We start from the raw sequence: 57671 nt of genomic DNA, 5'->3' as shown, positions 1-57671 counted from the left end.
GCCCCGGTCAGATCGCATCCGACCCGGCGCCCGGAGCCCCCGATCCGCCGCCGCGGCGCCCCCGGTTCGCCGCGTCGCACAAGATGACACCACGGGCTACCTGCGGCCGCGCGGTTTGTGGCCGACATGCCACCCTCCGCAGTGGACGCACTTGTACACATGCAGGCGGATGCCTCCGAAGCGTCTGAGCGCCCATAAGTGGTCCTCCGCCGCGGCGCGGGTGGCGTGCCGCCTCTTGCCCGTGCACCCCCGGTTCTTGCCGACGGCCCACCTCCCCAGCACCGGTTGCCCTGCGAACACGTTTCGTCCTGCTCGTCACGGTAAGGGTCGCCACAACGCGGGGTCAGGCGGATCGACGGTGAAATCAACGGTGGCATCAACGACGGAACCGACAGTGCGGGAGGAGGCCCGATATGCGCCAGGCGACCCGGCGGCGGCTGCGGCTGTCCGGAGGCACCGAGTTGTCGTACATCACCGCCGGTGAACCGTCGGATCCGGCGCTGCTCTTGCTGCACGGATTCCCGACCTCCGCACGCACGTTCCGCGACGTCGTGCCCGAACTGGCCGAGGCCTCCTACGTCATCGCGCCCGACCTGCCCGGCTTCGGGGAGTCCGACGTCCTGCCGGCCCCGTCGTTCACCGCCTTCGGCCACGCCGTTGCCGAGTTGCTGGACCGCCTCAAGGTCGGCCCCCGCCACATCTACCTCCACGACTTCGGCGCGCCGGTGGGATTCCACCTCGCAATGCGGGAACCGGACCAGGTCCTCGGCCTCGTCGTCCAGAACGCCAACGCCCACCGAAGCGGCCTCGGTCCGGAATGGCTCGAGACGCAGGCCTTCTGGTCGCACCCCACCCCCGACAACGAGGCGGCGGCCACCGCGCATCTGACGTTGGAGGGCACGCGGGCTCAGTACGTCGCGAACGTGCCCCCGGACGTGGCCGCGCGCATCAAGGGCCGGGAGTGGGAGGAGGATTGGCGGGTGATGTGCCTGCCGGGACGGCTGGCGACCCAGCGGGCGCTCATCGCGGACTACGCCCACCACGTCGAGCGCTTCGACGCCATCGGCGAGTACCTCGCCGCCCGGCAGCCCCCGGCCCTGATGGTCTGGGGAAGGCACGACGCGTTCTTCGACATCGCCGAGACCCTGTCGTGGATGCGGGACCTGCCGCGTATGGAGTCCCACGTCTTCGACGGCGGCCACTTGCTGCTGGAGACACACGCCCCCGAAGTCGCGTCCCTCGTGCTCGACTTCATCCGGCGGACCGGGCACGCGGAGCCGTGAGTGTCCGCACGGGTGGAGTCGGCGGCCGCGGCGCGTTCCTGCCCGGAGACGGCGAGGTGCGCACCCTAATGTCGTACCCGACGGTTCGGTTCGACGACGGGAGCGCGGCATGCAGCACAGGACACTCGGCGCCCAGGGCCTGGAGGTCTCGGCGATCGGCTACGGGGCGATGGGCCTGACGATGGCGTACGGCCCCTCCGACGAGCAGGCGGGCCTGGCCGCCATCCGGCGCGCGTACGACCTGGGCGTCGACTTCTTCGACACCGCCGAGTTGTACGGCCTCGGCACCGGCTCCAACGAGATCCTGGTCGGGCGGGCCGTCAAGGACTTCCGCGACGACGTGGTCCTGGCGACCAAGTTCGGCTTCGACCTGTCGACCGGGCAGCTCGGTGCCTTCGACAGCCGCCCGGAGAACATCCGCAGGGTCGCCGAGAACAGCCTGCGCCACCTCGGTACCGACCACATCGACGTCCTCTACCAGCACCGCGTCGACCCCGACGTGCCGATCGAGGACGTCGCCGGGGCCGTCAAGGAGCTGATCGACGCGGGCAAGGTCAGGTACTTCGGCCTCAGCGAGGCCGGGCCGCAGACGATCCGGCGCGCCCACGCCGTCCAGCCGGTGTCCGTCCTGCAGACCGAGTACTCGCTGTTCGAGCGGGACGCCGAGCAGCTGTTCGCGACCCTGGACGAGCTGGGCGTCGGTTTCGTCGCGTACTCCCCTCTCGGGCGCGGCTTCATCACCGGCACCGCGAAGCCTGCCGGCGAGTACGACGCCACCGACATGCGCAACACCGACCCGCGCTGGCAGCCCGGCAACTTCGAGAGGAATGTCAAGGCCGTCGAGCGGCTGGGCGAGTTCGCCGCGGCCAAGGGCATCACCGTCCCCCAACTGGCCCTGTCCTGGCTGCTCGCGCAGAGCGAGCACATCGTCCCCATCCCCGGCACCCGCTCGGCGGCACGGATCGAGGAGAACGTAGCGGCGGCCGATGTCACGCTGACCGAGGCCGACCTCGCCGCGGTCCACGACATCCTCCCGGACGGCGGCTTCGGCGCGCGGTACGCCGGCGGGCACACGCCCACCTGGGTCTGACCCCCGTCACCCGCACCCCGCCCGGCGAGCACCCCGCCGGAGCCGGTTTGGGCGCGGGGGCTCGGACCTTACTTCGCGATGCCGAAGCGCTCCAGGCCGAAGGCCTTGATCGCGTTCCCGCGCAGGAACCGGTAGGTGTCGTCGGCGTCCATCCCCGCGTTCGCGCACAGTCGGTGCGCGACCTCGCGGGAGTGCGGCCATGTGCCGTCCGAGTGGGGGTAGTCCGTCTCGAAGACGATGTTGCCCATGCCGACGGCCTCGCGCGAGATCAGGCCGTGCTGGTCGTCGAACACGCATCCGTAGACGCGGCCGGGCACGTAGGTGCTCGGCGGCTGGGGCAGGTCGACGCCGCCGACACCGTCGCGCCATACGAGGTCGGCACGTTCGAGCAGGTAGGGCATCCAGCCGACCTGGCTCTCCGCGTAGGCGACGGTCAGCGCCGGGAAGCGCGCGAGCGTGCCGGAGAAGATCCAGTCCATCAGCGAGCCCTGCGCGTTCTGCGAGCTGAGCGCCATGCTGACCGCGAGGGGCGCGTCCGGGGACGTGCTCGGCATGTGCGACGACGAGCCGATGTGCATCGTGACGACGGTGCCGGTCTCCTGGCACGCCTCCCACAGCGGGTCCCACGCGCCCGAGTGCATGGACGCGAAGCCGAGGCGGCTGGGGTTCTCGGAGAACGCGATGGCGTACGAGCCCTTCGCCGCGCACCGCCGCACCTCGGCGGCGGCCAGCTCCGGGTCCCACAGCGGTACCAGCGTCAGCGGGAGCAGGCGGCCGCGGCCTGCGCCACCGGACCAGTCGTCGATCATCCAGTCGTTGTAGATGCGTATGCAGCGGTACGCGAGTTCCTTGTCGCCGCGCTCGGCGAAGCCCTGGCCGCAGAACCGCGGGAAGGTGTTGGGGAAGTTGACGGCGGCCTCGACGTGGTTGACGTCCATGTCGGCGAGGCGTGCGGCCTGGTCGTACACGCCGGGGCGGAAGTCCTCGTAGATGGCCGGGACGTTGGAGACCTCGTCCTCGGGGAAGCCGGCCGGGGCGTGCAGCAGTCCGGTGGGGAAGACGAGGTCGTCGTAGACCCACACGTCGCACCACAGGCCGTCGGGCACGTCGCGCTGGAACCCGTAGTTGCCGCCGGAAAACTCCAGCTTCACCTTTTCCCGCACCACGCGCGGGCCGCGCTCGCGCACTCCGGCGGGCAGTTGGTCCCACCACAGGGTCCGGGGTTCGAGCACGTGGTCGTCGACGGAGATGATCAGCGGCATCTCCTCGACCGCCGGGGTGGGACCGGCGGGGTTCGCCTGGGTCACGGTGCTGCCTCCTGTGCTCGGTGCCGGAGCCGGGCCTGTCCGGTCGCTCCGGCGCCACTCCGGCGTCGGTCCGCATTCCTCGCGCGCAAGTTACTTCGCACGAAGATGCCTTACAAGGGGCATGGCCGGGTAGCGCTTGCCGCAGCATCGGTCAGGCGCGCGGCCGTGAGCGGACCGCGCGGACGCGAGGGAGGGGCTGTGTCCGACCCAGCGAACCCGGCATCGACGCGGATGCCGCCGGCACCACGGACGCCACCGGAACCCCCGGCGAGTGCGGTGCCCGCGCCGATCGTCCCCGATGCGGTGGCCGACGGCGGCATCGGAGCCGCCGTGGTGGCCGATCCGCGCGGGACGGTGGACGTCCTGGTGCCGTACGTGACGGAACGTCAGCCCGGGGACTTCGTCCGGCTGTTCTGGGGCGCTTCGGCCCGGCCGGTCGCGGAGGCGCTCGTCGAGGACGACGGCGACCTGCTCGTTCCGGTGCCGTGCAAGGCGGTCGTGGAGGCCGGCGAGGGCGAATTGACCGTCTTCTACGACCTGCGCGCGGCGAGCACCCAGGAATGGGTGAGGTCCGCGGAGACGTACGTGCGCGTCAAGTTCTCGGTGCCCGGCGAACCGCCGCCCGTGTCCGACGAACCGGAACTGAACTCCGAGCTGCCCGGCCCGCACGTGTCCTCGGGCATCGGCGGAGGGTGGCGCGCGGTGGGCGAGGGCGTCGAGGTGCGGATCGAGCCGTACGTCAACATGGCCGGCGGCGACACCATCACCCTCGCGTGGGGCTCCCGCGAACTCACCGGCACTCTCGGCCCCGACGAGGTCGGCCGCACGATGGTCTTCCGCGTCGACGACGAGACCATCGCCGAAGCGGGCTACGGCGGCATTCCGGTCCGCTACAGCATCCGCGACCTCGCGGGCAACTGGTCGCTGTGGTCCACGCCCACAGTTGTCGCCGTCGACGCGCCGTGAGCCGACGACGGACGAGACCGAGACCAGAACGCAGACGACGACGGGGACGACAGCAGAACCGTGCCGCATGACGGCATCCTTGTTTCCCGCGGCACCGACGGCAAGGTGGCGCAGGACGGCAAACTCATGTCTCGCTACGGTATGTCGTACGTCTTGCCGGCGCTGTTGCGGATTCGCGGAAGCGGAGTTTTCCGGAGTCTGCCTTTGTGCGACCGCACGGCCGTACCCCGTCTGTTTTTGCCGACGTCGGACCGGGTTTGTTTGAAACGGCGTGGTGGGACGGCAGACTTGGTCGCCTTGCCCGACTGATGAAGGCGTGTCGTCCGAGGGTGCGTCCCTGACCCCGCCGTAAGGAGCCGATCCGTGGTGCTGAAGGTCGCGCATCGGGGTGATCCGCTGCGACTGCGGGAGAACACCCTTCCGTCCCTCGAATCGGCGATCGAAGGCGGCGCGGACTGCGTCGAGGTGGACATCAGGCTCACCCGGGACGGTGTCGCGGTGCTTCTGCACGACGACACGCTGCGCCGGCTCTGGGGCGTGCGGCGGCCGCTTTCCTCGGTACGCGAGGACGAGTTGGAGCAGCTGGTCGGCCGCGGCGAGTGGCGTATCCCGACCCTCGGCGACGCCCTCGGTCTCGTCGTCGGACGCGGTGTCTCGCTCATGGTCGACGTGCGGGGCCGTCCGGAGGGCCGCGCGGCCGTCGAGGCGGTGCGGGCGCACGGGCACATCGGCAAGGTGCTGTTCACCGGCGATCCGATGGCCCTCGGCGAGATCCGGGCCGCCCTGCCCGACGCCCTCATTGCGATGACGTGGAAGAAGCCGTGGCCGCCCGGCTCCGACCTGGTCGACCACGTGCGCCCGCAGTATCTGAACCAGCGTCACGTCTGGGTGACCGCGCGCGGCGTACGCGCCGCGCACGCCCTGGGCCTCAAGGTGTGCGCCTGGACGGTCGACCGCCCCCGCAGGATGGCCGCATTGGCGTCGTACGGCGTCGACGCGATCATCAGCAACGACATCCGCGCTCTCACCGCGACGCTGGCGAGTCGGGCCCCGGCGCCGTGAGCAGGAGCCCGGCCACCAGGGCGAGCGGCGGCCAGTCGCGGCGGCCGTGCCGGGCGACCGCGTACGCCCGCAGTTCGACCGGCGGCGAGTCCAGCGGGAGCAGCCGGACGCCCGGCCGGGTCGGCTGCGAGACCGGCAGCAGCCCGACACCGAGGCCCGCCGCGATGAGGTCCTGGACCAGGTCGAGGCTGTCGGCCTGGTGGGTGATCCGCGCCCGGAACCCGGCGATGGAGGCGAGCACGGCGATCACCCGCTCGTCGGCGGTGTTGCGGGAGTTGCCGATCCACGCGTGGGTGCGGTGGCGCGCGAAGACATCGGCGCTCGAACCGGTCGCCGCCGCGGGCGGCCCGTCGTCGGCCGGCACGCCGAGGCCCCAGCGCGAGGACCACAGCGGCGTCGACCACAGGACGGGGTCGTCCTCTGCCGGGGCCAGGTTGTAGTCGTAGACCAGGCCGAGGTCCGCCTCGTCCGCGTTCAGCAGGGCGCGTACCTCGGCGGGCTCGTGCTCGCGGACCAGGACCCGTACGCGCGGATGGCTCACCGCGAGGGACGCGACCACCGGCAGCAGCGAGGTGCGGACGGCCGTCGCGAACCCGGCCACCCGCACCGAGCCGTTCGGCTCCGCATCCGGCCCCACGTCGAGCCGGGCCGCCTCGACGGCCGCGACGATCGCCGTCGCGTGCCCGGCCAGCCGCCGCCCTGCCGGAGTCAGGCGTACGCGGCGCCCGTCCGGCTCGATCAGCGGCGTGCCGGTCTCCTGGGCCAGCGCCGCGATCTGCTGCGACACCGTGGACGTGGTCGTGCCGAGGGTCTCCGCGACCGCCCGCATGGATCCGAGCCGCGACAACTCCGCGAGCATCTCCAGACGCCGTGTCTCCATGAAGGCCATTGTTCAGGATTCCTGAACGGAACATCCAGAATTGGCACGTGGACGCCAACGGTTGTCCGGGCGTCTACTGGGTCGCATGACCTTGGACGCCCCGTCGACGCAGCCGGCCCGGCACGCGCGCAGCACCGCCGAGACCGGTGCCGCGATGGCCCTCGCGGCGATGTTCTGCGTGCAGCTCGGCCTCGCCGTCTCCGTGCACATGTTCGACCGCCTCGGCCCGCTGGGTGCCGCCTGGATGCGGCTGTTCTGGGCCGCCGCGATCCTGCTCGTGCTGGTCCGCCCGCGCCGCTCCGACTTCACGCGCCGCGATCTCGTGGCGTGCGGGCTCCTGGGCGTCGCGACCGCCGGCATGATGCTGCTGTTCATGAGCGCGGCCGCGCGCATCCCCCTCGGCACGGCCAGCGCGCTGGAGTTCCTGGGCCCGCTGGGCGTCGCGATGTACGCCGCCAGGGGCCGGCACCGGCTCTGGGCGCTGCCCGCCGCGCTCGGCGTGCTGCTGCTGACCGAGCCGTGGCACGGCGGCGTGGACCTCCTCGGGGTGGCGTTCGCACTCGCCGCGGCGGCGGGGTGGGCGGCGTACATCGTCCTGACCCAGCGGGTCGGCGACCAGGTCACCGGTCTGAAGGGGCTCGCGGTGTCGATGCCGGTCGCGGCCCTGGTCGCGACGGCCGTCGCGGCGCCCACCGAGGCCGGGAGCCTGTCGTGGCCGCTGCTGCTGGTCGGGCTCGGGCTCGCCGTGCTGCACCCGGTGCTGCCGTTCAGCCTGGAGTTCCTGGCCCTGCGCAGGCTCACCACAACGGCCTTCGGGGTTTTGATGAGCCTGGAGCCGGCCGTCGCCCTGCTGATCGGGCTCGTCGTGCTCGGCCAGGTGCCGGGCCCGGCGTCGGCGATCGGCGTGGTGTGCGTCGTCGTCGCGGGTGTCGGAGCGACGCGGACCGGGGCGCGGCTCCCGGAAGCGGAAGCCGAAGCAGAAGCCCCGCGGGACGAACGCGGGCTCCCGGACGATCGGCCGCTCCCGCAGGCAGCCGGACTCCCCGCGCGGCGTACCGGGAACGACGAGCCGGACCCGTCCGCGGAAAAGCGCGTCGGCACACCGTGCGCGACGGCGAATTCCCCGCGCTGAGTTGTGCGGACATCCCGCCGGGAACAGCGGATCGGGGAAAGGGCACCGACACGCCCCCGCCCGGAGTAATTGGGTCGGCGGGAACTCCCGTCGGGATATTTCTTGGTGCAGGTAATGTCCCCGCGCCAAAAGGAGCCCTTATGAACATCCGCCGTATTTGCGCCGCCGCCGTGATTGCCTTCGCCGGCCTCGCCATCGCCGCGCCGGTCGCTTCGGCCGATGTGGTCGTCTACCACCACACGTCCGACCACGTGAGCGTGTGGCCGATCGAGGTCGACCACGAGACCCACTCCATCGTCCACGTCGACTGACCCACGGCGGCATTCCCGGGTGCGGTCACGGCCTTCGGGCCGTGGCCGCACCCTTTTGTCTCCGTCGGAGTGCCGCCGTCGAGTGTCTCCTTTGCGGCGCCTCCGTCGACGTGCTTCCGTCCACGTGTCCCGTCCGCGGGCCGTCAGCGTGTGCGCAGGTTGCGCGCCGATCCCCTCTCGAAGCGCGACGCCACGGGGAAGTACTCGGCGAGGAAGGCACGGCGTATGCGGGCCTGCTCCGCGTACGGCACATCGCCGACGGCCGAGGCCGCGTCGGCCAGGCAGAAGGCGTCGTACGCGCGCGAGGCCAGAAGCCGTGTCAGCAAACGGTGTTGCGCACGATCGCCCAGGTCGACGTGCTCGTGCGCGATCTCCCCCGGCACCCCCTGCCCGGTGACGTAGGCATACGCGGGGTGCAGCCACGTCGCGGCCGCCACGTCCGTGTGCGAACGCTCCGCGGCGCGTCCGGTCCCCGACACCTCCGCGGCGAACGCACGCTCGATCTCCCGGAGCACGCCGCGCCGCAGCGCGTGCGGGGCCCGGCGGTAGAGCTGAGTCGCGGTGCGCCCGAAGCGCGCTTCCAGCAGCGCGCGCCCGTTCTTCGCCGCACGCACCTCGAACGGGTCGTCGGCGGACACCGGGGTCGGCGGCAACGCGTCCCGTGCCGCGAAGTGCCGGGTGATGCCGTTGGCGTGGAAGAACCGTCCGGGCCGGGTCTCGCGGCCCAGGAACATGTCGTCCGTGAGATGCAGGAAGTGCTCGGCGAGGCCCGGCACTTGGTGCAGCCTTGTCTCGACCGCGAGCGGATTGCCGCGCGGCGGCGACGACCACTCCGGCGCGGGGAACAGGTCGCCGTGCCGGACCACCGCGACGCGGCCGGTGTCGAGCCACGCCGGGGCCGGGCGGTCGGTGACGAGGTGGATCGTGCGCACCCAGGGGGCGTACATGTCGAGCGACCGCAGCGAGTACCGCAGCGTCTCGGAGTCGAGCGACTTGGATGAGCTCGGCAAGCCCGGTGCGTCGGTCGCCTCGGTCTCGGCCGCCGCCCCCGGCCACGTGTAGACCACGTCCACCGGGAAGTCGAAACCGCCCACCCGGGCCCGCTCGAACGGCGCCAGGGTGGTGACCTCTCGCCCGGCCACCCGCCTACGGACCGGTGTCATGGCACCGGCGGGCAACACCTGGCCGATCGTCGTACGCACCGGCAGTTCCAGGTCGCGGCCGTGTTCCGACTCGCGCCAGAACGAGACGTTCGCGCCGTGCGCACCGGCGAGCCGCGGCAGTCCGCCCGAGGTCAGCACGGGCTGGAACACCCGGACCGTGTCCGGCGCGGCCACCAGCCCCCACGCCCCCAGGACCCCCGCGACGGCGGTCCTGGTCAGGATGCCCTCGGGTGAGACCACCGCGACGTAGACGGCGTCGTCGGCGTAGGCGTCGGCGAGCGCGTCGAGGAAGTCGGCGCGCCGGTCCGCCGCGACCACGACGGTGTGCCGGTGGACCGCGTCGTCGGCGGCGGTGTCGTCCGGTGTGTCCACGTAGACGTACGGAATCCCGGCGCCTTCCAGCACGTCCACGACCAGGCCCAGGTTGCGGTCCGCGACGTCGGCCGGCGTCAGGTCGTCCGCGACCAGGCAGACCTGCCCGCCGCCGCGCCGCAGGCCGGGATGCAGGGCCTCGATGCGGACCTCGTGGGCCTTGTGCGCGAGATCGGCGGCGACGCGCCGGCCAGGCGCTGCGGGCACTGTCAGGACCGCGTCGCCGCCCTGGGTGCGCGCCTCGTACTCGGCCACCCGGTCCGCCTTCGCGTCCGCCGCGCCCGGCCGCGCGGCGCCGGACCGCAGTCGCCCGAGCAGTTCCTCCCACATCGCGCCTGCCGGGTCCGCGACGGGCGAGCCGGCCGCGTCCAGGGCGGCGTCCCCGAGACGGTTCCGCAGCGCCTCGTCGGCGAGCAGTTTGCCGAGCGCGGCGGTCAGCCCGTCGAGGTCGCCGGGGGTCACGAGGAAGCCGTCCACGCCGTCGCGGATCAGCGCGGCGGGGCCGTCGGGGCAGTCGTACGCCACACACGGCAGCGCGGCCGCCCGCGCCTCGGCCAGCACCAGCGGGTACGCCTCCGCGCGTGAGGTCAGCAGGCACACCGACGCGCGCGCCCACTCCTCGTCCATGCGCGGGGCCGCGCCCAGCAGGTGCACGTTGTCGTTGAGCTCCAACTCGTCGACCAGGGTGCGCAGTCGGGGCAGCTCGGGGCCTTCGCCGTAGATCCGCAAGGTCCACTCCGGGTGCTCGTCGACCAGCCGGCCGAAGGCCCGGATCGCGTGGTCGACCTGCTTGTCCGGGACCAGCCGCGCGGCGACCGCGACGACCGGGTTGAGGCGTGCCGAGCGCGGCCGGAAACCGGTGGGGAGTGAGCGCGGGACGACGGCCAGGTGCGGCCCCGAGGCGCCGAACGCGTCCGCGTACCAGGCGCGGGCGGCGTCGGTGCCGACCACCAGGGCGTCCAGGGCGGGGCCGTGGCGCAGCAGTGGTTCGGCGCCCAGGCCGCGCCGTTCGTCCGCGGCGTGCTCCTGATGCACCGTCACCACGCCGGCCGGCACGAACTGTACGGCGAGCGCCGCGAGCACCGGGGACGACGTGACCACCACGTCCGCGTCCGTCCCGCGCAGGGCCCGGGCAAGTTCGAGGTCGGAGAGACGGTGGAACGCGTCGTCGCAGGGGGGTTCGACGTACCGGCTCGGCTGCGCGGCCAGGACCCGGCAGACCTCGGCGGCCTGCGGGCGCCGGGCCGGGCGGGGCGAGGCCGGGTCGGTGGCATCGACAAGGTAGCGCGTCGAGACCCCCTCGGGCACCGCGAAGAACGGTTCGGCGCGGGTGCGGAAGACGCTCACCACCTCGACCTCGTGGCGGTGCGCCGCCGAGGCCGCCGAGGCCAGTACGGCTCGCTGCGTACCGCCCATTTCGTCGGCATGGGTGAGCAGGTACTTGATCTTCACGCGGTGACTCCGGGGCGGGCGTGGTGGACGGCGGTGCAGCCGAGACGGAATTGGCGGCGGGCGTTGTAGTGCGGTCGGACGCGGACCAGCGCACCCCCTTCGGTGGCCACCAGGCGCGTGCGCATCCGGAAGACACGGCGCGGCATGCGCGGGACGTCCAGTTCACGGCCCAGCGGGTGGCGGCGCCCGTCGCGCATGCGCACGACCATCTGCCAGTCCTGCTCGGGCCCTTCGGCCGGCCGGGCAGCCGTGCCGAGCACATGCCGCTCGGCCTGCTCGTCGCCCTCGGCCCGTACGAGCCCCTCCCCCGTCGCGGGCCGTTCCGCACCGGCGGCACCGGCGTGCGGGGCCTCCGCGCTGCCGACCGCGGACCCGACCGGGGACCCGACGTCGGACCCGACCGCGGACCGGAGCATTGCGTCGAACGGCACGGCGAACGCCAAGATGTCGCCGTCTCCCGCGGTCGGCACGACCTCCACCAGCCCGGAGCCGCAGGCGATTTCGACCGCCACCGGCCGCGCGCGCGTCACACCGACCATGCGGAACGCCACCACCGCACCCTCGGGGCGGAGTTCGAACCGCACCATCTCGGCGTGCGGCTGAGGCCGCCGGACGGTGATGCGGCACAGTCCCAGCGGCGTGACGCGTATCTGGTAGCGGAAGCCGGTGAGCGGGCTCGCGGGCGGGGTCTGGGTCGGCCCGCCCGCCGCGCTCGGGCCGAGCGGGCCCTCCAGGTCGAACACCCGCGCCGGGCGCCCGGCGGAGCCCAGCACGATGCGCAGCCCCCAGCGGCCGGGCTCCAGGTCGAGGCCACCGGGCAGCGGGCCGAGCGGCACGGTCGCGTCGGCGTGGAGTTCGGCCCGGCTGACGCGATTCAGTCGCACCGGTACGCGCTGCTGACGGCGGCCGCGCACAAAGCTCAGGAAGCCCTCGTCCCCGCCCGCGGCCTCGTCCGACGGGAGCACCGCGTGCAGGTTCAGCGTGTGGCCGTCGAGCAGCGAGGCGTGCAGGACGCGGGCGCGCCCACCGACCGCGACCGGGCGCACGACACTGTCCACGACGGTGGTGCGCATCTGGGCGACGTGCGGGCGTACCCGACGGTCCAGGAACTGCTGGGACCTGACCGGAAGTACGTCCATGGCGATCCGGGCGGAGTCTCGTGTCACACGCAGCGCGTGCCGGGGTCTCACCTGGTCGTCCTCGCCGTTCTCGGGCCGGGTCGGGTCCGCGTCGGATTCCGGCCAAACCGTGGGTTTGCGCGTGTGCCGTGCGCCACGCGCGTAGGGGAATATCCGGCCCGGGACGCGCAACGGGCATGCGTGATTTCGGTCGCCTATAGGGGGTTTCCGCAGGTTTGCGAGGGCCGTGGAAGGCCGTCAACTAGTCCTTCGGTTGCGAGAGATGGTAAACAACGGATGGCTAATTGCGGAAGCCGGGCGACATGCGACGCAGCCGCCAGGGAAAGAGCCCGATTTGTCTTCGGCGCCACGTAGTTGAGGCGCCACGCTAGGTGAGCCCGTTCGCGTTTAGGGAGTGGTGTCCTCTGTCCGGAGGATCAGCGGCGTCCGGAGGATCGGCGGTATTCGTCACCACACCGACTCCGGCGGAAGCCGGGGAGCGTGTCCTCGCCGATCTCACCGCGCTCGGCCTCACGATATCCGGCGGCGTCGCCGACGTGTCCCGGGCCGCCTCCGGTGGCGACAACACACGGGTTGCCCTCGTCGACGCACGCGTGGTGGCCCACCGCCACGCGCTCCGGCGCATCCTCGCGGACGACCGCTACGAGGCCTCGCACATACCCGGCGTGCTGAGCGTCCGCGGCGACGCCGCCCGGGCCCTGCACGACCTGCTCGCCGCCCGCCTCGCCGCGACCACGCCCGGCGCACCGGCCCCGACGCCCGACGAACTCGCGGGCGATCTGGCCGCCGCCGGCGTCCAGGTCCACCGCATCCCCCTCGGCGACCTGGTGGCCGTCGTCCCCGCCACCGCCGCCGAGCGCGCCGAGGCGGAGGCGGCGCTGCACACCGTCGACGAGGAGGGCATCCGCCTCAACTCGGCGGTGAAGGCGCGCGACGGCTTCTTCACGACCTTCTTCGTCAGCTCGTGGTCGCGGTACGTGGCCCGCTGGTGCGCCCGGCGTGGCCTGACGCCCAATCAGGTCACCGTCGTCTCCCTTTGTGTCGCACTCGCCGGCGCCGCGGCCGCGGCATCGGGCACCCGCGCCGGATACGTCGGCGCCGCCGTGGCGCTCTACCTGTCGTTCGTCCTCGACTGCGTCGACGGCCAGGTGGCCCGCTACACCGTCAACTACTCGCAGATCGGCGCGTGGCTCGACGCGACCTTCGACCGGGTCAAGGAGTACGCGGTCTACGCGGGCCTCGCACTCGGCGCGGCACGCTCGGGCGACGACGTGTGGCTGCTCGCCTCGATCGCGATGGCGGTCCAGATCGTGCGGCACCAGCTCGACTTCGCGTTCCACGAGTGCCACGAGGAGCAGGGCGGCGGCGGGTCGGGCAGCGCCCGCCTGTCGAACCGCCTCGACTCGGTGGGCTGGACCGTGTGGGCCCGCCGCATGATCATCCTGCCGATCGGCGAGCGCTGGGCGCTCATCGCCGTGCTGGCCGCGACCACCTCGCCCCGCACGACCTTTGTCGTGCTGCTCGCGGCCGGCGGCTTCGCGGGGTGCTACTCGCTCGCCGGACGCGTGCTGCGCTCGCTGCCGCACCGCGGCCGCGCCCGCGCGGGTGCCGCCGTACGGCTGCGCTCGCTGTGCGACGGCGGCGTGCTCGCGGACCTGATCGGCCGGCACTATCCGCGCGGCGCGGTCTGGGTCCTGGCCGTGCTCGCGCTGCCGATCGCGGCGGCCGTCGACGCGGCGCCGGGCGTGCTGGTCGGCTGCGCCGTCGCGTACGTCGCGGCGGCCGGGGCCGCGGCCCGGCTCACCGACGCCGGTCCGCTGATGTGGCTGGTGCCGCCGCTGTTCCGCGCGGCCGAGTACGCCACCGTGATCGCAGTGGTCGCACGGCACGGGGCGGACGCGCTCCCGGCGGCGTTCGGGCTGGTCGCGGCCGCCGCGTACCATCACTACGACATCGTGTACCGGCTACGCGGCGGGCATGCCGCGCCGCCGCGGTGGCTCACCTGGTCGCTCGGCGGTCACGAGGGGCGCGTGCTGGTCCTGGCGGTCCTCGCGGCCGCGGGCTCGGACGTGCTCTCCGCCGGCACCGCCGCCCTCGCCGTCGCGGTGGCCCTCGTCGCGCTCGCCGAAAGCATCGGCTTCTGGGCGCGCGGGGCCCGCGTGGGCGACGACCTCGAGTCGGACACGGTGATCCACCCCCCTGCGGCTCCGCCCGTCGGTGCCGGCAACCCAGCGCGGATGCCCGTGGCGTCCGTCACCACGCACGTCGGGCCCGCGCCCGTCGGCGCGCCGTCGAACGGAGAACAGCAATGATCGGGCTCGTGTTGGCCGCCGGAGCCGGACGCAGACTTCGGCCTTGGACCGACACCCTGCCCAAGGCCCTCGTGCCGGTCCGGGACGAGCGGTCGGTGCTGGACTTCACCCTCGAGAACTTCGCGAAGGCCGGCCTGACCGACGCGGCCGTGGTGATCGGGTACGCCGCCGAGGCCGTGCGCGAGCGGCGTGCCGACCTGGAGCGGGCGTACGGCGTCAAGCTCCACCTCGTCGACAACGACAAGGCCGAGGAGTGGAACAACGCGTACTCGCTCTGGTGCGCCCGCGACTTCCTCGACGAGGGCGTGCTGCTGGCGAACGGCGACACGCTGCACCCGCTGTCCGTGCAGGAGGCCATGCTCGACGGCGGCACCGGCGACCTCGACGTGGTGCTGGCGTTGGACGACGTGAAGCCGCTGGCCGAGGAGGAGATGAAGGTCCGCCTGGGTGCGGACGGCCTCCTCGCGCGCATCACCAAACTCATGGAGCCGGCCGAGGCCGTCGGCGAGTACATCGGTGTGACGCTCGTCGCCCCGGGCGCCGGAGCGGGCCTGGTCGCGGCCCTCGCCGCGACGTGGGAGGCCGACCCGCAGCAGTACTACGAGGACGCCTTCCAGCTCTACGCCGAGCGCGGCGGCCGGGTCGGCGTGCGGTCGATCGGCGGCGCCGAATGGACCGAGATCGACACGACCGAGGACCTGCTCAAGGCGAGGGACATAGCGTGCCGGTACTGACGCGCCTGGTCCCCGCGCCGCTCAGCGTGGAGGTCCGCGCCGGGGCCCTCGACCGACTCACCGACATCCTCGCCGAAGGCCGCATCTCCGCGAGCGGCAGCCTCGCCCTGGTGGTGAGCACCGGGACCGACGAGCGCCTGCGTGCCCGGGTGGCCCCGCAACTGCCCGGCGCCGACTGGTTCCCGGTCGAGGGCGGCACGCTCAACGCAGCGGTGGACCTCGCCGACCGGCTGCGTGCGGGGACGTACGACGCCGTGGTGGGGATCGGCGGCGGACGTACGCTCGACTCCACCAAGTACGCCGCGGCGCGCGTGGGCCTGCCGATGGTGGCGGTCGCGACCAATCTGGCGCACGACGGCATCGCGTCGCCGGTCAGCATCCTCGACAACGACGCGGGGCGCGGTTCGTACGGCGTGCCCGCCCCGATCGCCCTCGTGGTCGACCTCGACGTGATCCGGGGCGCCCCGGCCCGCTATGTGCGGGCCGGCATCGGCGAGGTCCTGTCGAACCTGTCCGCCCTCGCCGACTGGGAGTTGGCCGAGGCGGTCGCGGGTCAGCCGGTCGACGGTCTGTCCGCGGCGTTCGCCCGGACCGCCGCGGAATCACTCCTGCACCGGCCCGGCGGCATCGCCGACGACGCGTTCCTGGTGGCGCTCGTCGACAGCCTCGTGATGTCCGGCCTCGCCATGACGGTGGCCGGCACGTCGCATCCGTGCAGCGGGGCGTGCCACGAGATCTCGCACGCCCTGGACCTGCTGTACCCGAAGCTGCGCGGCCTGCACGGCGAACAGGTGGGCGTCGGCGCGGTCTTCGCGTCGTTCCTGCGCGACGACCTGGTCACGGCCGAAACCCTGGCGACCAGCCTGCGCCGGCACGGGCTGCCCGTGGTACCCGCCGAACTCGGCATCAGCACGGCGCAGTTCAGGGCGGCCGTGGAGTACGCGCCGAGCACCCGGCCCGGCCGCTACACGATTCTCGAGCACCTCGCGTTCCCCCCGGCCCGACTCACAGACGCGGTGGAGAAATATGTCCATGCCTTCGGTGGCTGAGCTCCGGACGGTCGTCCATCCGGCCGGACTGCTTGACCGTCGCAGTGGGGAGCACTGGGCGGGCCGCCTGTACATGCGGCGCATATCCGTACGGATCACGCGCGTGCTGGTGGGCACCCGCATCAGCCCCAACCAACTCACGTACCTGATGATCCTCGCGGGGATCGCGGCCGGCGCGTCGCTGATGCTGCCCGGTCTGGCCGGCCCGGTCGTGGCGGTCGTCCTCGTGCAGGTGTACCTCCTGCTGGACTGCGTCGACGGCGAGGTGGCCCGCTGGCGGCGGCAGACCTCGGTGACCGGCGTCTACCTCGACCGGGTCGGGCACTACCTCAGCGAGGCGGCGCTGCTGACCGGGGCCGGCCTGCACGCCGCGGGCATCCTGGACGGTGGGCGCCTCGACGGCTGGGCGTACCTCGGCGTCGTGGCGGCGCTGGGCGCAATTCTGATCAAGTCCGAGACCGACCTCGTGGACGGTGCCCGGGCCCGCGCGGGGCTGCCGATCGTCAACGACGGCGCCGCGGTGCCACGGTCCTCGGGCGCGGCGTCGCTGCGCAAAGTCGCCGCGTCGCTCAAGTTCCACCGTCTGGTCGGCGCGGTCGAGGCGTCCTTGTTCCTGCTGGTCGCGGGTGTCGCCGACGCGGTGCGCGGCGAAGGTCTCGCGTTCAGCCGCGCGGCGGTGGCCGTCCTGGCCGCGATCGCGCTGCTGCAGACCGTTCTCCACCTGGTGAGCGTCCTGCTGTCGAGTCGACTGCGATGAGCATGATCCCCCGGCCTGTGCCCCCGCCTCGGACGACCACCGAGGGCCCCGTCCCCGCCGACGTGCGCATCGGCGCGGTCGTGCTCACCATGGGCGACCGCCCGATGGAGCTGACCGCGCTGCTCGACTCGGTGGCCGCCCAGTACGGCCCGCCGATCGAGGTCGTGCTCGTGGTGAACGGCGGCAAGTCCCCCACCGACCTGCCCGATTTCGTGCGGATCATCGAACTCGACGACAACATCGGCATCCCCGCGGGCCGCAACGTGGGCGCGGCGGCGCTGGACTGCGACGTCGTGATGTTCCTCGACGACGACGGCCTGATCCGCGACCCGGGCATCGCCAACCGGCTGCGCTCGGCCTTCGCGCACAACCCCGACCTCGGGATCGTGACGTTCCGGATCGTCGACCCGGTGACCAAGACCACGCAGCGGCGCCACGTGCCGCGGCTGGGCAGCGGCGCGCCGCTGCGGTCCGGTGCGGTGACCACCTTCCTGGGCGGCGCGTGCGCGATACGCGCCGAGGTCCTGCGCGAGGTCGGCGGCCTGCCGGACCAGTTCTTCTACGCCCATGAGGAGACCGACCTCGCCTGGCGCGCGCTCGACGCCGGCTGGACCGTCGACTACCGGGCGGACGTCGTCCTGGAGCACCCGGCCACCAGCCCGGCCCGGCACGCGCACTACCACCGCATGAACGCACGGAACCGCGTCTGGCTGGCGCGGCGCAACCTGCCCTGGCCGATCGTCCCGGCGTATCTGGCCTCGTGGGTGGTGATCACCGCGGCGCGGCGTCCGAACCGGGAGGGCTTCCAGGCGTGGACGCTAGGCTTCCGCGAAGGCTGGCACGAATCCTGCGGACCGCGGAACCCGATCTCGTGGCGCACCGTCTGGCATATGACAAGGCTCAGACGGCCCCCGCTGATCTGACGCCTCTCGACCTGTCCCTGCGTCCGGCTCCGTTTGTCGGACGCCGCTGTCCGGACGGCGTCCGTGCGACGCCGCCCGGACCGCCGTTTCCCGCACGTCCGCCCCTTTGTCAACCTCGACGGAAAGTCTCCCCGTGGTTCACAGCGCAACCGCCGGAACGGGCTCGCCCGCAGCCGCTCCGGCACCCCCCGGCAAGAGCGAGACGCTCGCCGAATACGCCGCCAGGCACCAGCTGAGCGTCAGCGGTGCCCGGCCCGGCTTGCGCGACTACCTGCGCCAGCTCTGGGGCCGCCGCCACTTCATCGTGGCGTTCGCCAACGCCAAGACCCGTGCCTCGTACAGCACGGCACGGCTCGGCCAGGTGTGGCAGGTCCTCACCCCGCTGCTCAACGCCGCGATCTACTATCTGATTTTCGGCATGATGCTGAAGACCGACCGGGGCATCGACAACTACGTCGCGTTCCTGGTCACCGGCATCTTCGTCTTCAGCTTCACGCAGACCGCCGTTCTGGCGGGCGCGCGCTCGATCAGCAGTCAGCTCAACCTCATCCGCGCGCTGCACTTCCCGCGCGCGAGCCTGCCCATCTCGTTCACCATCGTGCAGTTGCAGCAGCTGCTGATCTCGATGGTGGTGCTGTTCGCGATCGTGCTGGCGAAGGGCGAGCCGCTGACCCTGAAGTGGCTGCTGGTGGTCCCCGCACTCCTGTGCCAGTTCGTGTTCAACGTGGGCCTGAGCATGATCGTCGCGCGCTTCGGCGCCACGGTCACCGACATCAACCAGCTGATCCCGTTCCTGATGCGGACCTGGCTGTACGTCTCCGGCGTGTTCTACAGCATCGCGACCTTCACCGAGGACGCCCCGGCCTGGGTGCGGCACGCCCTGGAGTCGAATCCCGCGGCGGTCTACATCGAATTGATCCGCGACTCGCTGATCGAGAGCCATGTGACGATCCCCGCGCACACGTGGCTGCTCGGCGTGGGCTGGGCGCTCCTCGTCGGCATCGGCGGCTTCATCTACTTCTGGCGCGCGGAAGAGAGGTACGGCCGTGGCTGAGACCATCCCGGCGCAGGGCAACGCCGCACAGACCGGAACCGCGACGGACACGGCCGCGGCCGGCGCCGCGCCGACCGAACAGGCGGCAGTCGGCACGGCGACGGACGGTGCGGCCGACGTGGCCGCGGAAGCCGCCCGGGTGCCGACGGTCGTCGTCGACAACGTCAAGCTCACCTACCGCGTGCACGGCGCGGGCGCGGGCAAGGGCAACGCCACCTCGGCGCTGTCGCGCATCATCGCCCGCAAGGGCGCCGCGGGCGTCACCGAGGTGCATGCCGTCAAGGGCGTCAGCTTTGTGGCGTACAAGGGCGAGGCCATCGGGCTGATCGGACGCAACGGCTCCGGCAAGAGCACGCTGCTGCGCTGCGTCGCGGGGCTGCTGCCGCCCACCAGCGGCAAGATCTACACGCACGGCCAGCCGTCGCTGCTCGGCGTCAACGCCGCGATGATGAGCGAGCTGACCGGCGAGCGGAACATCATCCTCGGCTGCCTCGCGATGGGCATGACGCAGGCCGAGGCCCGGGCGAGCTACGAGTCGATCGCCGAGTTCTCCGGCCTGGAGAAGATGAGCAAGGGCATCCTGAACCGGCCCATGCGCACCTACTCGTCCGGCCAGGGGGCGCGCCTGCGGTTCGCCATCGCCGCGGCGCGCAGCCACGACGTGCTGATGATCGACGAGGCACTGGCCACCGGCGACCGGGAGTTCCAGCAGCGCAGCGAGGCCCGGATCCGCGAGCTCCGCGAGGAGGCCGGCACGGTGTTCCTGGTGAGCCACAGCATGAAGTCGATCCGCGACACGTGTGAGCGGGTCATCTGGCTGCACGACGGGGTCATCCTGCAGGACGGCCCGACCGCGGAGGTCGTGGCGGCGTACGAGAAGGGCGCGTAACCCGTACGCAGTTGGTCCGAACATCCGTTCCGGAGGGGCCGGGGGCACACCGCCCCGGCCCCTCCGGCATGCCGTCACGGGCCCGTTCGCGGGCCCGCGGTGCGCCCGTCGGCGCGGTCGCCCGCCGGGCCCGCAGTCGAACGGCGCTTCGACGGCTGCCACCACGAGGGTGAAAGTCCGCAACCATTCCGTCTCCCGAGGTGTTGGACAGGCTGCCGCGGCGGCACGTACCCCCTCCAGCCCCAACACCTAAGGAACTTCTGATGGCGAACCTCCTCCAGCGCGTGTCGGCCTCTGCCGCGATCGCGACCTCGGTCTTCGGCCTCACCGCCGTCGCCGCGCCGCAGGCCGTCGCCGGCAACAACGACGACGGCAACGTCGCCCTCCAGGCCGGCAACGAGTCGGCCCAGGCCATCGCCAACTCGAGCAGCAACGGCTACATGAGCCCGAACATGGCGGTCATCCAGGGTGGCGTCATCAACTGCTTCGGCGTGAACAAGATCCCGCTCCAGGGCGCGGTCGGCGTCCTCGGCGCCGGCGTCGGTGTCCAGGACATCCTGACCGACCAGGTCAGCCAGGTCTGCAGCCCGAACGCGATGCAGCAGACCGGCGACGACCCGCTGGCGCACGTGCTGTCCAGCGTCCTGTCGGAGAACGGCTGACCCAACCCGCCGGGCCGGACCGCGCGGGGCCGCCTCCACCCCGCCTGACCGCCCCAGCGACCACCGGCGCGGTGCCGGCCCTCCCGGCACCGCGTCGGCCCCGTGTGCGCGGGCAGCGCGCACTCGCGCGTTCGTCGGCGCCGATCGGTAACGTGACCGCGCATGACCACGGGACACGACTTCTTCTCGGACGCATTCGTACGGGCCGCAGGGCCGCATGGAGCCTGGGTCGGCGAGCAGTTGGAGGCGTTCAACGCCTTCATGCCGATGGGCGAGTGGAGCGTCAACCTCAACGACCGGGTGTACCGGCAGAGCGGCCGCGAGGTCGCCGTCTCGGTGCTCGGAAGTTTCTCGACCGGTGACGACTCCTGGCTCTGGGGCTGGGCGAACCCCTCCTGGGGCGATCCCGAGGTCACCTCGGCGGCGCGGGCGCTGCGCGCGATCGGGGAGCGCGACGGCATCCCCGAGTTCACCACGGACCTCGTGCCCCTGTCGGGCTTCGCCGACCCGCGCATGGCCGCGGAGACGATCGCGTTCGCGGCGATGGGCCTGCTCGGCTCCGACGGCTACATCGGCGTCACCGCGAACGCGACCGGACGCCTGTACATGGTCGTCGACGACAAGCAGGTGCCGCGCGCCCGCCCGGACGCGATCACCCTCCCCCGCATGCTCCTGACCGGCACCGGGTTCCTTCCGGTGCCGCACGAGGCCGTGGTGTCCGGGTACTTCGCCCACCACGGCCTGGCGACCCGGCGGGTGGGCGACGGCGTCCACGCGACGCTCGACAGCGGGGACACCGTCGAGGTGGACTTCGACTCCGCGGGCCGCGTCGGACAGGTGCGGATCTCGGCCGCGCCGCGCTCGGTGCCGTCCGGCGCCTGGTGGCACGTCGCGGGCGCGGGCGTGGCCCAGGCGCTGGAGCAGGACGGCGAGTTCACCGGGTTCGTCGGGCAGTTCCCGTACCAGGGCCACGATCTGACGCGACGGGTGTTGACCTGCGGGCCGCACGAGGTGCGCGTGCGGGTGCTGGGCACGGTCGATGCCGCACGAACCCGTTGGACCTGGGACGCGGACACGCACGCTCGGCTCACCGCGCTGCCGGGCCTGGCCCAGGCACCCGAGGCGGACCGCGAGGTGGACGTGAGCGAATGCGCCGACACCGACGCCGTGCTCATGCTGCTCAGCCACGGGGCCGCCGGCCTGCTCGGCGGCGGCTGCGTGGTGGACTTCGCCGATCAGGACGGGCGCAACGCGTACGTGTGCGTCGACGACCCGGTCGTCCCACGCGCGACCTCGCCGGACGCGGTCGCCGAAGCGGTGCGCGGCGCGGCCGACATGACGGTCCGCCTGGTCCCGGAGCCCCGCCGCGGCACGGTCGCCGCCGCGCTCGTCGAGAACTACCTCGCGGCCCGCGGCGAGGTGGGCCGCGAGGACGCCCCGCAGGGCACGACCTTGCGCGCCCGGGCGGCCGGTGCGGCGCTGACGGTCCGCGTCGACTCAGGGGGCGGCACTGTCGTCGACGTGGCCCGGTGACGGGGCCGTTGACCTGGACCCGCGACGGGCCCGCGACGAGTCCCGCGACAGGGTGCGAGTACGCCGCCACGGGCGTTCCTGCGCGGAGCTGACGCGCCGCCAAGTCGGCTGTTGCGGACGGGAGTTCAAGACGTCCGATGTCGGTAGGCAATGGAACAATGGTTGTCATGAGCCCCTGTTGCCCAATGGAACAGGGCAAATCGGCGTAGCCAGAAGCGGAGTTCGATATGACCCTGACTCGGAATCCCGCTCCCGTCCGCATGACGACCGCCCGCCGCGCGCTGGGCCGTATCTCGACCGGCGCGATCCGCACGCACGTCGGCGAGCGCGGTGGCGCCCCCGGCATCTCCGCCCGCACCCTGCACACCCTCGACACCCGCAACCTCGTCCGGTACGGCGACCCCGTCCCGGGCCTCGGCCGCCCGATCCGCCCCACCAGCGCGGGCGCCCGGGCGCTCATCGCGCGCGGACCGGCGGGCACCGGCGCCTGGCGCTGGCTGCTCGACCAGGACCGGGTGTGGGTCGCCGCCGACGGCAGCACCATCCCGATCGCCGAGATGCCGCCCGCGTACTGCGGCAACGCCGCCGCGTGGCTCCAGCGCCACGCGTCGCTGATCCGTCGGTACGCCGCCCCGCGGCGCCGCACCGACGCGCTGACCTGGATCGACTCGACGCCGCTCATGCGCGCCCTGATGGAGTCCGCCGCCGACTGACACGGTGCCCGAACGGCCCGCCGGCGCCCGGTTCCCGAAACACAGTTGCGGGAACCGGGCGCCGTCTGCGGATCATGGGCACATGGCCCCACCCGCGGAGAACGCTGCCGAGTCCCCCATCGAAACCCCTCGCGGAGCCCTCGGCGCGAACCCCGCCGAGGGCTCCGCCCTCGTCCCGGCCGAGGTGTCTGCCGCGGTCGGCGCCGACGTCCCCACCGTCGTCCCCACCGACGTCCCCGTCGTCGTCGCGGCGATCGCCGCCCGTTCCGCCGCGACGGACGTCGTGCCCGTGTGGCGCAACGAGCTGGGCGGCCTGACCTTCCGCCTGACCGGCGGGCCCGACGGCGTCCGCTATGCGAAGTGGGTGGCCGCGGGCACCCCCGAGATCGATCTGCCCGGCGAAGCCGTGCGCCTTGCCTGGGCGGGGCGTTGGGCCGCCGTACCGTCCGTCGTCGAGCACGGCAGCGACGCCGACGGCGCCTGGCTGGTGACCCGCGAAGTGGCCGGCGTCTCCGCGGTGGACCCCCGGTGGGCCGCGGCCCCGGCGGTCGCGGCGGCGGCCATCGGCCGGGGCCTGCGCCTGCTGCACGACGCCCTGCCGGTCGACGACTGCCCCTTCGACTGGAGCGTGGCGCGGCGCCTGGTACGCGCCGACGAGCGCATCGCCGAGGGCGAGGGCCAGGAGGAACGCTTCCCCGAGCACCGGCACCTGGCGACGGCCGAGGCACGCGCCCGGCTCGCCGATACGCCGCCGGTGGACCGGCTCGTGGTGTGCCACGGCGACGCGTGCGTGCCCAACACCCTTGTCCACGACGACGGCACCTTCGCCGCGCACGTCGACCTCGGCTCGCTCGGTATTGCCGACCGGTGGGCGGATCTCGCGGTCGCCGCATGGAGTCTCACCGAGGACTTCGGCCCGGGCTTCGAGGATGTGCTGCTCGACGCGTACGGCGTCGTGCCGGATGCCGAACGCCTGGCGTACTACCGGCTGTTGTGGGACATGGCCTGACCGGCCGGGTCGTCCGGAGCGGTGTCGGCCTCGTGCCCCGGCCACCACATGCGTCGGCCGACCAGCGCGGTCAGGGCGGGCGTGAGCAGCATCGCCATGACGAACGCGGTCACCGCGATGCCGAAGGCGAGCGTGAATCCCAGCTGCACGAGGGTGACGTTGCCGCCGAGCAGCAGCGTCGCGAACGTGCCGGTGAGGATCAGCCCGGCCGAGGCGATCGCCGGTCCGCTCGCGGCCACCGCACCCGCGGTCGCCTCCCGCGGTGCGCGTCCCGCACGGCTCTCCTCGCGAAGCCGCGACACCATCAGGATGTTGTAGTCGGTGCCCAGTGCGACGACGAACAGGTACATGACGATGGGCAGCACGAAGACCAGCCCGGCCTGGTCGGCGAACTGCCGGAACACGATGGTGCTCGCGCCGAGCGTCGCACCGAACCCGAGCGCGACGGAGAGCATGAGCAGCCAGGGCGCGACGAGGCTGTGCAGCAAGAGGCCGAGGATCACCAGGATGCAGGCGGCCGCGACCGGGAAGACGACGGCGTAGTCGTGGTCGACGGCCGAACTGGTGTCCACGCTCACCGCGGTGGCGCCGCCGACCAGGGCCTTGGTGCCGGGCGGCGCGGCCTGCCGGGCGGCGGGGCGCAGTTCGTCGCTCAGGACGTCCATCGCGGCGGCGGATGACGGCGCGTCGGCCTGCACGACGGCGAACTCGGCGGTCCGGCCGTTCCCGCTCACCCGGGGCTTCTCGACGGCGACGACCCCGGGGACCCGGAGCGCATCGCCGTACGCGGCCAACTGCTCCGGCGTCGGAGCCGCGGCCCCGGTGGCCGTCAGGTAGACCTCGGTCGGCGCTGTGACGCCCGCCGGGAACCCCTCCTCGAGGTCGCGCGTCGCGACCTGCGAGGGCGCATCCGAGGGGGTCGCCATCCCGGCAAGGTCGAAGTCCGGTTTGTAGCCCAGGGAACCGAGCGCGAGCAGCGCCATCAGCAGGGCCGACCCCGCCGCCCAGCGGGCCGGGCGGCAGGCGACGGCTTGCCCCAGACGGGTGAAGGCCCCGCCCTCGGCCGGCCGGTGCTGCGCCGAGCGCGACGGCCAGAACACCTTCGGCCCGAGCAGCGAGACGATCGCCGGGATCAGGGTGAGGCCGGCGAGGAGCATGACGAGGACCGCGAGGGCCAGTGCCGGACCGAGCGAACGCAGCAGTCCCAACGACGACAGCGTCAAGGCCGCGAAGGCGACGACGACGACTCCGGCGGCCGAGGCGATGGCTTCGCCCACCCGGGTGACGGCGTGGCGTACCGCGGTGTCCGAGTCGGCCCCGTCCCGCAGTGCCTCCCGGTAGCGGAAGAGCAGGAACAGCGTGTAGTCCGTGCCGACGCCGAACAGCACGACGGTGAGCAGTTCGGTGGTGATGGTGCCCGCGGTCAGGTCGAAGGCGTCGTCGACGGACGCGATCAGGCCTCGCGCGACGGGGTAGACGCCGGCGATCACGACCACCGGCAGGAGCGCGGCGACCGGACTGCGGAACACCAGCAGGAGCAGCGCCAGGATGATGACGACGGTCGCGACGGCCACCGTACGCGCGGCGTCCTCGTCGGCCTCGTCCTCGTCGACGGAGGTCGCGGACGGGCCCGCGACGCCCGCGGTGAGGCCGGTTCCGCGGGCGGCGTCCGCCAGCGCGCCGCGCAGGCCCCTGATCGCGTCCTTGCTGCTCTCCGCGCCCGGATCCCCGGCCGTGGGGATCACGACCTTCGCGACCTGCACGAGGCGGTCGGGCGAGGTCGGGCCGGGCGTCATCGAGGCGATACCGGGGATGTGCGCAGCGGTCAGGTCACCCGAAATGCGCTGCACCGTCGCGTTGTCCGCGTCGGTCAGGAAGCCGCCGTCCGCGCGCTGGAAGACGACGACCGCGCCGCCGTGGTGGACGGGGAACGCGGAGGTCTGCAGGCGCTGGGCCTTGACCGACTCGTAGGAGCCGGGCAGGAAGTCGGCCTGGTTCGTGGTCGTCTTCAGACTCGGCGCGAACACCACGACGAGGGCCCCCGCCACCACCCAGAGCGCCACGACCCACCAGGCGCGCCGCACCACGAATCGGCCGATCGCCGCAAACATCGCCTGACCTCCGGTGGGGCGCTCCGGGCGGCCCCTGCCCCGGTGGACCGGGCCCTTCCGCCAGGATCGGCCCGCGCACCGCCGACCGCGACCGCAGTGGACCGGACGGCGGAGCGCGGTCCCCCGAGTGCATCGGCTTCGTAACAGCGGCGCGCTCGGACTCCGCGGCCAACTACCGTGCTCTGCGGGGCGCCTCGCGCGACGTCTGCGCCAAACGGCCGGACCAGGGGGGTACGGCCGGCAGGGGGCGCGGCGCCGCGCCACATCACACCGAAACTGGGGGGTTCACGGTGCGTTCCACCATGTCCCGGCGGGCGGCGAAGCATGCCGTCGTGCCCATGATCCTCGTCGCGCTCGCCGGTCTGACGACGGCCTGCCAGAAGGACGGCTCCGACTCGCCGCTCGGCGAGAAGCCGGGCTTCTCGGCCGAGGCGCGGCCCTCGGACAAGGCGTCCGACACATCATCCGACAAACCGTCGGGCAATGCGTCCGACAAACCATCCGGCGGCGCGTCCGACGGTCCGGCCAAGGGCGACACGCCCGGCGGCGGGCTCGCGACCGCCGAGCAGCTGACCGCGGTCCTGCTGGACGACGGCGAGATCGGCGGTGACTACCAGGTCGAGCGGACCAACCGACCGTTGGAGGAGGACAATTCGATCGGCAAGGCCGACGACCCGCGGTGCCAGGTGCTCCTCGACCACCCGGTCGGCGACAAGCCGCCGCCCTTCGCGAGCCGCGAGTACACGCCGGATTCGCCCGCGACCGGGCCGCTGCCGGACGTCACGTTCCTCCTGATGAGCAAGCCGCACGCCGAACACCTGAAGTGGCTCGCGGACCTGCAGGAGTCGTACCAGAAGTGCGAGCACTTCAACGCGCTCATCGAAGGGAAGACGTACGAGGTCGAGACGGGGATGGAGGACTACGAGATGTACGGCCTCGACAGCTTCGAGTACCGCATGACCATCACGACCGATGCGGGCAACGTCGAGGTCCTGTTCGTCTACATCATCGAAGGCGACACCATGATCGCGGTGAACGCGGTGAACGCCGCCGGGGCGGGCGAGCCGGAGGCGCCGACCGACCTCATCCAGGCCCAGATCGGCAACCTGCGGGAACTCGCCGACTGACACGCGCCGTCCGGCCGGCGCAACACGCGTCCCGGGCCACCGAGCCCGCCGGCAGGCAAGCTGCCGGGCCCGCGAGTCCCCCTTCACCGGGCGGATCCGCGGGCTCGGCGGCGAGCTTGGCCGGCGTGGTCCGAACTACGGGTTCGATGCCGCGACCAGTTCCCTGGCCTCCTCCTCGGTCGCCACCGAAGGCGGCGAGCCCATCAGCGGTTTGCTCGCGGTCTCGTCCATCTTCCAGGCGGCCACGATGCCGACCGCCGCCGCGAGCATCATGTAGAACGCCGGCATGTAGTCGTTGCCGGTGCCGCTCACCAGCGCCTCGGCGACAAACGGCGTCGTACCGCCGAATGCCGACACCGAGATGTTGAACGACACGGACAGCGCACCGGAGCGGACCTCGGTCGGGAACAGCGCGGGCAGCGCGGCCGACATGGTGGCGAGGAAGCAGACCAGCACCAGGCCGAGGATCATCAGGCCGAGGAAGATGGTCACCAGGCCGCCCGCCTGGATCAGGGCGAAGCACGGCAGCGGCAGCAGGATGAACCCCGCGCACCCGCCGATGATGACCGGGCGCCGTCCGATGCGGTCGGTGAGCCCGCCGAGCGGGTGGATGAGGGCGAGCAGCACGACCATGACGACGACGATCTGCAGCAGGCCGTGCGTCTCGTCGTAGTCGAGCGTGTCCGAGAGGTACGTCGGCATGTAGGACAGCAGCATGTAGTCGTTGATGTTGTACGCCGCCACCAGCGCGATGCACAGGATCATCGGCGTGCGCTGCTCGGTGAAGATGCGGCGGAACTCGCGGAACGAGCCGGCCTCCGGGTTCTTGTCCGGCGTACCGTCCGATCCACCGCCGGCGCTGCCGTTCGCCTTCCCGTCCGCGTTGCCGCCGCTGCCGCCGTCCCCGGCGCCGTCCGACTTCGCGCCGCTGGCCGCCTGCGCCTCCAGGACCTTGGTGAACGCCGGGGACTCCTCCAGCCGCAGCCGCAGGTACAGCCCGACGATGCCGATCGGGGCGGCGAGCAGGAAGGGGATGCGCCAGCCCCAGCCCTCCATCTGGTTGTCGTCGAGCAGCGCGGTGAGCAGCGTGACCAGGCTCGCCGCGCTGATGTAGCCGATGAGCGTGCCGAATTCGAGGTAGCTGCCGTAGAAGCCGCGGCGCCGGTCGGGCGCGTACTCCGCGATGAAGGTGCTGGCGCCGCCGTATTCGCCGCCCGCCGAGAAGCCCTGGACCATCCGGAACAGCACCAGGAGGGTGGGCGCCGCGAAGCCGATCGTGGAGTAGCTCGGGATGAGGCCGATGCTCAGGGTCCCGCCGGCCATCATCAGCATGGTGGTGGCGAGCACCTTCTTGCGCCCGATGCGGTCGCCGAGCGGGCCGAAGAAGAAGCCGCCGAGCGGACGCACGACGAACGCGGCGGCGAACGTCGCGAAGGACGACAGCACTTGCGCGGTGTCGTTGCCGGACGGGAAGAACACGTGGCCGATGGTGACGGCCATGTAGGCGTAGATGCCGAAGTCGTACCACTCCATCGCGTTGCCGAGCATGGTGGCCCGGACCGCGGTGTCCACGGTCTTCGTGTCGACGACGGTGATGTCTTCCTGGCGCAGCGCGTCGGTGCCCACCGTTCTCCTCACGTCCGACGATCTCTTGACGTCGTATCGGACAAACAGGATGAATCTATACATCCCAACCAAGGCATGCTTGCAATGACGCTGTAATTACGGTGTTATTCATCCCCGGCGCGAGTCGTTGACCGAAGGGGCAGGCATGGCGTGGGACTTCGAGACCGAACCGGAGTTCGAGGAACACCTCGTCTGGATGCGCGCGTTCGTCGACGACGAGCTGATCCCCCTGGAACCGGTGTTCGACGGACTCCCCGCCGACGAATGGCGTGTCGTACGCGAGCACCTCCGCGACCGCGTCAAGGCGCGCGGCCTGTGGGGGGCGTTCCTCGACCCCCGCCTGGGCGGGGCGGGCTTCGGGCAGCTCAAGCTCGCCCTCATGTCGGAGATCATCGGGCGCTGCATGATGTCGATGACTGTCTTCGGCGTCCAGGCCCCCGACAGCGGCAACATGGAACTGCTCGCCCACGGTGCGACGGACGCGCAGAAGGAGCGCTGGCTCTGGCCCAACCTGCGCGGCGAGATATCGAGCGCCTTCGCCCTGACCGAACCGTTCCTGGCCGGCGCCGACCCGACCGTCATCGGCACCACCGCGGTGCGCGACGGCGAGGACTGGGTCCTCAACGGCCGCAAGTGGTTCATCACCAACGCGTCGGTGGCCGACATCGTCCTGGTCTTCGCCGAGACGACGCCGGAGGGGCGCCCGCACCGGCACGCGTCGGTCTTCGTCGTCCCGGCCGGCACCCCGGGCATGGAGATCGTGCGCGACATCGGCACCATGGCGCATCCGGACGTCGCGTACGGCCGACCGGGCAACCACGCGGAAATCGTCTTCCGCGACTGCCGGGTGCCCGGCGACCACCTGATCGGCGGACCCGGCGACGGCTTCGTGCTGGCCCAACAGCGGCTCGGCGGGGGACGGATCCACCACGCGATGCGGTGGCTCGGGCAGGCGCAGCGGGCGCTGGACATCATGTGCGAGCGCGCGGTCTCGCGTACCTCGCACGGCCAAATCCTCGGCCGCCACCAGATGGTCCAGGACTACATCGCGCTCTCCCACATGGAGATCCAGGCGGCCCGGCTGCTCACGTTCCAGACCGCATGGCGCATGGACCGGCACGGCCCCGGCCCGGTGCGCGCCGAACTCGGCATGGTCAAGGCCCACGTGTCGAAGGTCGTGCTGGCCGTGCTCGACCGCACGATCCAGGTCTGCGGCGCACTCGGCTACTCCTCGGACCTGCCCGTCGAGGCGTGGTACCGCTCGACGCGCTTCGGTCCCATCGGGGACGGCCCCGACGAGCTCCACAAGTCCGTCCTCGCCCGTACGCTGCTCGCCCGCCACACGCCCGTCGAGGGCTGGCCGTCCGAGCACATCCCGTCCCGCCGCCCGGCCGCCGAGCTCAAGTGGGCCGAACTCCGGGCGGCGGCAGGCGTCGCGTGACGCCACGGCATCCACGGAGGCATCCGATGAGTGAACGCACGGACCCGCGGCAGTCCCCCGCGGTCGGCACTCCCCCGGCCGATTCCCCCGCCGCCGGTCCCCCGGCGGTCGGCCCTGCTCCCCCGGTGTTGTCGCTGGCCGGGCGCACGGCGCTGGTCACGGGCGGCGGTACGGGCATCGGCAAGGCAATCGCCGCCGCCCTCGCGGCGGCCGGTGCGCGCGTGACGATCTGCGGTCCCGACGCCGGCGTCCTGGACGCGGCATGCGCGGAACTCGCGGCGGCCGGACTCCCCGGAGTGCGGGCCGTGGACGCGGACGTCACCGACGAGTCGCGCATAGCGGCGGCGGCCGAGGCCGCCGCCGCGGAAGACGGCCATCTCGACATCGCGGTCGCGAACGCCGGTACCGCGATGCCGGGTTCGCTGCTGCACCTGACCACCGAGCACTGGATGGTGCCACTGGGTGTGAACGTGCTCGGCACGGCGCACACCGTCAAGCACGCCGCCCGCCTGATGCGTACCCGCGGCGGCGCGATCGTCACGGTGTCGTCGATCTCCGCCGCGCGCCCCGCCGCGTTCATGAACGGCTATTCGGTGTCGAAGGCCGCGGTGGACGAACTCACCCGGTGCGCGGCCGCCGAGTTGGGCCGCTTCGGGATCCGCGTCAACGGCGTACGCCCGGGCTGGATGGCCACCGAGTCCGCCGCGGCGGCCACCACGCCCGAGAACCTGGCCATCATGCGGGCGGGGACACCGCTGGCCGCCGGCGCGGACAGCCCGCTCGGTGACCCGGCCGACGTGGGCCGCGCCGTGGTGTTCCTCTCCTCGGACCAGGCTTCGTGGATCACCGGCCAACTGCTCGGCGTGTGCGGCGGCTCGTCACTGCCACCGCCTTCGGGCGACTTCGCGCACGCCGCCCGGTTTTTGTTCGCCGACGAGATGGACCGGGACTTCGGCCCGGCGGACGGTGGTGCTTCTCCCGGTGCCTCTTCCGATGCCGCCACCGGTGCCCCGACGACCGGTGCCGCATCCGGAGTCGGGGCCGGAGTCGGGGCCGACAGCGTGTCGAGGGGGCAGTGATGCGCGCCTGGCAGGTCATGTCCCACGGAGAGCCGGTCGACGCCTTGCGGCTGGTGACTATCGACGAGCCGCAGCCCGGTCCCGGCCAGGTCCGGATCCGGGTCGCGGCGGCCGGCATCGGTCTGCCGGACGTCCTGATGTGCCGGGGCAGCTATCCCCTCACGCCCGCCCTGCCGTTCACCCCGGGGCAGGAGGTCGCCGGGACGGTCACCGCGGTCGGCACCGGTGTGGCGGTCCCGTTCGGCAGCCGGGTGATGGCGGTGACCGCGTTCACGGAGGGGTACGGGTCGTTCGCCGAGGAGTGCCTCGCCCCGGCGGGCTCGGTACTCCCGGTGCCGGACGGGCTCGGCGACGCCGACGCGGCCGGGTTCTGGATCCCGCACCTGACCGGCTGGACCGGCCTCGTGCACCGGGGCCGCGTCGCCGCCGGGGAGTGGCTCGTGGTGCTCGGCGCCGCGGGCGGCAGCGGCATCGCCGCCGTGCAGTTGGGTGCCGCCCTCGGCGCCCGGGTCGTCGCCGTGGTCGGGGACGCCGAACGCGCGGCGTACTGCCGTCGTCTGGGGGCCGAGGCGGCACTCGACCACCGGGCCGGGCCGATCGCCCCGGCGCTGCGCGAACTCACCGGCGGACACGGCGTCGACGCGGTCTACGACCCCGTCGGCGGTGCCCTGGCCGCGGATGCGGCGAGCGTGCTGGCCCGGGGCGGCCGTCACCTCGCGGTCGGGTTCGCCGGCGGCTCTTGGGCGCAGATTCCGACCCACCAGCTCGTCGTCGCCAACGCCTCCCTGGTGGGGGTGTTCGCCGGCGGCTACACGCGCGCGGAACTGGAGGCCGTGCACGGCGAGTTGTCCGCGCTGCTCGGCGCCGGAAAGCTGCGGAGCGCGGTGACCGGCACCGTACCCTTCGACGACCTCCCCGACGGCCTCCGCCGCGTCGCCGACCGGGGCGTCGTCGGCAAGCTCGTTCTCGGAGGCACCTGAACCATGGCGAAACCGTCCGACCTCGACCTCGACGCGGACCGCATCGTCGCGGCGGCGATCGAGATCCTCGGCGAGCAGGGCCTCGATGCGGTCAGCATGCGCAGTGTCGCGGCGCGCCTCGGGGTGTCCCCCGTGCCGCTCTACAGCCGGATCGGCAACAAGGAGGCGCTGGTCGAGGCGATCGCGGACCGGCTGCTGGCCGACGTGGCGCCGCAGGTGGCGGCCGACGAGCGGTGGGCCGCGTACGCGGTGCGCTGGGCCGCCGAACTCCGGGCCCGGCTCAGGCAGGTGCGCGACAGCCGGCTGATCGTGTCGCCGCGGCGGCAGGCGTACGTCGAGGCCTCCCGGCCCCTGGTCGAGGTGATGCGCCGCGACGGGCTGCCGGGCGACACCGCCGTTCGTGCCTGCCGGCTGATCATGTGGGCGACGGTCGGCTTCGTGGCCCTGGAGTCGGGCGCGTCGCCTCCGCGGGAAGGCCGTCCGCGCCGCGCGGCCCGGGCGGGAGGCGATCCGGATGGCGTGTCGGCGGAGGACGCCGACATCCTCTTCGGCCTGCACATCCGCTACCTCGTCGAAGGCATCGACCGCGACGCGGGGGCGGACGGGCGGACGGGGCCGACCGGGACCGGGACGGACTCGCTCTCGACCGGCACGACAGCGACGGATGACCCGGCCGAGTCGACCGACCCGACTGGCCCGACCGGCCCGACCGGCCCGACCGGCCCGACAACTGGAGCGCATTGATGGACATCCCCACACTCCGCGCGGACGACAAGGTCGTCGTGGTCACCGGGGGCAGCAAGGGCCTCGGCCGTGCGATGGCTCTCGGCTTCGCGGCGGCCGGTGCGCATGTCGTGGTGGCGAGTCGCAAGCAGGAGGCGTGCGAGGAGGTCGCCGCCGAGGTACGCGCCCTGGGGCGCAAGGCCCTCGCCGTCGCGTGCCATGTGGGCGACTGGGCGCAGTGCGAGGCGCTGGTGGCGGCGGTGGTCGCGGAGTTCGGACGCATCGACGTCCTGGTCAACAACGCCGGCATCGCCCCCGTCCCGCCGTCGCTCGACGCGGTCACCGAGGACCTGTTCGACAAGACGATGGCCGTCAACCTGAAGGGGCCGCTGCGGCTGACCGCGCTCGCCGCCGCGCACATGCCGCGCGGCGGGTCGGTGGTGAACATCAGTTCCAAGGCGTCGCTGCACCCCTCGCCGTTCACCGTCGTGTACGCCGCCGCGAAGGCCGGGCAGAACGCGCTCACCAAGGCCGCCGCACAGGAGTTCGGCCCGCGCGGCATCCGCGTGAACAGCATCGTGTGCGGCATGTTCCACACCGACAGCCTGCACAAGTCGCTGCCGACCGAGCCGATGCAGGCGGACATGGCGGCGCGCGTCAGCCTGGGCCGGATCGCCTCGCCGGAGGAGATCGTGGGCACCGCGCTCTACCTCGCGAGCGACGCGTCGTCGTACCTGAACGGGGAGCTGATCACCCTCGACGGCGGCTGATCGGGGCAGCCGCGGCGGCGCTGCGGCCGGCTTTCCGACGCTGCACACATGGCCACCTGGCTCCCAAAGGCATCGCCTGATAGACCTGACGATCCGTCAGCGAGAGAGGACGTCCCGTGCCGGAGGCAAGTGTGCCCGTGCCCCACCCCTTCCCGGTCCGCCGCGTGGTCACCGGTCACCGGGACGGCCTGCCGGTCGTCGCGGCCGACGGCACGCCGCCGGTCACCGTGGCGTCGCCGACGGGCCACGGCCTTTCCGAACTGCTGTGGCTGACCGGGGCGCCGGGCACCGCGGACGACGGCGGGGAACCCGATGCCGCGCTGCGCGGGTCGTTCCCCTCGGAAGGTGCGGTCGCGTGCCGCCTGATCCGCTTCCCGGCGGCCGCCCCGGGGACCCCGCTCGACGAGACGTGGCTGCGCGTCCCCGGCGACGATCCCGGGCAGCCGGGCATGCACCGGACCGAGACGCTCGACCTCATGGTGGTCCTCGACGGGCACATCGTCCTGGGCCTGGACGACGGCGAGCACGCCCTCGGCAGCGGTGACGCGGTCGTCCAGCGCGGCACCCGGCACCGCTGGCGGGTGGTCGGCGACAGGCCGTGCACCTTCCTGTCCGTACTTCTGTCGCCGAACCCCAAGGCCGCGGCGTCCGACCGGCCCACCGCGGACGCCCCCGCGGACGCCCACATCGCCCCCTCGGCCGAGCCGCGCGACGGCGCGCCCCGGCTCCTGGTCACCGGCGCGGACGCGGACGGGCGTTCTTTTGCCGCGCTGTCCGGCGCCGCGGCCCCCGCCTTCCCGCCCGCCGGCGTGGCGTTGTACGACCTGTGGCAGACCGGCGGCCCGCTCGGCAACCCTGGGCAGGGCTTCGCCGGGGTTCCCGAGGGTGTGCCGTGGGCGCTCGAACCCCTCGGCGGCGGAGCGGCGTTCCGGAGGGTGGAGCTCGCGGCCGGGCACGATCCCGGCGAGGCGGGGTGGCACACGACCGAGACGATCGACGTCGGCGTGGTGGTGTCCGGCTCACTCGAACTGGCCCTGGGGACCGAGGAATCCGACGCAGCGTCCGTCGTCCTCCTGGGTGCGGGCGACACCGTGGTCCAGCGCGGCACCCGGCATCGCTGGCGCCCGGTCGGCGCCGAACCCGCCGTGCTGGTCTCGGTGATGCTCGCCGTCACGAGCGGGTGACACAGGCCGCGGGGTGACAGGGCCCGAGGGTGAGCAGCGGTCGCGCGCGGGCGGTCGTCCCGCGCGCGACCCTCACCAGCGCATGTAGACGTCCTCGGCCCAGCCGAGCAGGTTGTCGACGACGACGTACTCGCCGTAGTCGGTGCGCACGCGGCCCGAGTAGTGGCCGAAGCACTGGTCGGTGCGGTTCGCGAACAGCCCGATCTCGGTACGCGCCCTACGGTCGTGGAACGGCGTGAACACCAGGTCGACCTGGTCGGATCCCGGAGTGCGGACGGTCCAAGGCGCCAGGAAGTCGGCCGTGGAGTACTGCCAGTCCAGTTCCTGGTCGATCTTCGTGACGCGGCCGTCCACGCACAGGGCGTTCTCGGTGGCGCCGGTACCGATGGTCCACTTGCCGCCGAGTTGGAGGCCGACCGTACGCCCGCCGCAACGCCCCGCCGCCGCACCCCAGTTCCATCCGACCCGGCGCGGCCAGCGGCCCCGGCCGTGGTCGAGCGTGCCCCACGCGTCGTCGCCGAACGCGTACACGTCGCGGCCCACCCGGACCTGGCCGGTCGCGGGCAGTGCCACGTGCTTCGAGGTGTACTGGAACCACCGTGGGCTCCAGGGCACCACGACGCTCATCGTCTCGTGGCCTTCCGGGCGCGCGACCAGCAGGTCGGCTTCCAGCGGTTGCCGCTCCGGGGTGACGCACCGTGCTCGCAGGCGTGTTCCGGCCTCCTCGCGGCGGATCTCGATCCGCACCCGGCCGCCCGTCGGGCGCTCGGGGCCGACGACCACATCGGTGTCCCGTTGCAAGGCGTCGGGTGTCGCGCCGGCCGCTGCGTGCGACAGGGGTGCGCCGGCGATGGTCTCGGGCAGGCGGGCGGCTCCACCCACCGGCGGGACGACGTCGGTGCGCTCGATCTCGTACCCGCCGTAGGCCAGGAAGTGCACGGCGTGCACCCGGAAGTAGTCCAGGTCGCCGACCGTGAGCGCGATCAGGTGCGTCGGTGTCGTGACGCACCAGTACTCCCAGCGCTTGGTGCGCCCCCAGCCGCGCAGGTTCGCGCGGTGCAGCGGCGTCCGGGACCAGCCCACGGCCCCGGGATTCAGCCGGCCGTCCGCCAGGCACAGGTCGACCGGGCCGGTGATCTCTCGTTCCCCCGATGTCATCGGGTCAGGCTACCCACCGGCATGTCGGGGGCAAGGCGCGGCACCGATCCGCCAGGGCGTCCCGGCTCCTGTCCTTCCGGCCGGACCGGATGGGACAGTTGGCCGTGCCGGGGCTCACCGGCCGGGACTGCCGCCTGCCGCTGCGCCGACCACCGCGCGGTACGCCGCCTCGACCTCCCGGGTGACCTCGTCCGCCGAACCCAGCTCCCGCAGACGCCGATGCCCCGAGCGGCCGAGACGGGCCCGCTCGCAGCCGTCGGCGAGCAGGCCGTCCAGCGCCTCGGCGAGGGCACTGACGTCGCCCGGCGGCACCAGGATCCCGGCCCGGCCGCCGTCGAGCTGGTCGGGCACGGCACCGACCGCGCTGGCGATCACCGGCACTCCGGCGGCCATCGCCTCCAGGACCACGAGCGGCGCGCCTTCGGTGAGCGAGGGCACGCACAGGACGTCGGCGGCGGCCACCGCCCTGGCCCCGTCGGCGTGTTCCCCGTGGAAGCGCATTCGGCCGCCGAGTCCCAGCCCGGCCGCGAGGCCTTCGAGGCGGTGCCGCTGGTCGCCGTCGCCGACGACGCTGAAGGTCACGTCGGGGTGGGCGTCGGCGACGAGCGAGGCGGCGCGTACGAAGAACTCCACGCCCTTCTCCGGCCGCAGGCGCGCGACCACGCCGACCACCGGACCTCCGGGCGGCCCGGATGTGCACTCGGTTGTGCGCTCGGGTGTGCGCTCGGGGCCAGGGGCGGCGGCCCGCGCCGACCCGAACAGCGCCGTGCCCACGACGCGCACGCGGCCGCGCAGCACCCGGTCGCTCGTACACAGGCGGTTCCGGATCTGCGGCGACACGGCCAGCACCAGTGCGCATCTGCGGTACAGCAGGCGGCTGTACGCGCAGGCGATCCGGCCGCGCCACGACGCCATGCTGTGCTCGGTCACCACCACCGGGACCCCGACCAGCGGTCCGCCGAGCGCGGCCGCCATCGATGCGGCGTGCACATGGGCGTGCACCACGTCGAAGCCGCCCGCCCTCGCCATGCGCGCGATGCGCACCGCGAAGGAGACGCTCAGCCGTTTGGCGACATGCCGCCGCCCCAGGACCACCACCGGCACGCCCGCCCGGGCGAGCCGTTCCGCGGACCGGCCCCCGCCTTCCGTGCAGGCCAGAACCACACGGTGGCCGCGTTCCGCCAAGGCCACCGCCAACCCCACCACTTGGTCCTGCGCGCCGCCGATCCGCAGATCGTCCACCGCGAGCAGAACGCGCAGCCGCGCTCGGTCGTGCACCCCACCCACCCCACCAACCTGTCAGACGCCCTCATGCTGCACGAGTCCCGGAGGGGGGACAGTGCCGGGCAGCGGACGCGCCCTCGATCGGATGGCCGCACTCCACCCGCGCGTGTGGTTCCACGTCGCGGTGGCGCCCTCCCCCCGGGGCGGCGTACGGTTCAAGGCTCGATGAGCCCGACACGGATTGCGTAGCGGGTCAGTTCGAGCCGGTCCTTGAGGCCGAGCTTCTGCAGCATGTTGGAGCGGTGCCGCTCGACGGTCTTGGCGCTGATGACCAGGAGTTCGGCGATCTCCTTGGAGGTGTGGCCCTCGGCGACGAGCTTGAGCACCTCCTCCTCGCGGTCGGTGATCGCGCGCTCGGGCAGCGCGCCGCCGTCTCCGCCGCGGTCGAGGTAGTGCCGGACCAGGGTGTTGAGCGCGCCCGGGTAGACGAACGGCTCGTCGCGCACGGCGGCCCGGCAGGCCTGGACGAGGTCGCGGTCGGCGACGGACTTGAGGACGTACCCGCTGGCGCCGACCTTGAGTGCCTCGAAGAAGTACTGCTCGTTGTCGTACATGGTCAAGAACAGCACGCGCGGCGCGGGTCGCAGCCGGGCCAGTTCGCGGGCCGCCTGGAGCCCCGTCTTGCGGGGCATGGCGATGTCCAGGACGGCCAGGTCGACGCCGCCGCCGCGGACCGCCGCGACGGCCTCGGCACCGTCCGCGGCCTCCGCGACCACCGTCAGATCCGGCTCGTTGTCGAGGATGAGCCGCACGCCACGGCGTACCAGCGCGTGGTCGTCGGCGAGGAGGATGCGAGTGGGCCGTTCCGTCACGCCCGGCTCCCGGCTGTACGCCCCGACGCGTCCGGCGCCCCCGCCGCGCACAACTCCGCGGGCGGCGGCACCGACAGGCGCAGGACCGTCCCGCCCGAGGGCCGCGTCCCGACCCCGAGGCGGGCGCCGATGAGCAGCGCGCGCTCCCGCATGCCGCGCAGTCCCGCGCCCTCGGCCGCGCCGCCGGGTCCCCGCCCGTTGTCGCGGAGGACCAGGTCCACGCCGCCGGAAGCGGTGCGCGCCAGCGCGAGCACCGCCTCGTCCGCCCCGGAGTGCCGAGCCACGTTCGTCAGTCCTTCCTGTGCCACGCGGTACAGCACGAGTTCGGCGTCGTCCCCCAGCGGGGGCATGTCGGCGCCGATCTCGTGCCGGATGACAAGGCCTTTCGTGGTGAAGTCGGCGGCCAGCGCCCGCAGCGCGCTGGGCAGCCCCAGTTCCTCCAGTACGCCCGGTCGCAGCCGCCGGGCGATCCGCCGGACCTCGTCGAGGCCGTCCCGGCAGGTCTCCTGGGCCACGACCAGGTCGCCGCGCGTCGCCTCGGGGGCGTGGTCCGCGGCGTGCTTCAGCTGGAGCAGCACCGCGGTGAGCGTCTGCCCGACCTCGTCGGCGCCGCGGACCGGCTCCGGTACGGACCCGGCCTGCGGGAACAGCGTCGCGACCATACCTCCCGGGGCATTTTTTCGGATCATCGGAGCAGGTGTCCATCCGTGCCGGCACCCATGTCCCCCGCACCTCGGCGGATGGCAGCATGACGCGTCGTCCACCCGGACGGCCACTCGGAGAGTAAGGAGAACATCCGTGCCTGCCCCGCGGATGAGCACCACGCCTTTGCCCGGCATCGGCGTTCAATACGACCTCACCACGCGCGAACACCGGCACCTCTCGGTGGTAGCCCATCGGGACGGCGCTCGCACGGTGAGCGTGTACCGCGCGGACGACCCGGACGCGTGCGCGCAGTCGCTGCGCCTGACCGCCGCCGAGGCGGCGTCGCTGATCGACGCGCTGATGCCGGCCCACCACAGCCCGAACATGCTGCACACCACCGACCTCGGGCTGGTGGCCGAGCGGATCGAACTGTCGGGGCACAGCCACTGGAACGGCCGGACGCTCGGGGACACGCGGATGCGGACCGAGACCGGCGCGTCGATAGTCGCGGTGCTGCGGCGTTCGGGGGCGGTGCCGTCCCCCACCCCGGACTTCCGGTTGGCCGGGGGCGACACCCTGATCGTGATCGGCACCCGCGAGGGCGTGGACACCGCGGCCTCGATCCTCGGACGGGAGTGACCCGGTGCATTCCGCGGTCTTCCTGATCGAGTTCGGAGCCATCATCCTCGCGCTCGGCCTGCTGGGCCGGGTCGCGGGCCGCCTCAAGTTCTCTCCCATCCCGCTGTACCTGCTCGCCGGACTGGCGTTCGGCGAGGGCGGCCTGCTCCCGCTGGGCGCCAGCGAGGAGTTCGTCGCCATCGGCGCCGAGATCGGCGTCATTCTGCTGCTGCTCATGCTCGGTCTGGAGTACACCGCCAGCGACCTGGTGTCGAACCTGCGGACGCAATACCCGGCAGGTCTGGTGGACTTCGCGCTCAACGCGATTCCGGGCGCGCTCGCCGCGTTCCTGCTGGGCTGGGGCCCGGTCGCGGCGGTGGTGCTCGCGGGCGTCACGTGGATCTCGTCGTCCGGCGTCATCGCCAAGGTGCTCGGTGACCTCGGCTGGGTCGGCAACCGCGAGACGCCGGTCATCCTGAGCATCCTGGTCCTGGAGGACCTGGCGATGGCGGTCTACCTGCCAATCGTCACCGCGCTGGTGGCCGGGGTCGGCATCGCGCAGGGCAGCCTGACCCTGGCGATCGCGCTCGGCGTGGCGGCCCTCGTGCTGTTCGTGGCCGTCCGGTACGGGCGGCTCATCTCGCGCTTCGTCTCCAGCGACGACCCGGAGAAGCTGCTCCTGGTGGTCCTCGGCCTGACGCTGCTGGTCGCGGGCGTCGCGCAGCAGCTCCAGGTGTCGGCTGCGGTCGGCGCGTTCCTGGTCGGCATCGCCCTGTCCGGCGAGGTGGCCGAGGGCACGCACACGCTGCTGAGCCCGCTGCGGGACCTGTTCGCCGCGGTGTTCTTCGTCTTCTTCGGCCTGCACACCGATCCGGCGAGCATTCCGCCGGTGCTGCTGCCCGCGCTCGCCCTGGCGCTGGTCACCGCGGCGACCAAGGTGGCGACCGGCTACTGGGCCGCGAAACGAGCCGGTGTCGGGGTTAAGGGACGCTGGCGCGCGGGCGGCACGCTCGTCGCGCGCGGCGAGTTCTCGATCGTGATCGCCGGTCTCGCGGTCACCGCGGGCATCGAGCCGAAGCTCGGCCCGCTGGCCACCGCGTACGTACTGATCCTGGTGGTCATCGGCCCCCTGACGGCCCGTTACAGCGAGGTCGTCGGCACCAGGTTCGCGGACCGCACCGCAGAGAATCGTTCCGTCGTCGCCCCACGCACCGCCCTCGACGGCGTCCCGCCCACCCCGGTCCCCACGACCCCGGACCCGGACAAGGACGGCACCCAGGACTGATCGCCCGGTTCCGGCGCCGGCCACGCCAGGTCGCCACAGCGCCCCCGTCGTCGGCCCCCGGACGGCGGGGGCCACACCGCTGCGCGCCCTGCGCGCGAGAGATGCGGGTCGCAGGACGCGCGACGGGGCTCGGGGCGAAGCAGTACGCGGGGGCGTGTAGGGAACGCCCGCGGCGCGAAGCCGCGGCCCACCGCGAAGCGGCGGGGTTGCGCGACGCCGTCGCGGCCCGGCCGCGAACTCGCGCTTACGGCGTCATCGACCGTGTCGACTACTCCGGCACCGGAGTACGCGTGCACGCCCCATCACCATGTGCGGAGCGATCACAATCGTCCTGGCCGTCGCCTGTCACCGCCGTCGTCGGCAAGGCGCGGCCGCAGGCCCCTGGCCGACCGCCGTTCGGGTGCTCTCACCGAGTCGTGCCGCAGCGCCCGTCCGGGCGCGTGGGTTGCGCGCGTGCACCTGGTCGTCGGCCTACGGTGTTGCCGGGGTGTGCAAAGTTCGACGCAAAAGCCTTGTGCGGTTCGGTCATTGGTCCCCGGTGCGCCGCGCCGGAGGATCGTGGCATGGATCTTCTGGACAGGCTCGTGGACAAGGGGACGCGCGGCGCTTCCGCGGACCGCGCCGACGCACTGGCCGTGCTGGCGACCGCGGACGACGAACTCCTGGACGTGGTGGCCGCCGCCTGGCGGGTCCGGCGCCGCTGGTTCGGGCGGCGGGTCAAGCTGAACTACCTGGTCAACCTGAAGTCGGGCCTGTGCCCGGAGGATTGCACGTACTGCTCGCAGCGGCTCGGCTCGGAGACCGGCATCCTCAAGTACACGTGGCTGAGCCCCGAGGAGGCGGCCGCCGCGGCCGCCGCGGGGACCGCCGGGGGCGCCAAGCGGGTGTGCCTGGTCGCGAGCGGCCGCGGGCCCACCGATCGGGACGTCGAGCGCGTCGCCTCGACCGTCGCCGCCATCAAGGCGCAGAGCCCGGGCGTGGAGGTGTGCGCGTGCCTGGGACTGCTGTCGGGCGGCCAGGCGGAGCGGCTGCGCGAGGCGGGCGTGCATGCGTACAACCACAACCTCAACACCTCGGAGGAGGTCTATTCCGACATCTGCTCCACCCACGGTTTCGCCGACCGCGTCGACACCGTGCGGCGCGCCCACGACGCGGGGCTGTCGGCCTGTTCGGGGCTGATCGCGGGTATGGGCGAGTCGGACGACGACCTGGCCGACGTGGCCTTCGCGCTGCGCGGGCTGGGCGTGGACTCGGTGCCGGTGAACTTCCTGATCCCGTTCGAGGGAACGCCGCAGGAGGGGCGCTGGGACCTGACCCCGCAGCGCTGCCTGCGGATCCTGGCGATGGTGCGCTTCGTGTGTCCCGACGTCGAGGTACGCCTCGCCGGCGGCCGCGAGATCCACCTGCGGACCCTTCAGCCGCTCGCGCTGCACATCGCCAACTCGATCTTCCTGGGCGACTACCTGACCAGCGAGGGCCAGTCGGGCCGGGCCGACCTCGACATGATCGCGGACGCCGGGTTCGAGGTGGAGGGGACGGGCGCCGCGACGCTCCCGGGACGTCGTGACGAGGACACGTCCGGGGCGGCGGGGCGCGCCGACCTCGTCGCCCTGCGACTGCGCGGCGCGGGAACCGAGGCACCGCCGAACGCGTGACCGCTAGCCGCGGGCCCGGCGGCGACACGGGCGCCGGCGGGCCGGGCGGCACCGGCACCGTTCAGCAACCGTGCCCGCTCAGCAGTGGTAGGGGTACGACGCCGCCTCCGCCGCCGCCCGCTCCGCGTCTCCCGCGCGGATCGCCTCGACCAGCCGCGTGTGGTCCATCGGTTCGTCGGTGGCCAGGTCCGTGCCCACGTCGTCGCGCAGCCAGTCGCGGAGCAGGGCGCCGAGGTCGGCGTACAGCTCGGTGAGGACGTCGTTGTGGCCCGCGGCGACGACGGCCATGTGCAGGCTCGCGTCCGCGGTGACGAACGCCTCGGCGTCGCCCGACGACCACGCGGTGGCCCGGCGGGCCAGCCAGGTGTCCAGTTGCCGGAGGTCCTTGTCGGTACGCCGGGTCGCGGCGAGCCGGGCCGCCGTCGACTCCAGCGTGGCGCGTACCTCGGCGACGTGGCGCGGATCGGCGTCGGCGAACCGCCGGTGCATGACGCCGGACAGCTCGCTGGTGGCGAGCACGTAGGTGCCCGACCCCTGCCGGATGTCCAGGAGCCCGGTGTGCGCGAGGGCCCGGACGGCCTCGCGGACCGTGTTGCGCGCGACGCCGAGTTGCTCGACGAGCTCCGGCTCCGTCGGGATGCGCGACCCGACCGGCCACTCGCCCGAGGTGATCTGCGCCCGCAACTGTGCCGCCACCTGGTCGGAGAGGGCCGCGCGTCGCGGTGAGGTCAGGGGCATGCCACTCCTTCGGTGCGACACCGGAGCAAGCCGGGGTCAACTGGACAGCCAATCATCCCATGATTCTATGATGGGAGTCATGTCCCACCACGAGAGCCCGTCGCCGCGCCGCGCCCAGGAGCCGGACGCACAGGCGCGCCGGCGCGAGAGCATACGCACCGACCACGCTCCGACAGACCTTCAGGACTCCGGCCCGGGCCCCGCCGCGGCCGCCTCCGTGCTGCCGCGCCAGGGCGGCGTACGTGCTCCGCAACCGCCCGGGACTTCCGTCACGCGGCAGGACTCGCCGCTCCCCACCTGGTTCGCCGGGGTCCTCACCGTCGGCATCGTGCTCGCGGCCCTCAACCTGCGGCCCGCGATCACCAGCCTCGGCGCGCTCCTCGAGGAGACCCGCGACGGGCTCGGCATGAGCGGGACGGTCGCCGGTGTCCTGACTTCCGTGCCGCCGCTGTGCTTCGCGGTGTTCGGCATCACCGCGCCGCGCCTCGCCCGCCGCTTCGGCCCCGCCGCCGTGGTGTGCGCCGGCATGGTCGCGGTCACCGCCGGCATGGTGATCCGCCCCTTCGCGGGCGGCACGGTCGCGTTCCTCGCCGCGAGCGCGTTGTCGCTGGCGGGCATCGCGCTCACCAACGTCCTGCTGCCGGTGATCGTCAAGCGCTGGTTCCCGGACCGGGTCGGCAGCATGACGGGCCTGTACTCGATGGCGCTGGCCATCGGCACCTCGGTGGCCGCCGCCGCGACGGTGCCCATGACCGATGCCCTCGGCGGCAGTTGGCGGGCCGGCCTGGGCGTGTGGGCGGCGCTCGCCGCCGTCGCGGTGGTGCCGTGGGTGCCCGTGGTACGCGCGGCCCGACGTGACCGCCGCCAAGCGCCCGCGCCCGCAACCGCTGCCGCGTCCGGCACGACTCCCGCCGGCGCAACCACCTCCGGCGCGTCCGGCGACGGCAAATCCGTCGGCGGCAGGTCCACCGACGGCGACGTACCGGCGGGGCGGGCTCCCGGCGTCGCACGCAGCCGTACCGCGTGGGCGCTCGCCTGCTACTTCGGCTTCCAGGCCACCGCCGCCTACATCACGATGGGCTGGATGCCGCAGATCTTCCGGGACGCCGGGGTCTCGGCCGGCCAGGCGGGCGTACTGCTCGCGGTCACCATGGTCATGGGCGTACCGCTCGCGTTCGTCATCCCGCGTCTGGCAAGCCGCCTGCCCCACCAGGGAGTTCTGGTGGCCACCCTGGGCGCGTTCGGGCTCGCGGGGTACGCCGGGCTCTACTTCGCACCCGCCGGTGGCGCCTGGGCCTGGGCCGTCCTGCTCGGCATATCGAACTGCGCGTTCCCGCTGGCGATCACGATGATCGGCCTCCGGGCGCGCTCGGCGGCCGGCATGGTCGGGCTGTCGGCGTTCGCGCAGAGCGTCGGCTACCTCATCTCGATCCCGGGCCCACTGCTGGTCGGCGTGCTCTACCAGCACACCGACTCGTGGGACCTGCCGATCGCGCTCATGGCGGCCCTGATGGTCCCTCAGATCCTCTTCGGCGTACGCGCCGGCCGCAACCGCCAGATCGAGGACGAACTGCGGCCGGTCGTGACCGCCTGACGGAGGGCGGCGAGGCCGCGCCTACCGCAGGATGCCGGTCGGCCGCGGTAGTCCGGCGGCCTCGCAACTCTCGTAGTACGCGCGCAGGTTCGCGGCGGCATCGGAGACCGCGACGACGTTGCCGTCCGCGTCCAGGTACTCGGTGATGCCGTGCACGATCGTCAGCGTCTCGGTGACCTCGGCGTTGTCGGCCGGCACGAAAAGCGTGTGCGTCGAGCCCGGCGGCTCGTACAGATAGGAGCCCGCGCGGTTGACGAAGCCGTGCTCGCGGTAGCCCCACGCCCCGGACAGCGTGAACATGTGCACGGCGCCGATGTGCCGGTGGGTGCCCACCTCCAAGCCGGCGGGCAGGCGTCCGGCCATGACGTATGTGCCCTCGGCCAAGTCCGCGCGCAGGAGCCGCATCATGGTCCCCGGGTACGCGACGTTCTCAACCCAGGGGACGTCCTCCACACCCACGTGTGCCGCTTCGGGTATCACCGTTAAGCCCCTCGTCTCCGCGCCGCCCCGCGTCCGACTCTAGAACGGCCGCACACGCACCGGTTCAGCCGGTCCGGCCGACTCAGCCGACGCGGTCCTGTGCACCTGACGCGCCCGAGACGCCCGAGGCGCCCGACGCTGGCGGCGACGCCTGCGGCAGATGAGGTGCCAAGTGGTGCCCCGGTGCCGCGGAGAGGATCCCCGGCCAACGCCGCCGGGCGCCCTGTCTCGTGATGCGGCACGCGTTGCCCAACTGCGGGTACCCCGCGCCCGCGTCGGCGGCCAGCGCGGCGGCGTCCTGCATATGCTCCTCGACGGCACGCTGGATGTGCATCAGGACGCGGAGTTCGGCGAGCGCGTCGCGGCGGACCGCCTCGTCGTGCGGCGCGTCCGGGTCCCGGGGGTCCCGGAAAGCGGACCGGGTCAGGCGGTGCGCCAGGTCGGCAACGGCCGCATGCGCCACCGCGGCGATCTCGTCCTCCGAAAGGACGGACATGAAGGGTGTGCCGGGCATAGCGAACACCATAGATCGGCCGCGTCGCGACAACAACGACATGAGGGCGCTCGGCGGTCCGCGTTTCGTCGTCCCCGCGGCGTGGCGCGCGACGCGGCGGCGAGGGGACGAATCGCCTTCAACCACGCAGGTATTCGTCCAGTTTCCGCAATGCGCCCTCTGGGGCTTGCGGTGCGCGCGTGACACGGAATAATCCGGTGCGCTGAGCGGACGGCCGTTTCCGGCCACGTTGCCACCCCCCGGACCCGCACCGGTGCGGCGTTCGCTCTTCGTCGAGCGCCCGCCGATCCCCGGAGTTTCCTGTGCGACGCAGCACTAAAAAGTACATATCGAGCGCGGCCGGCATCGGAGCCGTCGCCCTCGGCCTGCCGGTCGTCGCGACCGCCCCCGCCTACGCGACCGGCGAACATTGCGAGAAGGCCGCCGTCGAATACTCGCTCGACGGCGGAGACACCTGGACCAGCGACGGCCGCATAAACCGGGCCACCCCGGTCACCAAGATCCAGGTCCGCCTCAAGACCGAGGTCAAGAACTCCTGCGAGTACGCGGTTTCGCTCGCCTCCTACTCCGCCGAGGGCCCCACCTGGGCCACGTCCGGCACCCAGGCCTTCCTCGGCTGGGACACGACGACGCTGCGGAAGGGGAAGAAGCAGGCGGAGCTCGACGTCTCCAAGTACGCCCCGGAGTGCTTCGGCCAGATCGACCTGTACGGCAACGGCAAGAAGTACGACGGCGTCCAGGAGCCCCTGCCGCGCTACCCCCACGCCAAGTTCCCCAAGGACCTGATCACGGCGTGGAACGGCGGCGACAAGTGCGAGAAGCCGCCGACCACTCCGCCCGCCACCACCCCGCCGGCCACCACCACTCCGCCCGCCACCACGACGCCGCCGACCACCGCGCCGGCCACCACCACGCCGCCCGCGACGACCAAGCCTCCGACCTCCGCGAGCGCTTCGCCGAGCACCTCGACCAGCAAGCCGCCGACGTCGACCGCTCCGGTGCCGACGACGACGGACACCGAGGCTCCGGTGGGTCAGCCCGAGGTTCCGCCGACGACCGAGACCGCCCCGCCCGCCCTCGCGGACACCGGCGGTGACAACAACGCCGCCGTCATGATCGGCGCGTCCGCCGGCGTCCTGCTCGTCGGTGGCGCGGGGGTCCTGTTCTGGAACCGTCGCCGCAACAACGGTGGTACGCCCGCCTGAACAGGCAACGCCCGGTGAACCGGCGGCCCGCGCGTGACGCGTGGCCGCCGGGACACCGCGTCGGCCCGGTCGGAATCACCCGACCGGGCCGACGCATGTTCAGCCGCAGACGCGGAACGTCGCGGACGCGGCCGGAGACCGGGAACGCCCCGTCCTCAGGCCGGGACGTCGAACGCCTCGGAAACACCCGTGAACGGCCCGTCCTCCGTGTCCCCGTGGAACCGCAGGCGATAGCGTCCCGCCGCGGCGCCCGTCGTGTCCCACTCGACGCGGGCCACCGCGTACCGCTTCCGCGGACCCGTGCCCCGCGTCCAGTGCAGCCGCGTCGCCCAGTCCCCGTCGTCGGCGACCCGCGTCCATACGTCGGCCCCGGCCTCGTGCTCCACCTCCAAGTACGTGCCGCCGCGCCGCAGTTCCGTGCTCGGATGCCCGGCGACGAATTCCGCGGCCACCACGCTCCCCGTCCGACTCAGCGACAGCGGCTGCCCGAACACCCGGCCAGGGGGCGCCAACACCGGCGCGGCTGCCGCGGCGCCCCGGTTGAACCGCCGTCCCGGTGGAACCGGCCGTCGCCGGTGAAGGCGGGCAGGACCCGCATGTCGGACAGGTCGACGTGCGTGATGCGGTGGTCGAGCACGAGGTCGAACGAAGTCCCCTCGCCGTTCCGGCCCTTGTCCGCCAGCGCGGCGGCTGCGTCGGCCTGCCGTGTCCCGATGATCCTGGTGTTCTCCGCCATGTCCTCGGTCGGGCCGCTGCCGGGCCGCAGGTTCAGGTTCGGCGACACGTCGCCGGCATTCGTCTGCGCGAACGCGGTGATCAACTCCTGCGGGGCGTCCGCCAGATAGTCGCAGCCGCCGAGCACGCGCTCCCAGTGGTAGCCGGCGTAGCCCTTGTTGTCGCCGCTGACCAGCCGGTTCCGGTTGGTCATGCTCGTGTTGTGCACGGCGAACCAGTTGATCGCACCGACGAGTCGGCCGTCACGCTCGATCGACAGCAGGGTCGTCTGCGGGTCCACGCCGCCCGGGAAGAGCGCGCGGTCGGCGGCAGGATTGCGGTCGAACGCGCGGCGGGCCCGGTTGGCACCGGCGTTCTCCAGCCGCCCGTGCGCCAACCGCAGCGCCGCCGGGGCCAGATCCTCGTGCGCGGCGAGAGCCGCCTCGACGATGCCGTCCACGACGGCCGCGAACGTCTTCGGCCGGAAGCCGCCGGTGTTGCCGTTGTAGAGGGCGTGGTGGGCATAGCCGCCGGGGCCGCAGTGCGTGTGGGTCGCGGTGATCATCACGTTCGACTCGGTGTAGCCGCGGGGCAGCCGGGCGAGCACCGCGCGTACCACGCCGCCGAACATCAGCGGCAGGTCGCACACCACGATCATCAGGCGCTCGGTCCCGTCCGAGAACGCGAACGCCCGGGCCCGCAGACGGGTATGCAGGCCCGCGCTCTGCTGGAACGCCATGCCGTAGCCGAGCATGCCGCACTCGGCGATCTCACCGGTGATGTCGGCGATGCCCCTGCCGACAAGTCCACCCGTCCCGGTCGAGGCCACGTGCCGTCCCCCGTCGCCGCACTGTCGTTGCCCGGACTCCCCGGCCGACCGGGGTTCGCGCCGAATGCTCCGGCCGGCGGCACCGGCTGTCAAGAACCCGGGCCACGCCCCGCCGTCGGCCCGCCCGACAGGTACAGCCGGAACCCCTCGGCCTCCGCGACAAAGCCGAGCGACGTGTAGAGCAAGTGCGCCCCGTCGTCGACATGCCGCTTGTGGGACAGCAGTTGAACCTTGTGACACCCGGCTGCGCGGAGATCGTCGAGAGCGCGGCGCAGGATCGTGCTCGCGACACCCTGCCGCCGATGCTCCGCCGACACGACCACGGCCTCGATGAACGCGCTGGGCGCGCAGTCGTAGGTGACGTTGGGCATCACGATGACCGTTGCCGTGCCCACGGGCTCACCGCCGAGTTCGGCGACGTACACGGTCAGTTCGTCGGATCGCAGCATGCGGGCCCATGTCCGCCCCTCTGCCTCCGACGCCGAGCGCGGCGGTCGGCCGCCGGGGTCGCGTCCGGCGTGCACCGCCAAGACGGCGAGGAGGTCGTCCGGGCCCGCGGTGCGGACCACCAGCGAGGCGGCCGCCGCCGGGGGCGTATCGCGCCTCCCGCTCACTTCCGGGGTTCGACCACGATGCCGATCGTCTTGTCCGGGGCGCGCAAGTCGTCGAAGGCAGCCGGGACTTCGTCGAGGCCCACGCGGCGGGTGATCCACGGCTCGACGTCCACCTCGCGTGCCGCGAGGGCGGCGAGCACCGTACGCAGAGCCGCGGGGTCGGCCGACGCGGAGAAGGTCAGGCGGAGGTTCTTCTTCACCGCAAGGCCGGTGCGGATCGGGTCGGGGTCGTACTGCCCGCTGACCTCGACGATGTGGCTGTTGCGCGGCACCTCGGTGAAGAGCCAGGCCAGCATGCCGGCAATACCCGTCGTGTCGAACACGGTCGGCGGCTGGGTCGCGCCGGTTTCGGCGAGTGCGTCGAGCCAGGTGCGGCTGTGCACGTCCACCACGATGTCCGCCCCGACGGCGAGTGCCGCGGCGCGCCGCAGTTCGGTCGGCTCCGCGGCGATGACCGGGCCGCGCCCGTGCCGCCGCAGGGCCGCGACGATGCCGAGGCCGACCTGCCCGGTGCCGAGCACGACCGCGGGCGCGCCGTCCGGGATCGCGGCCGTGCGTACGCTCATCTCGCCCACGATGAGCGGCTCGACGAACACCGCGTGCAGCGGGTCCATGCCCTCGGGCAGCGGGGCGATGAGCCCGGGCGTCGACAGGAGCATGCGCTCCGCGTAGCCGCCCGGGTAGGTGTCGGAGAATCCGACGACGCTGGTGTGCCCGTCCGCGCCGGTGACGGTGCCGAGTCCGGCGCCCAGGTCGCCCGGGGCGAACCCGACCGCGTCGGGGCCGGCTTCGAGGACGCGGAAGACGAAGCAGTGCCCGAGCATGACGCCGCGCGCCGGGTCGAAGATCATCGCGGTGGAACCCGAGTCGCGCGCGCAGCCGAGGTACGCCTCGGTGTGGTCCATCAGGTGGACGTCGCTGCCGCAGATCCCGCACGCCACCGTCTCGACGAGGATCTGCGATCCCGTCGGCGCGGCCAACTCCGGGATGTCCCGGACCTCCAGGCGCCCTTCGATACCGACGACCACACGCATGCCGGTCCTCCGTTCCCCGCCCCGCCCCGGACGGAGCCGTTCGCTCGGAATCTTGCTGCAGTCAAGCAATGACGCCGTGCAACGTCAACAACGTGCGGATTGCGACGCGCACCGCGCGCGACGGGGCCAAAAGCCTGGTGCCCTCCCCCGGCCGCGCGACAATATGGGTCGGGAAACGCGTCGAGAACCAGAGCCCCGGTAGCGCTCTCGGCAGCGGTCGAATGCACCCGGCACCGCGTGCCGGGCCCCCACGAGTCGAGGTGAGTGGCGCATCACCGACCGGACGAGCCGCGGCGCAGCCCGGTCCGGCACCGCGGCGACGCGGTCCGCCGGCCGGCTCACCGGCGTCGACATCGCGCGGTTCCTGGCGATCTTCTGGATGTTCGTCGCGCACATCGGCCCGGACCGCGACGACGGGTGGCCGAACCGGCTCCTGTGGCTGGGCGACGGTCGGGAGGCCGCGCTGTTCGCGTTCCTCGCGGGCGTCTCGCTCACCCTGGTGCACGGCGAGCGGCTGCGGCTGCCGTGGCGTGACCCGGAGGCCGCGGCGACCTCCCGGGCGGTGGTGCGGCGCACCGTCGAGAAGTCGTTCCTCCTGCTGCTGCTCGGCCTGTGGCTGGCCGGCTTGGAAACGGGCGTGCTCGTCATCCTGCCGTTCTTCGCCCTCTACTTCGTCGTGGCGCTTCCGGCGCTGTACCTCCCGACGCGCACGATCGCGGTCACGGCGGCCTATTGGGCCTTCGCGGGGCCGATGGTGTCCTTCATCCTGCGCTACAGCTGGGAACGGGTGGACCCGGGCTACCGCGTACCCGACTTCGGAGCCCTGGCCGATCCCGGGGAGTTCGTCACCACGCTCTTCGTCACCGGCACGTACCCGGTCATCACCTGGATGCCGTTCGTCTTCGCCGGGATGGCCGTCGGACGCCTCGACCTGCGCAGCGTCCCGGTGCTGTGGCGGCTGACCGGCGCCGGCACCGCGCTGGCGCTGCTCGGGTACGGCGGCTCGTGGCTGATCGTCGAGGCCGGCGGCGCGGGGACCCAGCTCCAGACCGCCACGGACCGGCTCTTCGACGCCCCACCCGGCAGCGTGTCGGTGTTGGAGGCGCTGGGGTGGTACACCGGCAGCACCCCGCCCAACGACCCGACCTGGCTCGTGGTCGCGCAAGGCCACAGCGGCACCCCCTTCGAGGTGGTCGGCGCGACCGGCGTGGCCTGCGCCGTCCTCGGCCTGTGCTGCCTGGCCTGCATGCGCTTCCTGGACGGCGACCGGCGGCCGGCGCCGTGGTACGTCGCCGCCCCGGCCGCCGTGGGTGCGATGTCGCTGAGCGTCTACACGGTCCACCTGATCGCGGGCTGGTCCTCGCTGACCCCCGGTGCCGGATCGTGGGTGCGGCTCCTCGCGTACACCGCCGTCGCCCTGGCCGGCGCGTGGCTGTGGGCCCGCCTCCTCGGCAAGGGGCCGCTGGAACGGGCTCTCGCGGTCGCGGGCGGCAGGTCGCCGGACGTCCGCTCCCCCGGCCGCCCGGCCGACCCCGCCCCGAACGCCGCCGCTTCCCCCGACTCCGACACCGGTACCGACACCAATACCGATACCGACGGCGACACGGGCACCGGACGCAGTTAGCGGTCGTCGATGCCGATCCCGAGCACCTGGGCCAGCGCGGGCGCCAGTTCGAGTAGTTGCAGGCCGCTGATGGTGGCGCCCCTGAGCGCCTCCACTCCCGAGGTGATCCGCAGTCCGGCCGCCTCCCGCAGGTCGACCTTGGCGAGCTTCGCCTTCTCCAGGCTCGCGCCGTCCAGCGTCGAGCCGGGGAACGACACGCCGGTCAGCGTCGCCCCGGCGAAGTCCGCGTCGCGCAGCATGCAGTTGACGAACGACACGTCGCGCAGCGCCGAGGCCCGCAGGTTCACGGAGTCGAACTTGCAGTTGTGGAAGACCACTCGGCGCATCTGGGCGCCGTGCATCTGCAGCCCGGCCAGCAGCCCCGCGGCGAACTCGCAGTCGAGCCAACTGCTCTCGGCGAGGTCGGCGCCGACGATGCGCACGCCCTCCAGCCACACGTCGTCGAACCGCGTACGCCGGTAGCGCCCGCGCGTGACCGTCGCCGCCGAGAACGCGCACTCGGTGAACCCGGAGCCGCCGCCTTCCGCGTCCTCGAGTTCCGTGCCGTCGAAGTGCACGGAATCGTACGTCCCGTCGCGCCGGAGGTCGCCGTCGAACGGCTCCAGCCGATGGGCGTAGGGCAGTTCTCCGAGTTGGCGCGCGGCACGCACAGGCATCGGCAGACCTCCGGGGGATGGCAGGGACAGAGTCGCCCCTATCCCTATCGCGCCCCACCCTCATCGCCCCAATCCGCCGCCACCCGTGCCACCGCCGATCCGCCTCGTTGATCCGCCTGGCCCCGCCCGTCATCGCCCTTCCACGGCGCAGCCGTCGAGCAGCCCGGCCTCGGGTCGACCTCCTGGCGGTCGGCGTGAGCAGGGCCACACCATTTGGGTTCCGCTTCCGCGCAACACAACCGTTGTGCGGCGTAGTCATCCAGGTGGGAGGACCGGGCGGACGTCGCCCGGGCGGTGCTGTCGGGCGACGCGCGGTGGCGGAAGGGAGCATGCGGTGCCACGTGTCGCGACGCGGGCCGCCGGCCGCCGTGCGCCGGGCCGCGCACCCGCCCTGAGCCCCGCCCCCGAGGCCGCCGACGGCACGGCGGCGGACCTCCAGGCGGCGGACTCCTCGGCAGCGGTCCGCGAGCCGTCGTCCGGCCGGGGCAGGGACCTGTCCCCGACCGGGGCCGGGATGTCGGCCGTGCGCGGCGGCGCGAACCTCGCGGCCGGCTCGGTCGTGTCGCGCCTGACCGGGTTCGTGCGCAGCGCGATCATCGTGGCGGCGCTGGGCACGGGGCTGTTCGCGGACGGCTACAACGTCGCCAACACGGTGCCCAACATCCTCTACATCCTGCTCGTCGGCGGCGCCCTGAACTCCGTGCTGGTGCCGGAGCTCGTCCGGGCCGCTCGGCGGGACCGGGACGGCGGCGCGGCGTACACCGACCGGCTGGTGACCGCGGTGTGCTGCCTGCTGCTGGCGCTGACCGCGGTGACGGTGGCGGGGGCGCCGTGGATCGTGTCGGCGTACGCGCATTTCGAGGGTCCGCAGCGCGAACTCACCGTCACGCTGGCCCGCTACTGCCTCCCCCAAATCTTCTTCTACGGGTTGTTCGCGCTGCTGTCGGAGGTGTTGAACGCGCGCGGGCGGCCGGGCCCGGCGGCGTGGACGCCGATCCTCAACAACGTCGTGGTGATCGCCGTCTTCGCCGGCTACCTCAAGATCGCACACGGCGCGAACGACGCGGGCGAGGTCGACGCCGACCAGGTGCGGCTGCTCGGGATCGGCACCACGCTCGGCATCGCCGTGCAGGCGTTGACCCTGTGGCCATATCTGCGGGCCGCGGGCGTGCGGCTGCGGCCGCGGTTCGACTGGCGCGGGCACGGGCTCGGCGCGCCGCTGCGGATGGCCGGGTGGGCCGTCGCGCTGGTCGCGGTGTCGCAGGTCGCGTACTGGCTCACCACGCGGCTGGCCACCACGGTCGCGGAGCGGGCGGACCGCGCGGGGATCGGGCACGGCGTCGGGTATACCGCGTACGCGAACGCCCAGCTGCTGTGGATCGTCCCGCACGGCATCATCACGGTCTCGCTCGCGACGATGCTGATGCCGCGCATCAGCCGGGCCGCGGCCGAAGGCGACCGGGGCCAGGTGTGGGCGTACGTCGCGCGCGGGCTGTGCTTCAACGCCCTCGCGATCGTGCCGTGCGCGTTCTTCTTCCTGGCCCTCGGCCCGCAGTTGACCGCGGTGGTGTTCCAGCACGGCGCGACCTCGGCCGCCGACACGCGCGCGATGGGCCTGATGCTGTGCGCGTTCGCGCCCGGGCTGGTCGCCTACTCGGCCGGATACCTCATCCAGAAGGGGCACTTCGCCCTCCAGGACCCCCGCGTTCCGCGCCGGGCGACGGTCACCACCGCGGTCGCGGGGTCGGTGCTGAGTGTCGCGGCCTACCTGCTGATGCCGCTGGCGTGGGCGGTCACCGCCATGGCCGGTGCGTATTCCGCCGCGCAGGTGATCGGCCTGCGTCACCCCGCCGCGCGGTTCCGGCGCGCCCTCAAGGACGTCGACGCGGCCCCCGTCCTCAAGGTGCATGTCGCGGTGACCCTCGCGGCGGGGACGGCCGCAGGCGCCTCGTTCCTCCTGGCCCGGTTCACCGCCCGCGTCTGGTCGGACGGGCCGTTGGCCTCCGGGCTCGTGCTGCTGGGCGCCACGGCGGTTTTCGCCGCCCTGGTGGTGCCCACAGCCCTGCGCCTGATGCGCCGCCCGGACGCGCGCGGTGGCCGCCGGAGGGCACGCGGCCGGTCGAAGTGACCCGCGGATGGGGTCAGACCGCGTCGTCCCATTGGTCGAGGATCGCCTCGGCGAGTTGCGCCTCGTCGGCCGCGCTTCCGCCCATCGGTCCTTCGGCCCGGCCGTGCAGCGGCTGCTCCGCCCAGATGACCTTGCCGCGCGACGTGTAGCGGGTGCCCCAGCGCTCGGCGAACTGCGCGACGAGGAAGAGCCCGCGGCCGCCCTCGTCGGTGGTCGCGGCCCGGCGCAGGTGCGGTGACGTGCTGCTGCCGTCGGACACCTCGCAGGTGAGCGAGCGGTCGCGGAGCAGGCGGACCCTGATGGGCTGCGAGCCGTAGCGGATCGCATTGGTGGCCAGTTCGCTCAGGATCAGCTCGGTCGGATAGGCGTAGTCGTCGAGCCCCCACACGGCCAACTGCCGTGCGCAGGCCGCCCGCAGCGGCGCCACCGCCTCCGGGTGCGGGCGTACGTCCCACGCCGCCACGTGGTCCGGCGCCAGCAGCCTCGTGCGTGCCACCAGCAGGGCGATGTCGTCGCTCTGGCGCTCGGACAGTAGTTCGTCGAGCACCGCGGCGCAGGTCTCTTCCGGGCCGGCACCGCCCCCGCCCGCGGCCAATGCGTCGGCCAGGCGGCGCAGTCCGTCGTCCAGGTCGCGGCCGCGCTGCTCGACCAGCCCGTCGGTGAACAGGACCAGTCGGGAGCCCTCCGGCAGTTGCAGTTCCGCGGTTTCGAAGGGCAGGCTGCCGGCGAGGCCGAGGGGCGGGGAGACCGGCACCTCGGGGAAGTCGACGCGGCCGTCCGGGGACACGACGGCGGGTCCGGGGTGCCCGGCCCGGGCGAGGGTCACGCTGCCCGCGACGGGGTCGTAGACGGCGTACAGGCACGTCGCGCCGGTGATCTGCGAGGCGTCGCCGTCGGACTGCTCCTGGTCGATGCGGGTGACCAACTCGTCGAGGCGGCCCAGGAGTTCGTCGGGCGGCAGATCGAGCGCGGAGAAGTTGTGCGCCGCGGTGCGCAGGCGGCCCATGGTCGCGGCGGCGTGCAGGCCGTGGCCGACGACGTCCCCGACCACCAGCGCGACGCGGACGCCGGACAGCGGGATCACGTCGAACCAGTCGCCGCCGACGCCGGCCTGCGCCGGCAGGTAGCGGTACGCCACGTCCAGGGCGTTCTGTTCCGGCAGCGCGCGCGGCAGCAGGCTGCGCTGGAGCGTCACGGACAACGTGTGCTCGCGCGTGTAGCGCCGGGCGTTGTCGATGGACAGTGCCGCGCGCGCGGCGAGCTCCTCGGCGAAGGTGCGGTCCTCCTCGTCGAACGGCTCGGGGGTGTCGCGGCGCCAGAAGTTCGCCATGCCCAGGACGATGCCGCGTGCCCGCAGCGGCACGGTGACCAGCGAGTGGATGCCGTAGTCGAGAATGTCCTGGCCCCGCTCCGGGTCCAGCGCCCAGTTCCGGCTGTTGGTCAGATCGGTGTGCAGCACCGCGCGGCCTCCCGCGACGGCGGCCGCGACGGGGGCGTCGGGGCCCGCGGTGATGACCGCGCCGACCGGGTAGAGGGGCTGGTCGGTGCGGACGCCGCGGACCGCCGCGCGGCTCATGCGGTTGCCGCCCGGCTCCTCGCCGCGCAGGACCGGTTCCAGCAGTTCCACCGTGGCGAAGTCGGCGAACCGGGGGACGGCCGCCTCGGCCAGTTCCTCGGCGGTACGCGTCACGTCCAGCGTGGTGCCGATGCGCACCCCGGCGTCGTAGAGCAGGTCCAGGCGCTCGCGGGCCACCTCCGCCCGGCCCGCGAGCGACCGCAGTTCGGTGGTGTCGCGCAGTGTGGCGACGCTGCCCGGCGGGCCGCCGTGCGGCGCGGTGGGCCGCTTGTTGACCGCGAGCAGCCGGTGCCCGGTGAGGTGCACCTCGTCGGTGGCGTCCCGTTCCGAGGTCAGGAGGTCCACGAGGCCGGCGTCCAGGCCGAGGTCCGCAACGAGGCGTCCCCCCGCGTCGGCGGGCAGGTCGAGGAGGCGCCGGGCCTCGTCGTTGGCGAGCACCAGGCGGCCGTCCGTGCCGACGATGAGCACGCCCTCGCGTACCGCGTGCAGTACGGCGTCGTGGTGCTCGTACATACGGGTCATCTCGCCGGGGCCCAGGCCGTGCGTCTGGCGTTGCAGGCGGCGGCTGACCAGGGCCGTGCCGATCGAGGTCAGGAGCAGTGCGGCGGCGGCCCCGCCGAGGACGACGGGCATCTGGCGGTCGACGCCGTCCCCGACCTTCCCGGTGGTGATGCCGGCGGCGACGAAGCCGACGGCCCGCCCGTCGGCGCTCAAGACGGGGGCCGCGGAGACGACGGACCGGCCGGCCGACGTCTGGGCGGTGTCGGTGCCGGGCACTCCGCCCAGTTGTTCGAGCAGGTTCGGGCCCTCGACGGCGACCCCGATCCTGGTGGGATCGGTGTGCGCGACGCGGACGCCCGCATTGTCGACCACCACGATGAACGCCACGCCGGACTGGTCCCGGGCCGCGACGATCCGCGACTGGAGTGCGCCGGTGGGGTCCGGGCCCTCCAGCGCTTCGGCGACCCCGGGGCCCTGGGCGAACGAGGCGGCAACGGCCATCGAGCGGTGCCGTGCCTCGCTCGCGCTGTCGCGGCGGGCCTGGACCACCAGGGCCACGGCCGCGGCGACGACCAGCAGAAGCACGACGGCGACCTGGAGCCAGAAGACCTGCCCGGCGACACTGCGCAGGCTCAGCGGGGCCCACAGCCGCCGCCGTACGGCCCTGGGGCGGCCCGGCCGGGACGGCGAGGTCGAGGACCGACGCAGTCGCCGTGACATGTGCCATTTGTACCATTTCACCGGAGCGCCGACCCTAGGGAGCGGGGCTCATTGTGACCCGGCGAACACCACGCCGCCGCCATGCCGCGGCGTATGGTCCGGTGGTCCTCCCGCACCGCGAAGATTGTCGGGCGCAGGCAATGCAGGGGGTGAGGCGGGCCAGAACCCGGCCTCCGAGGGCGGTGCCGGCGACTCGGAGGCGCGACGGCGGAAACGCGGCAACGGTTGGTCCACACGCGCGGCGGGAGGTTCGTCCTTGGCCTCACCGCAAGACCGGCGACCGCCAACTCGCCTTGCCGGCAAGCCGGTCCGCGAGGAACACGCACTCCGGTGCGCCGGACGACGGCCAGGTCGTACCCTGGTACGCCGTGACCCACCCCCAAGAACTCGATACACCGCCCCCCTTCGACCCCGGGGCGGCCCGTGCGGCCCGCGAAGTCATGGCGCTCACCCC

The 57671-nt window shown here is 72.9% G+C and carries 50 protein-coding genes and 1 pseudogene (1 of these 51 only partly in view); 32 read left to right on the top strand and 19 right to left on the bottom strand.

Features of this window, described 5'->3' with window-relative positions; translation table 11 throughout:
- Window positions 1-413: 413 nt before the first annotated feature.
- Window positions 414-1283: an alpha/beta fold hydrolase gene (locus ACWD12_RS21050; RefSeq protein ID WP_450100787.1), complete on the top strand. Its 870-nt coding sequence runs from the start codon at window positions 414-416 to the stop codon at window positions 1281-1283.
- Window positions 1284-1392: 109 nt separating this feature from the next.
- A complete protein-coding gene (locus ACWD12_RS21045; RefSeq protein ID WP_450100786.1) occupies window positions 1393-2373 on the top strand; it encodes an aldo/keto reductase in 981 nt (326 codons plus the stop codon).
- Between the two features lie 68 nt (window positions 2374-2441).
- Here ACWD12_RS21045 and ACWD12_RS21040 read toward each other — a convergent pair whose 3' ends face one another.
- Entirely contained in the window at window positions 2442-3680 is a 1239-nt protein-coding gene (locus ACWD12_RS21040; RefSeq protein ID WP_450100785.1) for an amidohydrolase family protein, read from the bottom strand.
- A gap of 198 nt (window positions 3681-3878) precedes the next feature.
- Here ACWD12_RS21040 and ACWD12_RS21035 point away from each other — a divergent pair, with 198 nt between their 5' ends.
- Together ACWD12_RS21035 and ACWD12_RS21030 are read left to right on the top strand one after the other, a co-directional pair.
- The gene (locus ACWD12_RS21035; RefSeq protein WP_450100784.1) at window positions 3879-4646 is read left to right on the top strand and encodes a hypothetical protein; all 768 of its coding nucleotides are present in this window, start codon (window positions 3879-3881) and stop codon (window positions 4644-4646) included.
- 363 nt (window positions 4647-5009) lie between these two features.
- On the top strand, window positions 5010-5708 hold the full coding sequence (locus ACWD12_RS21030) for a glycerophosphodiester phosphodiesterase (protein WP_450100783.1): 699 nt from the start codon (window positions 5010-5012) through the stop codon (window positions 5706-5708).
- Here the strand turns inward: ACWD12_RS21030 and ACWD12_RS21025 are convergent.
- A complete protein-coding gene (locus tag ACWD12_RS21025) occupies window positions 5671-6588 on the bottom strand; it encodes a LysR family transcriptional regulator (RefSeq protein WP_450100782.1) in 918 nt (305 codons plus the stop codon). The two genes, ACWD12_RS21030 and ACWD12_RS21025, sit on opposite strands and share 38 nt — an antisense overlap.
- An 85-nt stretch (window positions 6589-6673) precedes the next feature.
- Between ACWD12_RS21025 and ACWD12_RS21020 the strand changes: the two genes are divergently transcribed.
- The gene (locus tag ACWD12_RS21020) at window positions 6674-7720 is read left to right on the top strand and encodes an EamA family transporter (protein ID WP_450100781.1); all 1047 of its coding nucleotides are present in this window, start codon (window positions 6674-6676) and stop codon (window positions 7718-7720) included.
- A 140-nt stretch (window positions 7721-7860) separates the two neighbouring features.
- Window positions 7861-8031 carry a hypothetical protein gene (locus tag ACWD12_RS21015; protein WP_450100780.1) on the top strand — a complete coding sequence of 57 codons (171 nt, stop codon included), beginning with the start codon at window positions 7861-7863 and terminating at the stop codon, window positions 8029-8031.
- Between the two features lie 143 nt (window positions 8032-8174).
- Here ACWD12_RS21015 and ACWD12_RS21010 read toward each other — a convergent pair whose 3' ends face one another.
- Window positions 8175-11018: a stealth conserved region 3 domain-containing protein gene (locus ACWD12_RS21010; protein ID WP_450100779.1), complete on the bottom strand. Its 2844-nt coding sequence runs from the start codon at window positions 11016-11018 to the stop codon at window positions 8175-8177.
- Window positions 11015-12184 carry a hypothetical protein gene (locus tag ACWD12_RS21005; RefSeq protein ID WP_450100778.1) on the bottom strand — a complete coding sequence of 390 codons (1170 nt, stop codon included), beginning with the start codon at window positions 12182-12184 and terminating at the stop codon, window positions 11015-11017. The genes ACWD12_RS21010 and ACWD12_RS21005 overlap by 4 nt, the downstream gene beginning before the upstream one ends.
- A gap of 344 nt (window positions 12185-12528) precedes the next feature.
- On the opposite strand from ACWD12_RS21005, the gene ACWD12_RS21000 reads away from it, so the two are divergent.
- The 11 genes from ACWD12_RS21000 to ACWD12_RS20950 all read left to right on the top strand — a co-directional run bounded on the left by ACWD12_RS21000 (window position 12529) and on the right by ACWD12_RS20950 (window position 23792).
- A complete protein-coding gene (locus ACWD12_RS21000; protein ID WP_450100777.1) occupies window positions 12529-14469 on the top strand; it encodes a DUF5941 domain-containing protein in 1941 nt (646 codons plus the stop codon).
- Window positions 14466-15203: a phosphocholine cytidylyltransferase family protein gene (locus ACWD12_RS20995; protein ID WP_450100776.1), complete on the top strand. Its 738-nt coding sequence runs from the start codon at window positions 14466-14468 to the stop codon at window positions 15201-15203. Before ACWD12_RS21000 ends, ACWD12_RS20995 begins: the two co-directional genes overlap by 4 nt.
- Entirely contained in the window at window positions 15191-16252 is a 1062-nt protein-coding gene (locus ACWD12_RS20990; RefSeq protein ID WP_450100775.1) for an iron-containing alcohol dehydrogenase family protein, read from the top strand. The genes ACWD12_RS20995 and ACWD12_RS20990 overlap by 13 nt, the downstream gene beginning before the upstream one ends.
- On the top strand, window positions 16230-17009 hold the full coding sequence (locus tag ACWD12_RS20985; protein WP_450100774.1) for a CDP-alcohol phosphatidyltransferase family protein: 780 nt from the start codon (window positions 16230-16232) through the stop codon (window positions 17007-17009). The genes ACWD12_RS20990 and ACWD12_RS20985 overlap by 23 nt, the downstream gene beginning before the upstream one ends.
- Window positions 17010-17011: 2 nt before the next feature.
- Entirely contained in the window at window positions 17012-17932 is a 921-nt protein-coding gene (locus ACWD12_RS20980) for a glycosyltransferase family 2 protein (RefSeq protein ID WP_358355184.1), read from the top strand.
- 133 nt (window positions 17933-18065) lie between these two features.
- Window positions 18066-18986: an ABC transporter permease gene (locus tag ACWD12_RS20975; protein ID WP_358355130.1), complete on the top strand. Its 921-nt coding sequence runs from the start codon at window positions 18066-18068 to the stop codon at window positions 18984-18986.
- 118 nt (window positions 18987-19104) lie between these two features.
- Window positions 19105-19875, top strand: a complete 771-nt coding sequence (locus ACWD12_RS20970) for an ABC transporter ATP-binding protein (RefSeq protein WP_358355182.1) — start codon at window positions 19105-19107, stop codon at window positions 19873-19875.
- Window positions 19876-20138: 263 nt separating this feature from the next.
- Window positions 20139-20537, top strand: a complete 399-nt coding sequence (locus ACWD12_RS20965) for a rodlin (protein ID WP_358355129.1) — start codon at window positions 20139-20141, stop codon at window positions 20535-20537.
- Window positions 20538-20699: 162 nt separating this feature from the next.
- Window positions 20700-22070, top strand: coding sequence for a DUF6882 domain-containing protein (locus ACWD12_RS20960; protein WP_450100773.1), 1371 nt, complete (start codon window positions 20700-20702; stop codon window positions 22068-22070).
- Window positions 22071-22297: 227 nt separating this feature from the next.
- Window positions 22298-22783 (top strand): hypothetical protein, encoded by a 486-nt coding sequence (locus tag ACWD12_RS20955; protein ID WP_450100772.1) that lies wholly within the window; start codon window positions 22298-22300, stop codon window positions 22781-22783.
- An 82-nt stretch (window positions 22784-22865) separates the two neighbouring features.
- Window positions 22866-23792, top strand: a complete 927-nt coding sequence (locus ACWD12_RS20950) for a phosphotransferase (protein ID WP_450100771.1) — start codon at window positions 22866-22868, stop codon at window positions 23790-23792.
- Here ACWD12_RS20950 and ACWD12_RS20945 read toward each other — a convergent pair.
- Window positions 23765-25903, bottom strand: a complete 2139-nt coding sequence (locus ACWD12_RS20945) for an MMPL family transporter (protein ID WP_450100770.1) — start codon at window positions 25901-25903, stop codon at window positions 23765-23767. The two genes, ACWD12_RS20950 and ACWD12_RS20945, sit on opposite strands and share 28 nt — an antisense overlap.
- A 332-nt stretch (window positions 25904-26235) precedes the next feature.
- On the opposite strand from ACWD12_RS20945, the gene ACWD12_RS20940 reads away from it, so the two are divergent.
- On the top strand, window positions 26236-27030 hold the full coding sequence (locus tag ACWD12_RS20940; RefSeq protein WP_450100769.1) for a hypothetical protein: 795 nt from the start codon (window positions 26236-26238) through the stop codon (window positions 27028-27030).
- A 135-nt stretch (window positions 27031-27165) separates the two neighbouring features.
- Here the strand turns inward: ACWD12_RS20940 and ACWD12_RS20935 are convergent, their stop codons facing one another.
- Window positions 27166-28719 carry an MFS transporter gene (locus tag ACWD12_RS20935; RefSeq protein ID WP_450100768.1) on the bottom strand — a complete coding sequence of 518 codons (1554 nt, stop codon included), beginning with the start codon at window positions 28717-28719 and terminating at the stop codon, window positions 27166-27168.
- Between the two features lie 82 nt (window positions 28720-28801).
- Here ACWD12_RS20935 and ACWD12_RS20930 point away from each other — a divergent pair, with 82 nt between their 5' ends.
- From ACWD12_RS20930 to ACWD12_RS20905, 6 genes are all read left to right on the top strand, one after another.
- Complete coding sequence (locus ACWD12_RS20930) at window positions 28802-30097, top strand: acyl-CoA dehydrogenase family protein (protein ID WP_450100767.1); 1296 nt, start codon at window positions 28802-28804, stop codon at window positions 30095-30097.
- Window positions 30098-30123: 26 nt separating this feature from the next.
- The gene (locus ACWD12_RS20925; protein WP_450100766.1) at window positions 30124-31176 is read left to right on the top strand and encodes an SDR family NAD(P)-dependent oxidoreductase; all 1053 of its coding nucleotides are present in this window, start codon (window positions 30124-30126) and stop codon (window positions 31174-31176) included.
- Window positions 31176-32156, top strand: coding sequence for an NADPH:quinone oxidoreductase family protein (locus ACWD12_RS20920; protein WP_450100765.1), 981 nt, complete (start codon window positions 31176-31178; stop codon window positions 32154-32156). The genes ACWD12_RS20925 and ACWD12_RS20920 overlap by 1 nt, the downstream gene beginning before the upstream one ends.
- 3 nt (window positions 32157-32159) lie before the next feature.
- Window positions 32160-32900, top strand: coding sequence for a TetR/AcrR family transcriptional regulator (locus ACWD12_RS20915; protein WP_450100764.1), 741 nt, complete (start codon window positions 32160-32162; stop codon window positions 32898-32900).
- Complete coding sequence (locus ACWD12_RS20910) at window positions 32900-33649, top strand: SDR family NAD(P)-dependent oxidoreductase (RefSeq protein WP_358355112.1); 750 nt, start codon at window positions 32900-32902, stop codon at window positions 33647-33649. Before ACWD12_RS20915 ends, ACWD12_RS20910 begins: the two co-directional genes overlap by 1 nt.
- Before the next feature lie 131 nt (window positions 33650-33780).
- Window positions 33781-34833 (top strand): cupin domain-containing protein, encoded by a 1053-nt coding sequence (locus ACWD12_RS20905; protein WP_450100763.1) that lies wholly within the window; start codon window positions 33781-33783, stop codon window positions 34831-34833.
- A 72-nt stretch (window positions 34834-34905) separates the two neighbouring features.
- Here ACWD12_RS20905 and ACWD12_RS20900 read toward each other — a convergent pair whose 3' ends face one another.
- The 4 genes and pseudogenes from ACWD12_RS20900 to ACWD12_RS20885 all read right to left on the bottom strand — a co-directional run.
- Window positions 34906-35991, bottom strand: a complete 1086-nt coding sequence (locus tag ACWD12_RS20900) for a DUF2804 domain-containing protein (RefSeq protein ID WP_450100762.1) — start codon at window positions 35989-35991, stop codon at window positions 34906-34908.
- A 114-nt stretch (window positions 35992-36105) separates the two neighbouring features.
- Entirely contained in the window at window positions 36106-37269 is a 1164-nt protein-coding gene (locus tag ACWD12_RS20895) for a glycosyltransferase family 4 protein (protein WP_450100761.1), read from the bottom strand.
- A 161-nt stretch (window positions 37270-37430) separates the two neighbouring features.
- On the bottom strand, window positions 37431-38087 hold the full coding sequence (locus ACWD12_RS20890; RefSeq protein ID WP_358355106.1) for a response regulator transcription factor: 657 nt from the start codon (window positions 38085-38087) through the stop codon (window positions 37431-37433).
- Window positions 38084-38692, bottom strand: a pseudogene (locus tag ACWD12_RS20885) (sensor histidine kinase); the annotation flags it as partial. The gene ACWD12_RS20890 and the pseudogene ACWD12_RS20885, both read right to left, overlap by 4 nt.
- 208 nt (window positions 38693-38900) lie before the next feature.
- On the opposite strand from ACWD12_RS20885, the gene ACWD12_RS20880 reads away from it, so the two are divergent.
- From ACWD12_RS20880 to bioB, 3 genes are all read left to right on the top strand, one after another.
- A complete protein-coding gene (locus ACWD12_RS20880; RefSeq protein WP_358355178.1) occupies window positions 38901-39371 on the top strand; it encodes a cation:proton antiporter regulatory subunit in 471 nt (156 codons plus the stop codon).
- Window positions 39372-39375: 4 nt separating this feature from the next.
- Window positions 39376-40635 carry a cation:proton antiporter gene (locus ACWD12_RS20875; protein WP_450100760.1) on the top strand — a complete coding sequence of 420 codons (1260 nt, stop codon included), beginning with the start codon at window positions 39376-39378 and terminating at the stop codon, window positions 40633-40635.
- Window positions 40636-41198: 563 nt separating this feature from the next.
- The gene (bioB, locus tag ACWD12_RS20870) at window positions 41199-42290 is read left to right on the top strand and encodes a biotin synthase BioB (RefSeq protein ID WP_450100759.1); all 1092 of its coding nucleotides are present in this window, start codon (window positions 41199-41201) and stop codon (window positions 42288-42290) included.
- A gap of 78 nt (window positions 42291-42368) precedes the next feature.
- On the opposite strand, the gene ACWD12_RS20865 is transcribed toward bioB, so the two are convergent.
- Window positions 42369-43028: a FadR/GntR family transcriptional regulator gene (locus ACWD12_RS20865; RefSeq protein ID WP_450100758.1), complete on the bottom strand. Its 660-nt coding sequence runs from the start codon at window positions 43026-43028 to the stop codon at window positions 42369-42371.
- A 79-nt stretch (window positions 43029-43107) separates the two neighbouring features.
- Between ACWD12_RS20865 and ACWD12_RS20860 the strand changes: the two genes are divergently transcribed.
- Entirely contained in the window at window positions 43108-44622 is a 1515-nt protein-coding gene (locus ACWD12_RS20860; RefSeq protein ID WP_450100757.1) for a CynX/NimT family MFS transporter, read from the top strand.
- A gap of 21 nt (window positions 44623-44643) precedes the next feature.
- On the opposite strand, the gene ACWD12_RS20855 is transcribed toward ACWD12_RS20860, so the two are convergent.
- Both ACWD12_RS20855 and ACWD12_RS20850 read right to left on the bottom strand, forming a co-directional pair.
- A complete protein-coding gene (locus ACWD12_RS20855; protein ID WP_358355096.1) occupies window positions 44644-45102 on the bottom strand; it encodes a 2,4'-dihydroxyacetophenone dioxygenase family protein in 459 nt (152 codons plus the stop codon).
- A gap of 82 nt (window positions 45103-45184) precedes the next feature.
- Window positions 45185-45616: a hypothetical protein gene (locus ACWD12_RS20850; RefSeq protein WP_450100756.1), complete on the bottom strand. Its 432-nt coding sequence runs from the start codon at window positions 45614-45616 to the stop codon at window positions 45185-45187.
- 302 nt (window positions 45617-45918) lie between these two features.
- On the opposite strand from ACWD12_RS20850, the gene ACWD12_RS20845 reads away from it, so the two are divergent.
- A complete protein-coding gene (locus ACWD12_RS20845) occupies window positions 45919-46821 on the top strand; it encodes an LPXTG cell wall anchor domain-containing protein (protein ID WP_450100755.1) in 903 nt (300 codons plus the stop codon).
- Window positions 46822-46976: 155 nt separating this feature from the next.
- Here ACWD12_RS20845 and ACWD12_RS20840 read toward each other — a convergent pair whose 3' ends face one another.
- The 4 genes from ACWD12_RS20840 to ACWD12_RS20825 all read right to left on the bottom strand — a co-directional run bounded on the left by ACWD12_RS20840 (window position 46977) and on the right by ACWD12_RS20825 (window position 50012).
- Entirely contained in the window at window positions 46977-47273 is a 297-nt protein-coding gene (locus tag ACWD12_RS20840; protein ID WP_450100754.1) for a neutral/alkaline non-lysosomal ceramidase C-terminal domain-containing protein, read from the bottom strand.
- 17 nt (window positions 47274-47290) lie between these two features.
- On the bottom strand, window positions 47291-48364 hold the full coding sequence (locus ACWD12_RS20835) for a neutral/alkaline non-lysosomal ceramidase N-terminal domain-containing protein (RefSeq protein WP_450100753.1): 1074 nt from the start codon (window positions 48362-48364) through the stop codon (window positions 47291-47293).
- A gap of 89 nt (window positions 48365-48453) precedes the next feature.
- Window positions 48454-48978 (bottom strand): N-acetyltransferase family protein, encoded by a 525-nt coding sequence (locus tag ACWD12_RS20830; RefSeq protein ID WP_450100752.1) that lies wholly within the window; start codon window positions 48976-48978, stop codon window positions 48454-48456.
- Window positions 48975-50012, bottom strand: coding sequence for a zinc-binding dehydrogenase (locus tag ACWD12_RS20825; protein WP_450100751.1), 1038 nt, complete (start codon window positions 50010-50012; stop codon window positions 48975-48977). Before ACWD12_RS20825 ends, ACWD12_RS20830 begins: the two co-directional genes overlap by 4 nt.
- Before the next feature lie 271 nt (window positions 50013-50283).
- On the opposite strand from ACWD12_RS20825, the gene ACWD12_RS20820 reads away from it, so the two are divergent.
- Window positions 50284-51636 (top strand): heparan-alpha-glucosaminide N-acetyltransferase domain-containing protein, encoded by a 1353-nt coding sequence (locus tag ACWD12_RS20820; protein ID WP_450100930.1) that lies wholly within the window; start codon window positions 50284-50286, stop codon window positions 51634-51636.
- Here the strand turns inward: ACWD12_RS20820 and ACWD12_RS20815 are convergent.
- Window positions 51633-52292, bottom strand: coding sequence for a pentapeptide repeat-containing protein (locus ACWD12_RS20815; RefSeq protein ID WP_450100750.1), 660 nt, complete (start codon window positions 52290-52292; stop codon window positions 51633-51635). The two genes, ACWD12_RS20820 and ACWD12_RS20815, sit on opposite strands and share 4 nt — an antisense overlap.
- A gap of 334 nt (window positions 52293-52626) precedes the next feature.
- Here ACWD12_RS20815 and murJ point away from each other — a divergent pair, with 334 nt between their 5' ends.
- Entirely contained in the window at window positions 52627-54420 is a 1794-nt protein-coding gene (gene murJ, locus ACWD12_RS20810) for a murein biosynthesis integral membrane protein MurJ (protein ID WP_450100749.1), read from the top strand.
- A gap of 13 nt (window positions 54421-54433) precedes the next feature.
- Here the strand turns inward: murJ and ACWD12_RS20805 are convergent, their stop codons facing one another.
- Window positions 54434-57217: a SpoIIE family protein phosphatase gene (locus ACWD12_RS20805; RefSeq protein WP_450100748.1), complete on the bottom strand. Its 2784-nt coding sequence runs from the start codon at window positions 57215-57217 to the stop codon at window positions 54434-54436.
- A gap of 368 nt (window positions 57218-57585) precedes the next feature.
- Between ACWD12_RS20805 and ACWD12_RS20800 the strand changes: the two genes are divergently transcribed.
- Window positions 57586-57671, top strand: the beginning of a protein-coding gene (locus ACWD12_RS20800) for a helix-turn-helix domain-containing protein (RefSeq protein WP_450100747.1). It continues 634 nt past the right edge of the window; the window shows 86 of its 720 coding nt (coding positions 1-86); it begins with the start codon at window positions 57586-57588; its stop codon lies off the right edge, out of view.

The sequence above is a fragment of the Streptodolium elevatio genome (assembly GCF_053592165.1).
Note: the sequence above shows the minus strand (reverse complement) of the source record. Positions and strands in the feature narration are given on the sequence as shown.

Excerpts from the sequence above, each read along its gene's own strand:
- ACWD12_RS21050 (WP_450100787.1), top strand. The coding sequence starts at position 414 with ATGCGCCAGGCGACCCGGCGGCGGCTGCGGCTGTCCGGAGGCACCGAG.
- ACWD12_RS21045 (WP_450100786.1), top strand. The coding sequence starts at position 1,393 with ATGCAGCACAGGACACTCGGCGCCCAGGGCCTGGAGGTCTCGGCGATC.
- ACWD12_RS21025 (WP_450100782.1), bottom strand. The coding sequence starts at position 6,588 with ATGGAGACACGGCGTCTGGAGATGCTCGCGGAGTTGTCGCGGCTCGGA.
- ACWD12_RS21020 (WP_450100781.1), top strand. The coding sequence starts at position 6,674 with ATGACCTTGGACGCCCCGTCGACGCAGCCGGCCCGGCACGCGCGCAGC.
- ACWD12_RS21015 (WP_450100780.1), top strand. The coding sequence starts at position 7,861 with ATGAACATCCGCCGTATTTGCGCCGCCGCCGTGATTGCCTTCGCCGGC.
- ACWD12_RS20995 (WP_450100776.1), top strand. The coding sequence starts at position 14,466 with ATGATCGGGCTCGTGTTGGCCGCCGGAGCCGGACGCAGACTTCGGCCT.
- ACWD12_RS20985 (WP_450100774.1), top strand. The coding sequence starts at position 16,230 with ATGTCCATGCCTTCGGTGGCTGAGCTCCGGACGGTCGTCCATCCGGCC.
- ACWD12_RS20980 (WP_358355184.1), top strand. The coding sequence starts at position 17,012 with ATGATCCCCCGGCCTGTGCCCCCGCCTCGGACGACCACCGAGGGCCCC.
- ACWD12_RS20965 (WP_358355129.1), top strand. The coding sequence starts at position 20,139 with ATGGCGAACCTCCTCCAGCGCGTGTCGGCCTCTGCCGCGATCGCGACC.
- ACWD12_RS20960 (WP_450100773.1), top strand. The coding sequence starts at position 20,700 with ATGACCACGGGACACGACTTCTTCTCGGACGCATTCGTACGGGCCGCA.
- ACWD12_RS20955 (WP_450100772.1), top strand. The coding sequence starts at position 22,298 with ATGACCCTGACTCGGAATCCCGCTCCCGTCCGCATGACGACCGCCCGC.
- ACWD12_RS20950 (WP_450100771.1), top strand. The coding sequence starts at position 22,866 with ATGGCCCCACCCGCGGAGAACGCTGCCGAGTCCCCCATCGAAACCCCT.
- ACWD12_RS20945 (WP_450100770.1), bottom strand. The coding sequence starts at position 25,903 with ATGTTTGCGGCGATCGGCCGATTCGTGGTGCGGCGCGCCTGGTGGGTC.
- ACWD12_RS20935 (WP_450100768.1), bottom strand. The coding sequence starts at position 28,719 with ATGTATAGATTCATCCTGTTTGTCCGATACGACGTCAAGAGATCGTCG.
- ACWD12_RS20930 (WP_450100767.1), top strand. The coding sequence starts at position 28,802 with ATGGCGTGGGACTTCGAGACCGAACCGGAGTTCGAGGAACACCTCGTC.
- ACWD12_RS20925 (WP_450100766.1), top strand. The coding sequence starts at position 30,124 with ATGAGTGAACGCACGGACCCGCGGCAGTCCCCCGCGGTCGGCACTCCC.
- ACWD12_RS20920 (WP_450100765.1), top strand. The coding sequence starts at position 31,176 with ATGCGCGCCTGGCAGGTCATGTCCCACGGAGAGCCGGTCGACGCCTTG.
- ACWD12_RS20915 (WP_450100764.1), top strand. The coding sequence starts at position 32,160 with ATGGCGAAACCGTCCGACCTCGACCTCGACGCGGACCGCATCGTCGCG.
- ACWD12_RS20910 (WP_358355112.1), top strand. The coding sequence starts at position 32,900 with ATGGACATCCCCACACTCCGCGCGGACGACAAGGTCGTCGTGGTCACC.
- ACWD12_RS20900 (WP_450100762.1), bottom strand. The coding sequence starts at position 35,991 with ATGACATCGGGGGAACGAGAGATCACCGGCCCGGTCGACCTGTGCCTG.
- ACWD12_RS20880 (WP_358355178.1), top strand. The coding sequence starts at position 38,901 with ATGAGCACCACGCCTTTGCCCGGCATCGGCGTTCAATACGACCTCACC.
- bioB (WP_450100759.1), top strand. The coding sequence starts at position 41,199 with ATGGATCTTCTGGACAGGCTCGTGGACAAGGGGACGCGCGGCGCTTCC.
- ACWD12_RS20865 (WP_450100758.1), bottom strand. The coding sequence starts at position 43,028 with ATGCCCCTGACCTCACCGCGACGCGCGGCCCTCTCCGACCAGGTGGCG.
- ACWD12_RS20860 (WP_450100757.1), top strand. The coding sequence starts at position 43,108 with ATGTCCCACCACGAGAGCCCGTCGCCGCGCCGCGCCCAGGAGCCGGAC.
- ACWD12_RS20850 (WP_450100756.1), bottom strand. The coding sequence starts at position 45,616 with ATGCCCGGCACACCCTTCATGTCCGTCCTTTCGGAGGACGAGATCGCC.
- ACWD12_RS20825 (WP_450100751.1), bottom strand. The coding sequence starts at position 50,012 with ATGCGTGTGGTCGTCGGTATCGAAGGGCGCCTGGAGGTCCGGGACATC.
- ACWD12_RS20815 (WP_450100750.1), bottom strand. The coding sequence starts at position 52,292 with ATGCCTGTGCGTGCCGCGCGCCAACTCGGAGAACTGCCCTACGCCCAT.
- ACWD12_RS20805 (WP_450100748.1), bottom strand. The coding sequence starts at position 57,217 with ATGTCACGGCGACTGCGTCGGTCCTCGACCTCGCCGTCCCGGCCGGGC.